The organism is Nocardia sp. NRRL S-836 (genome assembly GCF_001279525.1).
Taxonomy (GTDB): domain Bacteria; phylum Actinomycetota; class Actinomycetes; order Mycobacteriales; family Pseudonocardiaceae; genus Lentzea.
Genome location: NZ_LGDY01000036.1, coordinates 57,672 through 115,342 on the forward strand (window position 1 = coordinate 57,672; position 57,671 = coordinate 115,342).

The following is a 57,671-nucleotide window of genomic DNA, read 5'->3' on the forward strand; positions in this document are numbered from 1 at the left end:
TGGGTGATCCTGACCTCCGGGTGCTTGGCCAGGTCGATGATGAAACGAGCCCTGAGCTGAACCACGGGGTCCTGCCCGTCGGCGAGAGCCGTGATGCGGGCGTGGAACTCCGTGCCGGCGACGTGCCGCACGAGGAGCGCGTACTTCCAATCCTTGCACCGGTAGGGGCGCTGGACCGCGTCGATGATCAGGTCAACGGCATCCGGCCGCATCTCGTCGGGCATGCCGCGGCGTCCCAGCTCACCGAGTACGACCTCCTTGCGTCCCCAGGGTGACCAGAGGTTCGCATCCCGCGAACGCCACTCTTCCGGATGTCTCGCTTCCCAACGCAGATACAGGACCACGAACGGCCAGTACGCCTCTCCACGGGTTTCGAGGAAGGCGTCGACGTACCCGAAGATCGTCTGATCGCGGTGCCGGCGGTGATCGGCCCGTGCCCGGTCCATCTCAGCGGCGAGGTGGGGCTCCCTCGGCGCCGGCGTTCCCGCCTGTGCCCACACGCGGTTGGACCAGTGCAGCGCGTCGAGGCTGCGCGCGACCAGCTGCCGGTGCCGTTCGAGGGCGCGGTGGCGAACGCGGTCGTCATGGGCGATCAGGTCGAACACCCACGCACCGGTGTCAGGCCCCCTGTACTTCACTCGCACAGTGTGGCATCGGCATGAGCATCCGCTCTGGAAGCGTCGGAGCGTGCGATGTCACTTCTGAGCTCCTTGTAACGAAAAACAGGCGCCGCGGATCAATCAAGTCATGAGCACTGGCCAGAACAACGGGGCAGGGCACGGCGCCACGAAGTGGATCTTGGCGCCGCTGGCCGTCCTCGCCGACGTGACCGCGGTCGTGGCGCTGATCAACCAGCGCGTGGGCGCGCAGCTCATCGTCGGTGTCTTCGTCCTGGGGATCGCCGGTGCCGCCGCCCTGTTCACGTCGCAGCGTTGGCTGAAGGCCACCGGCGTGGCAATGCTGGTCGTCGCGATCGCCGGTGGGGGCTTTCTGCTCGCCAGCGGGGTGAAGTACGAGGACGGGAACGCCGCCAGCGGCAGTTCGCCGACCACAGCTTCCGTGGCACCAGGCGGTGGCGTGACGCCCACGCCGGAAACCGGGCCGACGAGCGTGCCCCCACCCGCCACCGCCGCGCCCACCACGACCACGCGCGCCACGACCAACGTCCCCGCCAAGCAGGGCACGAACGTCCCCGCGCAGCCCGTGGAGGGCTGGTACAACCTCACCGGCTACGAGTCGGTGGCGTTCGGCAACGGGCACTACTCGGTGGAGTCGATCCGGATCGGCATCGGTGAGGAGACGTACTTCGACAGCATCCGGGGCTCCTACAGCTCCTCCGCGGCGCAGCCGAACAACTACCGCACCTGGCTGACCGGTGGGAAGTGCACGCGGCTGTCGGTGTGGGTGGGGAAGGACGCGGCCTCGTCCCAGACGGCGGGCGTCGGGCAGTTCGTGGTCAAGGCCCAGGACACGCAGATCACCTCGCGGCAAGCCGGCATCAACGACGCGCCGCAGCACATCGACATCGACATCTCGAACGTGGTCAGGCTGACGCTGCTGGACATCAGAGGCGGTCGCGACGCCAACAACGCCTGGGGCACGCCGAAGGTGTACTGCACGGTCCCTCCCGGCAAAGCCCGCTGACCACCCGCCGCAGCGGCTTGGGCCGCCGACCACAACACGTCCGTAGACAGCACAGAGCCCGGCCGGATCGATGATCCGGCCGGGCTCTGGTGTGTCCGTGCTCGCCGCTGAGGGATCAGCGGCTGGCGTGCGGACTAGGCAGGAACGATGTTCTCGGCCTGCGGGCCCTTCTGGCCCTGCGTGATGTCGAAGGAGACCTTCTGGCCTTCCTGGAGCTCACGGTAGCCCTGGGCGGCGATGTTCGAGTAGTGGGCGAAGACGTCGGCGCCGCCCCCGTCCTGTTCGATGAAGCCGAAGCCCTTTTCGGAATTGAACCACTTGACGGTTCCGGTGGCCATGGTGCACTCCAAGCATGAACGTGGCACCCACACTGTGCGGGAGCCGGGTCGTCCGCCAGGGGCACTTAACACCAAAACGCCCGTGACCTGTGATCACGGGCGAAGGTACTTCGAGACCATGGCAGACGTCCCTAGTGTACACCGCCAGACCTCCGCAGCGCATCACCGGGCACCTCCGCGTCCTGGAACACGGCAACGTCGGTGCGCGGCAGCCGCCTGGAGACTCGGACGGCGCGCGTTGTGCGATCTCGGGGCACGGTGTCGGAAGTGGGCATCTGTAGAACTCGTGTAGGGGCCGTGTAGGTAATTGCAGTGTAATTCCGGGATCTATTTTTCCTGGAAGGAACGAAATTTCCGTGATGTTACTCAGAATGGGCAGAGCGGTCGCCGGCGTCACCGTCACCGTCGCCGTGCTCGCGCTCGTGCCCACCACCGCCCAGGCCGCCGCTCCCGCACTCGAACTGCCGTTCATCTGCGGTACTTCGTGGGTCGGCAACTCCGGCGCCAGCAGCGCGCACCGCAACAACGAGATCGACTGGAACATGTCCGGCACCACGGGCAATGAAGACCTCGGTGAGCCCGTGCTCGCCGCGGCGGCCGGCACCGTGAGCGCGGAGGGTGGCGAGACCTCCGCCTACGGCAACTACCTGGAAATCGATCACGGCGGCGGCTATTCGACGCTGTACGCGCACCTCGACAAGAAGTCGGTGCACGACGGCGACACCGTGCGGCAGGGCCAGGTGATCGGCACGGTCGGCAACACCGACGGCAACACCTCGGGCCTGTCCGCCCACCTGCACTTCGAGTTCCGCAACCGGGGCAGCGGCCAGAGCTATCCCGACTACATCCGGCCGGCCTCGTTCCACGGCGACCCGTTCGACTACGCCGGCGGCACCGAGACGTACGTCAGCCAGAACTGCGGCACGGTCAACCGCGCCGCCAAGAGCGTCAACGGCGACAGGTACGACGACGCGGTCGGCATCGACGCCTCCGGCAACGCGTGGCTCTACAAGGGCAGGGCGGGCGGGGGCTTCTCCGCCGCGGTCCAGATCGGCACCGGCTGGAACAGCTTCTCGCGCGTCGCCGTGAACGACTCCAACGCCGACGGCTGGGCCGACCTGTTCGCCATCCGCGACGGCTCGCTCTACTACTGGAACAACCGGGGTGACGGCACGTTCGCCGCGGCCCGCGTGGTCGGCCCCGGCTGGAGCGCCTACGAGTACGTGTCCTTCGTGGACATCAACGGTGACAACAAGGCCGACATCCTCGCCCGCGACGGCGGCAAGATGTACGTCTACACCGGGCAGGGCGGTGGCGCGTTCTCGGAGCGGTCGCCGCTCGGCGAGGGCTGGTCGAGCTACGCCCGGCACACGGGCGGTGACGCCGACGCGGACGGCGACGGCGACATCTGGGCGACCAACGGCTCGGGTGAACTGTTCTTCTGGCGCAAGGACTCCGGCGGTTACGCGACGGCCGAGCAGGTCGGTAGCGGCTGGAACGGCTTCCGCCAGGTCGTGTCGATGGACGTCAACGGCGACGCGAAGGCCGACCTCGTGGCCGTTCGCACGTCGGACAACACGCTCTGGCAGTGGCTGGGCGGCGGCGCGGGCAGGTTCGGCAGGGCGACGCAGATCGGCCACGGCTGGTCCGGCTTCGACCTGGCGGTGAACTGACGTGCGGACCCTGTCCGGACTTCTGGCCACGACCGCCGCTCTGACCTGTTTCGCCCTTCCCGCTCAGGCCGCCGGTGACATCGACCTGTGCGTGTCCAACGGCCGCACCGCCGGGTTCACCGGTGAGAAGCTCGTCGTCGCGGTGGCGGTCGGCATGGCGGAGTCCCGGTGCGACCCGCTCGCCCGGTACGTGAACAGCGACAGCCACAACTCGGTCGACCGCGGCCTCTGGCAGATCAACGACTACTGGCACCCCGAGGTCAGCGACTCCTGCGCCTACAACGCCGCGTGCAACGCGCGGGAGGCGTACCGGATCTCCGACCAGGGCACCGACTGGACGCCGTGGTCGACCTACAAGTCCGGCCGCTACAAGGAGTTCGTCGACGACGCCCGCGCGGCCATCGGCTCTCCGCCGGCGCCCGTGCTCGCGTCCAAGAGCGTGAACGGCGACAAGTACGACGACGCGCTGGGGGTCGACCCGAACGGCAACGCGTGGATCTACAAGGGCCGTGCCGGCGGCGGTTTCGCGGCCGGCGTGCAGCTCGGCGTGGGCTGGGGGAAGTTCACCCGCATCGGCATCGGCGACTCGAACGCCGACGGCTGGGCGGACCTGTGGGCCATCAGCGACGGCACGCTCTACTACTGGAACAACCGCGGTGACGGCACGTTCGCCGTGGCGGCGACCGTCGGCACCGGCTGGGCGTCCATGGAGAACGTGGCCTTCGGCGACGTGAACGGCGACAACCGAACCGACATCCTGGCCCGTGACGGCGGCAGGATGTACCTCTACGTCGGCCGCGGCAACGGCAGGTTCGCCGAGCGCGACCTCGTGGGTGCCGGCTGGGCGTCGCTGTTCCGGCACACCGCCGCGGACGCCGACGGAGACGGTGACGGCGACATCTGGGCGACCAACACGGCCGGTGAGCTGTTCTTCTGGAAGCGCAGCGGCGCCGACTTCGCCACCGCGGTGCAGGTCGGGCAGGGCTGGAACGCGTTCCGGCAGATGACGTCGATGGACGTCAACGGCGACGGCAAGGCCGACCTCGTGGCCATCCGCACGGCGGACAACACGCTGTGGCAGTGGATCGGCACCGGGACCGGTGGGTTCGGCGCCGGCACGCAGATCGGGCACGGCTGGAGTGGCTGGGATCTGGCGGCGAACTGAAGGCTTGAGGCCGGCACCCTCTCGCGGGGCCGGCCTCCTGTCGTGCCTGCGGCACCTGAATCGCGGGGTCGAGCCGGTGCTGGTGGTCGCCTGCCTGAGACCCGTGGGATCCGCTGACGTCGAAACTGGCCTGGTCAGTTGTGAGCTGCTGGTCCAGGCGTTGTGGTGTTACTGCCACCATGTGCACGAGGAGGTGGAACAAGGATGTGATCCAGTTGTGCCACCAGCGAGTTGGGCAAGCACCTGACGACGGCGCTGGAGTTGCTGCGGGACACGAGCGGAGGATGATCAGGTGGACCTTGCCAAGAGCGTGCTGGTCGTCGTGGATGTGCAGAACGGCTTCGTCTCCAGCAAGTCGGCGCCCATCGTTCCGCGCGTGGTCGATGTCGTGCGTCGCTGGGAAGAAGTCGGCGGCGCGACCGTGTTCACCCGATTTGTCAACCACCCCGGGTCCCCCTACGAGCGGCTGATCAACTGGTCGCGGATGCAGAAATCTCCTGAGATCGACATCGTCGTCGACCTGGTCCCGGCCTCCCAGCGCGCGGTCACAGTGCTGGACAAGCCCATCTATTCGCTGTTCACCGAGGAAGGCGCCGCGACAGTGGCGCAACACGGCTGGACCGACATCGTGATCGTTGGGATAGCCACCGAGTCCTGCGTGCTCAAGACAGCCTGTGACGCGTTCGAGCGCGGATTGACACCCTGGGTCGTCAAAGATGTGGTCTACAGCCATGCGGGACAGGAGGCACACGAGGCGGGCCTCCTCGTGACCAGCCGGTTCATCGGGCGCCGCCAGCTCATCGACGCCGATGACCTGTTCTCGGAGAAGCTGGTGGCGACCTCGTGACGCGGCCGGTAGCGGTGATGGACATCGACGGCACCGTGGCCGATGTCCGGCATCGTCTGCACCTCCTCGACTCCGACTCGCCAGCCAAGTGGACGGACTTCTTCGACGCGGCCGGCCACGATCCGGTGCTCTCGGATGGTGCCGAGTTGGCGCACGAGCTGGCTGTAGACCACGACATCGTGTGGCTGACCGGTCGGCCGGTGCGGCTGGCCGAGCTGACACGTCGATGGCTCGCTGAACAAGGCCTGCCACCAGGCGAACTGGTGATGCAACCGCACGGGGACAAGAGACCTGCTCGATTGGTCAAGCTTGAACGCGTTCTCGAGCTGCAGCAGCGGCGCGCGGTCGCTCTGGTCGTGGACGACGACCCCCGCGTCGTCAACCAGCTCCGGGAAGCCGGACTTCCCGTCCAACACGCCACCTGAGCACCTCGGCTCGCGCGGGGTGCGGGCGGCGATCAGCTACTGGAGACGGTGATGTCCGCGACGCCCCAAAAGCAGTTCGAGTCGGCCCTGGAGCGCGTCGTACCGCCGAGGTAGTTGCTCTGCCAGTTGCCGTAGTACGTGAGGCCCCAGGTGCACTTGACGATGGCTCGCCAGTTGTTGCCCTGCACGCCTGTGCACTCCACCACGCCGTCGCCGTCGGTGGTGGCCAGTGTCCTGCAGCTCAGGGCCCCGTACCCGAACGAGGTTCCAGGCGGGAGGGCCGAGGCCGCGGGTGCCGCGACGAGGGCGACCCCGGTCAGCGTCGCGGCAACGGCCGCGGCGGTGGCGAGACGGCGGGTGAGGTGCCGCATGGCTTGCTCCTTCTCCGATCAACGGGACGGGGGTTTTCCGCGCCCGAACCGATCGTCCTGCAGGGGAGTGGCACGCCCCAGGACCACTGTGCGGCTGCTCGCGGTGCACCACTTCGGTCGGTGGTGAGCGCCGCCCGGCGGGATGGGACCGGTCCGCAGCGCCGAACGATTTGAGGCTGGACCGGTACCGGACTTCTCAACTGCGTCAAGGCGCTGCAACCGGGCGACACGCCCACTAGATGTAGTTGCTGATCACTCGACCACGCCCATGTATTGTGCCGCCCTAGCTGGTTCGGCCGATCATCCAGATCGGTCGTCGCAAGAGGGAACCCGGTGTGAGTCCGGGACTGCCCCGCAGCGGTGAACGGGAACGAAAGTCGTCAGAAGCACTGGACGAGGGTGTCTGGGAAGCGACGGCCGGTAGGAGCCGAGAAGGCGTGCCCGTGAGTCCGAAGACCTGCCAGCGACCCGCACGCGCCTCGCGTGCGGGCGTCCGAGGCCCCGAGGGAGGGCGGGAGGACGTGGCGGTCGCGCGCGCCCGTCCACTCCTCGCTGCTCTCGTGGCCACCCCGAGCTCGCGAGGAGAGAGCTGTGACGGCGGTCGACACTGTCACCACCACGATGCGCGTCAAGAGGCGCGACGGTTCACTGGAACCGGTTGACCTGAACAAGATCGTGCGCGCGGTCGAGCGCTGCGCGGTCGGCCTGCGCGACGTCGACCCGGTGCGCGTCGCCACCAAGACCATCAGCGGGCTGTACGACGGCGCGACCACCGAGGAGCTGGACAGGCTCTCGATCCAGACCGCGGCCGCGCTCGTGGCCGAGGAGCCCGAGTACTCGAAGCTCGCGGCCGGTCTGCTGGCGGTTCTCATCGAGAAGGAGGTCCGCCGGCAGGGCGTGCGGTCCTTCAGCCAGAGCGTCGCCCTCGGGCACGCCGAGGGCCTGATCGGCGACGCAACCGCGGCGTTCGTGGCCGCCAACGCCCAGGAGCTGGACGACGCGGTCGACCTCGACGGGGACCGGCGGTTCGAGTACTTCGGGCTGCGCACCGTCTACGACCGCTACCTGCTGCGCCACCCCGCGAGGCGGTCGGTGATCGAGCGGCCGCAGTACTGGCTGCTGCGCGTCGCGTGCGGTCTCTCGCGCACCGCGGGCGAGGCCGTCGACTTCTACCGGCTGATGTCGTCGCTGGCGTACCTGCCCAGCTCGCCGACGTTGTTCAACTCCGGTACCCGGCACACCCAGATGTCCTCCTGCTACCTGCTCGACTCCCCGAAGGACGAACTGGAGTCGATCTACGACCGGTACGCGCAGATCGCGCGGTTGTCGAAGTACGCCGGCGGCATCGGCGTGCAGTGGTCCCGCGTCCGGTCGCGTGGTGCGTTGATCCGCGGCACGAACGGCCACTCCAACGGCATCGTGCCGTGGCTGCGCACGCTCGACGCGTCGGTCTCCGCGGTGAACCAGGGCGGGCGCCGCAAGGGCGCTGCCTGCGTGTACCTGGAGACGTGGCACCCGGACATCGAGGAGTTCCTGGAGCTGCGCGACAACACCGGCGAGGACGCGCGCCGCACGCACAACCTCAACCTGGCCAACTGGATCCCGGACGAGTTCATGCGCCGCGTCGAGGCCGACCAGGACTGGTCGCTGTTCGACCCGGACGAGGTGCCCGAGCTGGCTGACCTGTGGGGCGACGAGTTCGACCGCGCCTACCGCGGCGCCGAGGAAGCCGGCAGGGCGGTCCGCACGGTCAAGGCCCGTGACCTTTATGGACGGATGGTCCGCACGCTCGCCCAGACCGGCAACGGCTGGATGACGTTCAAGGACACCGCCAACCGCACGTGCAACCAGACCGCGTCGCCGTCGAACGTCGTGCACCTGTCCAACCTGTGCACGGAGATCCTCGAGGTCACCAGCGACGAGGAGACCGCGGTCTGCAACCTCGGCTCGGTCAACCTCGGCGCGCACGTGGCCGACGGCGGAATCGACTGGGAACGCTTGCGTTCCACGGTCCGCACCGCTGTCGTGTTCCTCGACCGCGTGATCGACGTCAACTACTACCCGACCGAGCAGGCGGCGCGCTCCAACCCGCGCTGGCGCCCGGTGGGGCTCGGTGTCATGGGCTTGCAGGACGTGTTCTTCAAACTGCGCCTGGCCTTCGACTCGCCAGAGGCCCGCGAGCTCTCGACGCGCATCGCCGAGGAGATCTACCTGACGGCACTGGAGTCGTCGGCCGAGCTGGCCGCGTCCGCGGGCGCGCACCCCGCGTTCGCGGAAACCCGTGCCGCCAAGGGAGATCTGCAGCCCGATCTGTGGGGCGTGACGCCCACGCAGACCGAGCGCTGGAGCGCGTTGCGGGAGCGGGTCAGCGAGCACGGGCTGCGCAACTCGCTGCTGATCGCCATCGCGCCCACCGCGACGATCGCCTCGATCGCCGGCTGCTTCGAGTGCATCGAGCCGCAGGTGTCGAACACGTTCAAGCGCGAGACGCTGTCCGGTGAGTTCCTGCAGATCAACTCCTACCTGGTGCGCGAGCTCAAGTCCCGCGGCCTGTGGACCGACGCGGTCCGCAACCGCCTCAAGCAGGACGACGGTTCGGTGCAGGGCATTGGCGAGCTACCGGCCGAGGTGCGCACGCTCTTCCGCACCGCGTGGGAGCTGCCGCAGAAGGCGTTGATCGAACTGGCCGCCGCACGCGGCCCGTACGTCGACCAGAGCCAGTCGCTGAACCTGTTCGTCGCCTCGCCGACGATCGGCAAGCTCTCCTCGATGTACCTCTACGCCTGGAAAGCCGGGCTCAAGACCACGTACTACCTGCGCTCCCGCCCGGCGACGCGCATCCAGCAGGCCACCGTGCCGACCGTCACGTCGGCCGACGCCGTCGCCTGCTCCCTGGAAAACCCCGAGTCCTGTGAGGCCTGCCAGTGACCACCCTCGCCAGCACCAGCCGCAAGAACGCCCTGCTCGACCCCGGCATGGACCTCACCCTGCGGCCCATGCGCTACCCGCTGTTCTACGAACGCTTCCGTGACGCCATCAAGAACACGTGGACCGTCGAGGAGGTCGACCTCCACTCCGACCTGGCCGACCTCGGCAAGCTCTCGGAGGCCGAGCGACACCTCGTCAACCGGCTCGTGGCGTTCTTCGCCACCGGCGACACCATCGTCGCGAACAACCTCGTGCTCAACCTCTACGAGCACGTCAACGCACCCGAAGCGCGGCTTTACCTGTCACGGCAGCTGTTCGAGGAGGCCGTGCACGTCCAGTTCTACCTGACGCTGCTCGACACCTACCTGCCCGACGAGAACGACCGCGCCGACGCGTTCGCCGCCGTCGAGACGATCCCGTCGATCCGCGCCAAGGCCGAGTTCTGCTACAGGTGGATCGACTCGATCTCGGACCTGAAGCAGCTGGAGACGCGGGAGGACCGGCGTTCGTTCCTGCTCAACCTGATCTGCTTCGCCGCGTGCATCGAGGGCCTGTTCTTCTACGGCGCCTTCGCCTACGTCTACTTCCTGCGCTCGCGCGGACTTCTGAACGGCCTCGCGTCGGGCACCAACTGGGTGTTCCGCGACGAGTCGATGCACATGGCGTTCGCGTTCGACGTCGTGGACACCGTGCGCCGCGAGGAGCCGGACCTGTTCGACGACGCCCTGCACGAGGAGGTCAGGCAGATGCTGCGCGAGGCCGTCGACGCCGAGGTGCAGTTCGCTGAGGACCTGCTCGGCGGCGGCGTGGCCGGCATGTCGGTGACGGACATGCGCTCATACCTGGAGCACGTCGCCGACCGGCGGCTGCAGGTGCTCGGGATCGAGCCGATCTACGGCTCGAAGAACCCGTTCGCGTTCATGGAGCTGCAGGACGTGCAGGAGCTGTCGAACTTCTTCGAGCGCCGGGTGTCGGCCTACCAGGTCGGCGTGACCGGCACGGTGTCGTTCGACGAGGACTTCTAGGAGCTGTGGCCTGGGCCGAAGCGACCACTTCGGCCCAGGTGGCGCAGCGATCCGTGCCGGTCGCCACCTGCCGGGGTCGCTATCGCCACTAAGTTGCAGTAGTCCTAGAGTGACAGCTGTTCGAGGAACGCTGAGCGAGGTCGATGGGTGGCGAGGTCGTGAGATCGATGTCCGGTGTGAGCGACGCCTTGCTCCTCGCGGGGACGTCGCTCTTCGCGGGTTCGGTCGTGTTCCTGCTGGCTGTCCTGCTGGGCAAGGGCGAGCCCGCTACGCCGCGCGCGGCGAGTCGGCTTGCCGCCAAGGTCCGCGTGAACCGCGTTGTTCTCGTCGTCTCGGTCGTGCTCGTGTGCGCCGCCTGGTGGCTGGAGCCGTAGCGGCTGATCGCCACGACGGCTGCTCTTTGTAGCCTCGGCGGCGTGAAGGACGATCATCACGGCGTCACCACGACACGCACCCACTCGGTGCTCGTCATCCTGTTCGACGGTGTGCAGCCCCTCGACGTCGCAGGCCCTCTGGACGTGTTCTCGTTGGCAGCGCATTGCGCCGGAACAACGGACACTCCGCCCTACGTCGTCCGCACGGCCTCACTGGGCGGCGGAACGATACGCACGGCCGGTGGCCTGCGGATGACCCCGGACCTCGACCTCGCCGATGCCGAGACCCCCGACCTGCTCCTGGTACCGGGCGGTCCCGGCGTGGAAGACGTCGACGAACGGCTCGTCGCGTGGCTGCGTGAGCGGGCTCCTGGTGCGCGGCGAGTGATGTCGGTGTGCACGGGGGCGTGGCTCTTGGCCGAGGCCGGTCTCCTGAACGGCAGACGGGCGACGACGCACTGGGGGTCGTGTGCTCACCTCGCCGACAGGCACCCCGAGGTCCGGGTGGAGACCGAGCCGATCTTCGTCCAGGACGGGCCGTTCTACACGTCGGCAGGTGTCACCGCGGGCGTGGACCTCGCCATCGCCCTGGTCGAGGAGGACTTCGGCCGCGCGGTGGCCCACGAGATCGCCCGGCTGCTGGTGGTGTTCCTGCGCAGGCCGGGAAACCAGGCCCAGTTCAGTGCGCAGCTGTCGGCCCAGGCCGCGTACTCCGATCCGCTGCGGGACGTCCAGCACTGGGCCACCGCGAACCTCGCGGCGGACCTGTCCGTTCCGGCGCTGGCGGGAAGGGCCGGGCTGTCACCACGTCAGTTCGCCCGCGCGTTCGCCGAGCAGGCCGGCGTGACGCCGGGCCGTTTCGTGGACCTCATCCGGCTGGAGGCCGCGCAACGCATGCTGACCGACACCGGGGAAGGGGTGCTGCGGATCGCGCGCCGGTGCGGATACGGGACGCAGGAAGGGATGCGCCGCGCGTTCATGCGCGAGCTCGGGGTGTCGCCGACGGAGTACCGGCGCGGCCAAGCCTGATCTGCGGCGCATGGCAGATTCGTTGGGCTGCATGGCATAGGCGTGGCGACACAGCGCACCTATCGTCGTCCATGTCGATCACCGCCCTCCGCAACCGGCTGGTCGCCACCACATCCCGACCGGAACACCGTCTGACTGAAGGGTCCCGTCATGCAGGTCGCCATCGTTCTCTACCCCGGCTTCACCTCGTTGGACGTCATCGGGCCCTACGAGGTCCTGGGCCGCCTTCCCGACACCGAGGTCGTCTTCGTGGCCGAGCGGCCGGGCCTGGTCGTCAACGACCTGAAGAGCCTGTCGATCGACGTCGTCGCGACCCTGGCCGACGTCACGACACCCGACATCGTGCTCGTCGGGGGAGGCCCCGGCCAGATGGAGCAGATGTCCAACCACGCCTTGCTGGAGTGGCTGCGCACGACCGACCGGACCAGCAGCTGGACGACGGCCGTCTGCTCCGGCAGCTTCCTGCTCGCCGCTGCCGGGCTGCTCGACGGCCGCAGGGCGACCACCCACTGGGCCGCGCTCGACCAGTTCGCCCAGTTCGGCGTGACGCCGTCGAAGGAGCGGGTCGTCGTCGACGGTCATTACGCGACCGCGGCCGGCGTGTCCGCCGGCATCGACATGGCCCTGACCCTGTCCGGTCTGATCGCGGGCGACGACGTGGCGCAGACGGTGCAGCTCATCATCGAGTACGCGCCGGAGCCGCCCTACAGCGCGGGTTCGGTGGACACCGCTCCCGCGGCCGTGGTCGAGAACGCGAAGCGGGTGATGGCAGGCTGAGCGCCCAACGGCCCGCACCGCGTCGAGGATCACGTCAGGTGCGCGGGAACTGATCGCGGTCTTCCGCCGACTACCGGTGTGTGACGAGCTGGAATGTGCCCCCCGCCGTGGCCGGATCCGGGCGGATGTTGGCGTCGCGGCCACTTCCTGTCGCCGTGTTCGGACGGTGACGATTGACGCCGTCAATTGCCACCGGCGGTGAGGGAGGCTGGTCTTGCGAGTCCACATCGTCGTCTTCGACGGCATGGACGACCTCGACGTCGTCGGACCGTTCGCGGTGCTGGGCATGGCGGCGCGGGCCGGGCTCGGGGTGAGCGTGGGCCTGACCGCGCCGGGCGACCCGTCGCACGCGACGACGCGGGGTGGGCTGCCGCTGTACCCCGGGCCATGGGCCCCACAGGACGCGGACGTGCTCATCGTGCCCGGTGGCGGGTATGCGCCGGGCGAAGGCGCCGGTGTGCGCGCCGAGATCGCCGACGGCCGGCTGCCGGCCGCACTGGCTGACGCCGTACGCCCCGATCTGGTGCTGGCGTCCGTGTGCACCGGCGCGTTGCTGCTGGCCGCGGCCGGATTGGTGACCGGCCGTCCGTGTACCACGCACCACCGGGCGGCCGGCGATCTGGTGGCAGCCGGTGGAGTGCACGTCAACGCGCGGGTGGTCGATGACGGCGACCTCGTCACGGCCGGTGGCGTCACGTCCGGGCTGGACCTCGCGCTGTGGCTGGTGGAACGGTTCCGCGGGCCTGAGGCGTCGGGGATGGTGCAGCGCGCGATGGAGTACGAGCGACGGGAACCGCTGTGGCTGCGTGCTGACGAAGGTGCGGAGAAGTGAGGAGCGACCGCCCGGTGAGGCGAGCAGTTCTGGTTCTGGCCGCGGTGCTGCCGCTGGCCGCGTGCGGGACCGCGATCCCGTCGTCCGCGCCGACGACTGTCGCGAGTGGACCGGTCACCGTGAAGGACTGCACGGGCAAGGACGTCACGTTCGACAGGACACCGGAGCGCGTTGTCACGCTCGACGGCTACGCCGCGCAGACCCTCGTGCGGCTCGGGGTGGCGGACAAGGTCGTGGGCACCGGGTTTCCCGCGCCGTTCGGCGTGGACGTCGCGCCGCACGCGGAACGGCTGGCGAAGATCCCCGTGCTCGCCGAACGGGTGCCGGTGAACGAGGTCGTGGCCGCGCAGCAGCCGGACCTCGTGCTGACGAGCTTCGAGTCGTTCGGCGGCCCGCCCGGCAGTCCCAAGGAGGCCGACCTGGCCACGATGAGGGCCAAAGGGCTCACGTCCTGCCTGAAAGGCGCTGACGGCGGACCACTGACCGATCTCACGCCCACCTACGAGTACGTGCGCAAGCTCGGCGCCGTGTTCCGGGTGGAGGACCGCGCGGAGCAGCTCGTCACGGAACTGGAGAGCCGCGCCAAGGCGATCGCGGCCAAGGTGCCGGGCAGCAAACCAAAAGTGCTCGTACTGCAGGACAACCCGGTGGCGGGCCAGCCGCTGCAGACCTCGGGCGCCGGCACCATCGCGCACGCCCTGATCTCCATGGCCGGTGGGCAGAGCATCTTCTCCGACGTGTCCTCGATGCACGCGAAGATCTCACCGGAGGAGGTCGTCCAGCGTGATCCGCAGGTCGTGTGGGTCATCACGGACTACACGTTCGCCAAGCTCAAGGGCCAGGAACTGGTGGCGGCGGTGAAGACCAACCCGTTGCTGGCCAACACCACCGCGGGCAAACAGGGAAAGGTCGTCTCCACCTCGCAGTACCTGGTGTCGTTCCCCAGCCCGCTCAACCTCGACGGCCTGGAACAGCTCGCGACCGCCCTGCACGCCGGCTGACATGACCGCCACCATCACCAAGCCGCCCCCTGCCGTCCACCGCCGGCGGGCCGACGTCGTGCCCTACCCGGTCCTGCTCACCGTCTCGGCGGCGGCTCTCGTGGTGTCGACGCTGCTCGCCACCGGCGTGGGGCCGGTCGGCGTGCCGGCCGGCGAGGTCGCCCGCATCCTGGCGCACCACCTGGGCGGTGGGGGAGACACCGGTGCGGCCGCTGACCTGATCGTGTGGCGGATCCGGTTCCCGCGCGTGCTGCTCGGTGCCGTGGTGGGTGCGGGGCTCGCGCTCGCCGGCGCCGTGGTGCAGGGCGTCGTGCGCAACCCGGTCGCCGACCCGTACCTGCTCGGCCTGTCCCACGGCGCGTCGGTGGGCGCCGTTCTGGTCCTGACGACCGGTGCCGCGGTGCTGGGCGCGTTGACCCTGCCGCTCGCGGCCTTCGCGGGTGCCACGGCCGCGATCGCCGTGGTGCTCGTGATGGCACGGCACCGAGGACGGTTGCTGCCGATGCGGCTGATCCTCGTCGGCGTGGCGTTCGGGCACCTGTTCGCGGGTGTCACCTCGTTCATGCTCGCCCGCACGGACTCCTCCGCCGCACAGCAGCAGATCATCTTCTGGATGCTCGGCGGTCTGTCGGGGGCGCAGTGGGCCACGCTCCCCGTGACCGCTTCGGTCGTCGTGGGCGTCGGTGCGCTGTTGATGGTGCGGGCACGGCGGCTCAACGCGCTCGTGCTCGGTGAGGAGGCGGGCGCCGCGCTCGGCATCAACGCCAGCCGCCTGCGCTGGTACCTGTTGATCCTCACCACGTTGCTGACCGGCACGGTCGTCGCGGTGTCGGGCGGCATCGGGTTCGTCGGCCTGATCGTGCCGCACCTCGCACGCATGCTCGTGGGCGCGGACCACCGGCGGATGCTGCCGGTCACCGCGTTGCTCGGCGCGTTGTTCCTGCTGTGGGCCGACGTGGCGGCGCGAATCCTGATCGCACCGGCCGAGCTGCCGATCGGCATCCTGACCGCGTTCCTCGGCGTGCCGTTCTTCCTGCTCGTCATGCGCGCCCGCGGCCTCGCCACCCAGGAGAACGCATGAGACTCGACCTCGACACCGTCTCCACCGTGCTGGGCGGCCGGCCGATCCTCGACGGGATCAGCCTGACCGTCCACAGCAGACAGTTCGTGGCGCTGGTCGGTCCCAACGGCAGCGGCAAGTCCTCGTTGCTGCGCACGGTCTACCGGGCTCGGCGCCCCGACTCCGGGACAGTCCGCGTGGACGGCCGCGACCTGTGGGCGGTGCCCGCGGCGCAGACCGCACGGGACATCGGTGTGCTGATGCAGGAACAGCACACCGGCTTCGAGTTCACCGTGGCCGAGACGGTCGCCCTGGGCCGCACCCCGCACCTCGGCATGTTCGACCGGCTCACGCGTGCCGACCGGGCCGCGATCGGCGAAGCCGTCGAACGGACCGGGCTGACCGCGTTCACCGGCCGCCGGGTGGGCGAGCTGTCGGGCGGCGAACGCCAGCGGGTGCTGCTCGCCCGTGCCCTCGCCCAGCAGCCCCGGCTGCTCGTGCTCGACGAGCCCACCAACCACCTCGACCTGCGCCACCAGCTCGACCTCCTCGAGCTCGTCCGCGACCTGCGCGTCACCGTCGTCGCCGCGCTGCACAGCCTCGACCTCGCCGCCACGTACGCGGATGCCGTGGCGGTGCTCCAGGACGGCAGGCTGGCCGCACACGGGCCTCCCGCGGACGTGCTGACGCCGGAGACGATCGGCGAGGTGTTCGGCGTGGATGCCACCGTGCGCCACGAGGACGGTTCCGCCAGGTTCGTGCTGCGGCCGCGGTGCGTCTGCCCGGACGCGTGCCACTGGAGCTGTCGTACCCGCCGCCTGGCCGAGGTGGGTGCCGATGCCGGTTGACCCGCACGTCGTCGCCGTGCTCGCCCTCGACGGCGTGGTGGGCTTCGACCTGGCCATCCCGTGCCAGGTCTTCGGCCTCACCCGCCTGCCCGGCGGCGACTACCCCTACCAGGTGCGCGTCTGCGGCACCGCACCCTCGGTCACGGCCACGGCGGGCGGCGTCGGCTACTACCGCATCGAGGCCCCGCACGGCCTGGACGCCGCGGAGGACGCCGGCACGATCGTCGTGCCGGGCATGACGTTCACCCGGCCGACCCCGCCGGAGGTGATCGACCTGCTGCAGGCCGCGGCCGCACGCGCCGTCCGCGTGATCTCCATCTGCACCGGCGCGTTCGCACTCGCCGACGCGGGCCTGCTCTCCGGTCGCCGCGCCACCACCCACTGGGCCGCCGCGGCCGAGTTCTCCCGGCGCCACCCCGACGTCCAGCTCGACGCCGGCGCCCTGTACGTCGACGAGGGCAAGGTCTTCACCTCCGCCGGGGTGGCCGCGGGCCTGGACCTGTGCCTGCACGTCGTGCGCCGCGACTTCGGTGCCGCCGTGGCCTCGTCGGTCGCCAGAGCCGTCGTCATGTCACCGACCCGTGACGGCGACCAGGCCCAGTTCATCCCGCCGCCACCGCCGCTCACCGCGGACGGCTCACTCGCCACGACGCTGGCCTGGATGCGGGAAAGCGCTTCCACCGCGCTGAGCCTCACCGACATCGCCCGGCACGCGAACCTCAGCACCCGCACGCTGACCCGCCGCTTCCGGGAGCAGACCGGCACCACGCCACTGGACTGGCTTGCACGCCAACGGCTCCAGCTCGCACGGGAGCTCCTGGAGACCACCGACCTGCCGATCCCCGTGGTCGCCGAACGCAGCGGCCACGGCTCGGCCACCGCGTTGCGCGCCCACTTCGACCGCGAGCTGCACACCAGCCCGAACAGGTACCGGCGATCCTTCCGGCACACCGAAGGACCGTGAGCCGACGGCAAGCCCCGCCAGCCCACCGGTCGTGGTGCGGACGAACCGACCGGACACCCCGGTGATCGGTCCGAATGGCCGGTTGGTTCCCGGAAACCTGCCGTTACGATCAGGTTCTGTGGACTTCGCCGATGACGAGGTGACCGGCTGGGCGCTGCGGGCCCGCGACGGTGACCGGGACGCCCTGGAACGGTTCGTGCGGGCGACTCAGCGCGACGTGTGGCGTTTCGCGGCCCACCTCGCGGACGGCGGTGCGGCGGACGACCTGACCCAGGAGACGTTCCTGCGCGCGTTGTCGAGCCTGCGGAACTTCGAGGCGAGGTCCTCGGCGACGACGTGGCTGCTCTCGATCGCCCGGCGGGTCGTGGTCGACCAGGTTCGGATGGCGAAGTCGAGGCCTCGGGTCTCTCCGGGCGTCAACTGGCTGGAGGCAGCGGACCGCGGGCTCGGCGGCACGGCCGGGTTCACCGGAGTGGTCGAACTGAACCTGCTCCTCGACGGACTCACCGCCGACCGGCGGGAAGCCCTGGTGCTCACGCAGGTGCTCGGGCTCGGCTACGCCGAGGCCGCGCAGGTCGCCGGCTGCCCGGTCGGCACGATCCGCTCGCGTGTCGCACGGGCGCGCGAGGACCTGCTCAGGGCAGCGGGGAGCAACACCAGCGAAACCGGCTGAGCTTCCAGGCGGGGGGCCTCGATCAACGGCCTTGTCCGCTCCCCAGGGTCTCCCCGCGCAACCGGAGGCTGTTCGCCACCACCAGGACCGACGACAGCGACATCGCGGCACCGGCGATGAGCGGGTTGAGCAAACCGAAGGCCGCCAGCGGAAGCGCCGCCGCGTTGTAGGCGAACGCCCACACCAGGTTGCCGCGGATGGTCGACAGTGTCCGGTGGGACAACACGATCGCGTCGGCGACCACGTCGAGGTCCTCGCGCACCAGGACGACGTCGGCGGCGTGCGCGGCGATCTCGCTGCCCCGCGCCATCGCCATGCCCAGGTCCGCGGCGGCGAGCGCGGGACCGTCGTTGATGCCGTCGCCGACCATCGCGACCCGGTGCCCGTCGTGGCGCAGCCGTTCGACCGTCGCGACCTTGTCCGCGGGCCGCACGCCGGCGATCACGTCGCTGATCCCGATCTCGTCCGCGACCGCGCGGGCCGCGTCCTCGTGATCTCCGGTGAGCAGCACGGTGCGCAGCCCGAGCGCGTGCAGGCGTTCGACCGCGGAGCGCGCGGACGGGCGCACCGCGTCCTGCAGGGTGATTCCGCCGGCCACCACGCCGTCGCGTGCGACGAACACCCCTGTCGCGGCACCAAGCCCCGCCGACCACGCCAGCGCTTCGGCGGGCAGCGTGATGTCCAGCCGTGCCATGAGATCCCGTGACCCGACGTGCACGAGTCCGTCCTCCACCAGGCCGCGCGCACCCGCGCCGACCAGCGCCTCGAACCCGGTGACGGGCGGGGCCTCGGCCGACGCCGCGATCGCCACGCCGATGGGGTGCTCGGACGCCGCCTCGACCGCCGCCGCCCACCGCAGCACGTCGTGCCCGGAGTGGCCGGAGAACGCCGTGGTGCCGGTGACCCGCATGAGCCCGGTCGTCACCGTGCCGGTCTTGTCGAGCACCACGGTGTCGATCGCACGGCTCGCCTCCAGCGCGTCCGGTCCCTTCACCAGCACGCCCAGCTGTGCGGCCCGCGCCACGCCCACCATCAGCGCCGTCGGGGTGGCGAGTCCCAGGGCGCACGGGCAGGCGATGATCAGCACGGCGACCGCCGACGTGAACGCCTCCCGCGCGGTGTGCCCGGTGGCCAACCACCCGGCCAGGGTCAGCGCCGCGAGCACGAGCACGACCGGCACGAACACCGCGCAGACCCGGTCGACCAGCCGTTGCACGCGGGCTTTGCGTTGCGCTGCCTGCTGGGCCAGTGCTCGCATCTGGGCGAGCTGCGTGTTGGCGCCCACGGCCGTGGCGCGCACGACGAGGCGGCCGGAGCGGTTGACGGTGCCGCCGGTGACCTGGTCACCGGGACCGACCTCGACCGGGACGGGCTCACCGGTCATCGAGGACGCGTCGACGGCGGAGTGGCCGTCGGTGACGACTCCGTCGGCGGGCAGTGCCTCGCCCGGCTTCACCACGAGCAGGTCACCGGTGGCGATCCGGGCGGCCGGCACCGCGGTCTCGACGCCGTCGCGCAGCACGCGGGCGTCCTTGGCCGCCATCCCCGCGAGGGCTTCGAGCAGCCCAGCGGCACTGCGCCGTGACCTGACCTCGAAGTAGCGCCCGGCGAGCAGGAACGTGGTGACACCCGCGGCCACGTCGAGGTACACCGCGTCCGCGCCGCCATCCGTCACGCCGAAGCCCAGCCAGTAGCCGCCACCGGACGACCCGGCGACGAGCGACCACACCGCCCAGCCGAACGAGGAGAGCACGCCCAGCGACACCAGAGTGTCCATGGTGGACGATCCGTGCCGCAGGTTGCGCAACGCCACGCGGTGGAACGGCCAGGCCGAGTAGGCCACGACCGGGAGCGCCAGCAGCACGCACAACAGTTCCCAGCCCGGGAACCGCAGGGCCGGGACGAGAGCGAGGCTGATCGACAGGTTGCCCAGCGGGATGGCCAGCACGGCGGCGACCACGAGCCGGCGGCGCAACCCCGCGACGACGTCCACGGTGTGCGGGTCGTCCTGCCCGGCGGGAACCGCGTCGTAGCCCGCGTTGCGCACGACCTGCACGGCGTCGTCGGCGCGCATGCCGTCCGGCAGGTGCACGATCGCGCGTTCGGTGGCGTAGTTGACGGTCGCGCGGACGCCGTCGACCTTGTTCAGCTTGCGCTCGATGCGGGTCGCGCACGCGGCGCAGGTCATGCCCGACACGGAGAGCTCGACGGACTCCTCCGTCGTGGTGGTCATGATGGGTCAGTTCCTTCGTCCGGAGAGTTCGGCGAGCATGGCGTTGTAGGCGGCCAGCCGGTCGTCGTGGCCGTGGTCGGAAGCGCGGTCGAACCGCACGGCCTCCCGGCGATCGGCCCGTGCCCACTGGTGCAGGAGCGCGATGACGACGACGAGCATCGGGATCTCCCCGGTGGCCCAGGCGATTCCGCCGCCGAGCCGCTGGTCGGTGAGCAGGTCCGGCAGCCAGGTGAGGCCGAGGGTGCGGTAGAAGTCCGCGGCGATCACCTTCTGGTTGTTCATCAGGATCACGCCGAAGAAGGCGTGGAACGGCATGACGGAGAACAACAGTCCGAGGCGTGCCAGGTGCGGCAGCGTGCGGGGTGCGCGGTCGACACCGACGACGAGCCAGAAGAACACGTACCCGGACACCAGGAAGTGCAGGTTCATCAGCTGGTGTGCCCAGTGGAACCGCATCATCTCCCCGAACAGCTCCGAGAAGTACAGGACGTAGAACGAGCCCACGAAGACCACCGCGGCCACAGCGGGGTGGGCGAGAGTCCCGGCGGCCCGGCAGTGCACGAGCGCGGTGACCCACTGGCGTGGTCCCGGCGGCAGGGCCCGCAACGCCAGCGTGATCGGCCCGCCCAGCACCAGCAGCACCGGTGCCAGCATGGTCAACGCCATGTGAGCGACCATGTGGGTGCTGAACATGCCCGCCGCGTACCTGCCGAGTCCCGACGAGGTCATCACGAGCACCACCGCGCAGCCCGCGATCCAGGCGGCCGCCCGTCCGCGCGGCCAGCGGTCTCCTCGTCGTCGCAGGGTGCGCACGCCGGCCAGGTAGGCGGCCGCCGCCAGGACCGCGCCGAGCCCGAGCACGAGGTCGAACCGCCAGCCGAGGAGGAGTTCCCCCGCGGACGGACCGTCCGGGAGCTCGTAGCCGAGCACGGTCTCCTGCGGCGAAGGCCGGGACAGTGCCCACGCGGGCGGCACCAGGTGCGTCAGACCGGTCGAGGCGGCGAGCACCAGACCCAGCCCGACCAGTTCGACGCCGAGCGGGCGCCGCGCACCCCACCGCGCCCGCAGCAGCGGCACGACCGCGACCACGGCCAGCTTGAGCAACAGCAACGCCACGTACCCGCCGGTCAGCGCGGCCGGACCGACGAGCACCGCGCCCGCCACCCCGCCGCTGAGCACGAGCACCACGGCACAGATCGAGGTGAGCCGGTGGTAGCGCCGCACGACCTCGTCCGGTGAGGTGGCACCGGGGGAGTGCCGCAGGTATCCGCGCAACGCGACAAGCGCACCGACCCACACCGCGGCGGCCGGGACGTGCCAGACCATGGCGTTGGTCGCCACGTCGTGCCACGCCCCGTTCGCGACGTGCCCGACGACGACCGGGGCCAGCATCCCGACCAGCGCCGGAGCCAGGCACAACACCGCGGTCACCCACGTCAGCGTCGCCCGCGTGCCCGCCACGACCAGACCGGCCGCCACCGTCGTGACCAACCACGCCTTCGGCTCCTCGGTCGCCGCTAGGAGACTCGGCAGGTGGCTCAGCGCGACGCTCAGCGGCTGCCCGGTGGCGTCGGAGACGGACAGCACCACCGCTACGGCCGCCGCACCGACCCAGACCGTCGCCGCGGTCGCCGCGATGCGGACCGCCGCGTACGCCTGTGCGGTCAGCTTTGCGTGACGCGGTGGGGCGGGCACGACGAAGCCGCCGAACACCAGCGAGCCCACCGTGATGGCGGCCGCGGCGTTCGCGAGCGTGCGCACCAGCCCGAAAGCCAGCGATGTGAGCCTGCCCGGATCGCTGTCGCCCAGCGCGGCGTGCACGTCGCCCGCCCAGAACACGACAACGGCAACGCACACGACAGAAACAACCGACGCGACAACAGCGGCGCTGCTCACCCTCACACTGACAACAGTCGGGCGTTCAGGCCCTCCGGTTCCCGGAGAACCGAACATCCTCCGCCCGTGTGACGGACGCGACTGTTCACTGTGGACCCGGTGGCTCCCGATGACCCGGTGAGCGGGGGATCAGGCGGCGTGGCGCTTGCTGACCGGACGCAGTCGCACGCGGCGCTGCCCGTGTGACCGTCCGGCTCGTTCCGGTGCGGCCGAGATATCACCTGCGGTGTCGTCGGAGTCGCCGTGCACGAGCGGTGTGCGGTCGCTCGGGCCGCGGTTGCCGAAGTGCACGAGCGCCAGCAACCCCAGACCCACCACCAGCAGTGCGTGGCTGAACACCCGGCCGACGGTGGCGGTGCCGCTGAGCAGGTCGCTCGCGGAGTAGGGCACGAGCACGGCGACGAAGGCGCTGACCACGGGCAGCATCCCGGACGTCGCCCTCGGGCGGAGCGCGGTCCACAGCAGACCGAGGCCGATGGCGAGGTTCCAGGCCGTGCTCTCGTTGAACAGGTGGCTGCTGTCGACGCCGGAGGTGTGACCGCCGTGTGCGGACGCGCCGGTGCTGCCCACGACCTGGGCCATGCCGAGCGTGAGCTGCGCGACCGCCACGCCACCGAGGAGCAGCCGCGGTGTCCAGCCGCGTGGCGCCGGTGGAACGACCGGGGGAGCCACGTCGAGGATGGCGGCGGTCAGGTCGGGAACCGGGGTGGCCGGCCGCACGCGCAGGGTGCGGGTGAGCGCCGCGGCGTCGTCGTGCCAGACCTGGCACGACGTGCAGGTTTCCAGGTGTGCGTCGACCACGTCGGCGGGTGCGCCTCCGGGTTCGCCGTCGAGTCGCGCGGACAGGGCTTCGCGGCAGGTGTAGCAGTCCACACAGACATTGTCGGCCATGAGGCGCGGATAGTTCCCGGCGAACTCTGAGTTACCCTCCACGACCGTGTCGACTTCAAGGGGTGACGACGACGCGGTCACGGCCTGCGCGCTGGCCGCGGGCGCGGGCGATCGTGTCGCGCTGGAGCGGTTCATCCGCTTGACGCAGCGCGACGTCTGGCGCCTGGTCGCGCATCTGGCCGGCGTCGGGGTCGCGGACGACCTCACCCAGGACGTCTACCTCCGTGCGCTGCGCAGCCTTCCGGGGTTCGAGGGCCGGTCGTCGGCCAGGACGTGGCTGCTGTCGATCGCCCGCCGGACCGTCGTCGACCACGTCCGGGCGGCGGTCGTGCGGCCGTCGATCGCCTGGTCGGCGGACTACGAGGTGGCCTCGGACACCAGGCAGGCCGCCGAACGTGCGCGGTCCGCGGGCTTCGAGGACGTCGTCGAGCTCAACGTCCTGCTCGCCGGCCTGGCTCCCGAACGCCGCGAGGCCCTGCTGCTCACCCAGGTGCTGGGACTGTCCTACGCCGAGGCGGCCGAGGTGTGCGGCTGCCCGATCGGCACCGTGCGGTCTCGCGTCGCCCGAGCGCGCGAAGACCTGGTCGCCGGTCGTGGCCATGAAGACGTCGACGTCGTCTGAGCCATCGTCGTGCTCTTGTTGAACGAGCCGGAGGCGCACCGGGGCTGAACCGGTCCCGTGTCGCGCCAACTGCTCGGGAACTTCTCCGCACTTCCGCGCGACCAGTACACCGTGACCTCGTATTCGCCGATGCGTCGTGGCATCGTGCTGACCTCCGCCACGGCACTTGTTCTCTCGCTGAGCGCCTGCGGCAGCGCGGGTTCCGCGCCGAACACGGCGGAGGAGACCACCGCGCCCGCCCCGGCGACCGCGGCTCCGACCGCCTACCCGCTCACGATCGAGAACTGCGGCCGCCGGCTGACCTTCGACAAGGCGCCGAGTCGCGTGCTACTGCTCAACGGCGCCTCCGTGGCCGAGGTGGAAAGCTTTGTCGCCCTGGGCATCCAGGACAGGATCGCGGCGAACAGCCAGTCCTACGGCGTCTCCGACGACCCGTCGATGGTCGCGAAGGTGAAGGCCGTCCCGACCGGTGGCCTCACCCTCAACGACAACTTCGAGGTGCCCCGCGAGCAGATCGTTGCGCAGAAACCCGACTTCGTGATCTCCACCTGGGCGGGCGGGTTCGACGACAGGACCGGCTCCATCACGCGGGACCAGCTGACCCGGGCCGGGATCACCAGCTACGTCACCCCGTCCAACTGCGCCAACGGCGACTCCGCTGCCAGTCCCGCCGACCGGCGGAAGTATGAGGAGCAGTCGATTGAGTCCTCTCACGAGCTGCTCCTGCAACTGGGTCAGATCTTCGACGTCCAGCAGCGCGCGGCCGACCTCGTCAACCAGGCCCGCGCCGAGATCGACACGATCAGGCGGAGCGTTGCGGGCAAGCCGAAGAAGAACGTTCTCGTCGTCTACCCCGGCATGGCCATGATGAACAGCAACGGCCTGCCCGCTGTCTTCGCCGGTGGCATCTTCGACGACATCGTCGTGCGTGCCGGTGGCGTGAACGCCTTCGCCGGCAGGACGAACGCCGAGCTCGCGGAGATCAACGCCGAGGCGCTGGCGTCGGCGGAGGTGGACCTGCTGGTGGTGGGCCTGTACCAGGAGACGGAGAACGCCGACGTGCTCGCGCGGGACCTGTTCACGAAGTTCCCGCAGTGGGCCGCGTCGAAGAACAGGAGGTACACGTCCGTGTCGGACAGCTTCTACCTCGGTCCGCTGAACGCCTTGGCAGTGAAGAAGATCGCTGATGCAGCGCACGGCGGCTAGAGGCCCGCACGCGATCTCCGGCACCGGCTACGTCGTCCTGCTCGCCGGCCTGGCAGCCGCCCTCGTCCTGTCGACCGCGTTCGCGATCGGCACGGGCACGGTCGACGTCCCGGTCGGACGTGTCGTCGGCATCGTCTGGGCACACCTCGGCGGCGGCAGCGCGGGCCTGGACCCGTTGGACAACCAGATCGTGTGGGACTTCCGCACCCCCAGGGTGTTGCTGGCCGCGCTGGCCGGTGGTGGCCTCAGCCTGGCGGGGGTGTGCCTGCAGGCGTTGGTGCGCAACCCGCTGGCCGATCCGTACCTGTTCGGTGTCTCGGCGGGCGCGTCGCTCGGTGCCGTGGTCGCGATGACCACGGGCGGCGCACTCGTCGCGGGTCTCGGGGTGGCCGGGGCGGCCTTCGCCGGTTCGCTGCTCAGCCTGGCGATCGTCTTCGTCATGGCCCAGCGCGGCGGTCGGCTGCTCGGCAGCAGCCTCGTGCTGGCCGGAGTGGCGGTGGCCGCGCTGGGCAACGCCGCGACCAGCTACCTCCAGCTCCAGGCCAGCCCCACCGAACTGCGGCGCGTGATGTTCTGGCTGCTCGGCTCGGTCTCCGGTGCCTCCTGGGACGACCTGGCCGTGCCCACTGCCGCAATCGCGGTCACCGCCGCGTGGCTGCTCACCCAGGGGCGGTCGATGAACGCCCTGTCGGTGGGCGACGACACCGCGGCCGGGCTGGGCGTCGACGTGCACCGGCTCCGCATCCTCCTGCTGGTGGCCGCCTCCCTGCTGACCGCCACCGTGGTCAGCGTCGCCGGCGGTATCGGTTTCGTGGGCTTGATCGTTCCGCACGCCGCACGACTGGTGGTGGGGCCGGACCAGCGCAAGCTGCTCCCCGTGGCGCTGCTCGGCGGGGCCGTGTTCCTGGTGCTGGTCGACCTCGTGACCCGGACGGTGGACAAGCCGAACGAGATGCCCATCGGCATCTTCACCGCGGCCCTCGGCGCCCCGTTCTTCCTGGTGCTGCTGCGGAACCGGAAGAAGGTGTGGCGATGAAGGTCGTGGCCGACGCCGTCCACGTGCGCATCGGCGACACCACCATCCTCGAACGCGCCGACCTCGAAGCGGAGTCCGGCGGCATCACCGGGATCGTCGGCCCCAACGGTTCCGGCAAGAGCACGCTCCTGCGCTGCCTGTACCGCGCTCTCAAGCCGACCTCCGGCAACGTCTACATCGGACCGGACGACGTGTGGCGCTCCAGCGCCCGTCAGGCCGGTCTGCGCACGGCGGTGGTCGCCCAGGACCACGACCTCGACAACGACTACTCCGTGCTCGAAGTCGTCACCATGGGCCGCAGCCCGCACAAGCGCGTGCTGGACCGGGAGACCGCGGCGGACCGCCTGATCGTCGAGAGCTCGCTGGACCGCGTGCGCATGCGGTGGGCCGCCGACCGCGTCTTCGCCACGCTGTCCGGTGGCGAACGGCAACGGGTGCTCGTCGCCAGGGCGCTGACCCAGCAGGCACCGGTCCTGCTGCTCGACGAGCCGACCAACCACCTCGACGTCGGCGCTCAGCTGGAACTGCTCGACCTGGTGCGGGAACTGGAGCTGACCACGATCGCCGCCCTGCACGACCTGGACCACGCGACGACCTACTGCGACCGCCTGATCCTCGTGCACGACGGCAACGTGGTGACCTCCGGCCCTCCCGACGAGGTGCTCACCCCGGAACGCGTCGCCGAGGTGTTCGGTGTGCGGAGCGCGATCGTGCCGCACCCGCTGACCGGCAGGCCGCACTTCGTGACGGCCTCTCGCGTGCTGAGTCCGCGATGATCCGCTGCCGGCGAGTTCACGTGCGGAGGCTCAGTCTTCCCGGCGGACGGCCACCGGCTCCGCCGCACGTGCGCGGACGGTGCCGATGATCCCGTCGAGGACCAGGAACGCCACGAGGCTGATGCCGAGCAACGGCATGGCGATGCCCAGCGCGATCAGCACGAGCGGCGCCGGGATGACGAACCACAACGGCAGCCGCTGCCAGCCTCCGCGCGCGGGCGCCAGCCCGAACGGCGCGCGGCGATCAGCACGGGTGGGACGGCGCTGCCACCACATCCGGTAGCCGAAGACGATCACCGTGAGGATCGTGCCGGCCAGCAGCAGGAGCGCGACCTGGTTGGCCGGGCCGAAGAGCAGCCCCATGTGGGCCAGGATGCCCACGGCGGACAGCTTCGCGAGGAAGGGGCGGTCGTCGAAGTCGGCGCGGGCGGTGACGTTCCCGGTGCTCGGGTCGACGGCGGCCTTGTCCTGGCGAATCGGCCACAGCTGGTCGGTCTGCCCGACGGACCAGGCGGTGCCCGGTGCCGCGGCGGGGGAGAGCTCGACCGGCCCGTCGAGACCCGCTCCACGTCCGGCAGCGAGGACCTCGTCGAAGGTCTTGGGGTCCACGGGCTCGGTGCTGCCCGCGCTGCCGTTGTGCTCGGAATGCTCGCCCGGCGCGGTACCGGGAGGCGTGGCGCCGGGCAGCGCGGTGTCGAGCACGGGCGCCTTGGCGTTGAGGACGGTCAGCACGGCGGTGAAGTTCTCGCCGGCGTAGTTCGACCACGTCAGTCCCGTGGCGGACAGGAAGAGCGCGCCGACCAGCGCCCAGACGCCGAGACTCGCGTGCCAGGAGCGGCTTCTGCGCACGCCCTTGGCACCCCGTTCCGGCACCAGCAGGGCGCGCACCCGGCGCTTGGCGGTGCGGCGCCGGGCGATCCAGAGCACCAGACCCACCATCGCGAGCACCCACAGCCAGCTGGCGGCGAGTTCCGAGTACAGGTTGCCGACCGCGCCGAGCTGGAGGTCGCGGTGGAACTGGTCGAGCCAGGTGACGGCCGGCGTCGAACCGGCCCACGTCGTCAGCTCGCCCCGCACCTGCGCGGTGTACGGGTTGACGTAGACCGTCTTGCTGTACTCCTCGGGCAGCCCCGCGACAGCGAACACCACCCGCGTCGTGGCCTCGGGGTCGTCGAAGACCTGCACCGCGGTCACGGTGCCCTCGGGCAACGCAGCCTGAGCGGCCGCGACCTGGTCGGACACCGGCCGGGCGGTACCCGCGGGCTCGACCCACAGCTTGTCGCCGTAGAGGACGTCGTCGATCTGCGGCGCGAACGCGTAGAGCATGCCGGTCACGGCGGCCACGAGCAGGAACGGACCGATGAGCACACCGGCGTAGAAGTGCAGTCTGCGCAGCAGCGGCACGACGGAAACCTGGTCGTCGCGGGGCGTCTCGTCTGTTCGGTCGAGCGTGAGCGGGGGAGCGGACATCGAGGGACACCTCTGCAGGGGAAGGGAAGTGCGGGGACTCGGACGAGTAGTCGTTCGCCGGCCCGGCTTGGTTCCCGCGTGTTCCGCGCACGACTCAGCGCGCGTCCGGACGGTCAGAGGTCCGGCGTGTGAGGAAGGGGGCGGCTGTCCACCGCCCCCTTCCCCCTACCAACCCGCGTCGACATCGGGGACGGTGCCGACACCCAGGTAGTCGTCCAGGACGTCGCGTTGGTTCCCGGCGGTTCCAGCTGACGACGATCGGCATCAACTGGCCAATTCATGGACATCACAGGCGTACCCGTCCCCCTTCCGCGCCAAATCCCTACGCTGGCCAGCGGACGCGGTGTTCGGCCAGGGGGTGTCGTGGTGGGTCGTGTGTTCATCAACTACCGGGGAGAGGACAGCCACAGCTACGGCGCCCTGCTCTACACCGAGCTGGCCCGGCGGTTCGGTGCGGACAACGTGTTCCTGGACGCCGAGTCCATCCCCGCCGGCACCGACTTCGTGCGGGAGCTGCTGGGCCGGGTCCGGTCGGCCGAGGTGGTGCTGGCGGTGATCGGGCCGCGCTGGCTGACGGTCACCGACCCGTTCGGCAGGCGCAGGCTCGACGACCAGGGCGACTGGATCCGCCGGGAGCTGGCCGAGGCCTTCGCCGCCGGGGTGCGGGTGATCCCTGTGCTGACCGACCACGCCGAACTGCCGAGGGCGTCCGAGCTGCCTGCGGAGATCGCCGCGTTGAGCCGCTGTCAGCACCGGTACCTGCGCCGCCGTGAGCCCATCGCCGACCTCGCCCGGATCGTCGCCGACCTGGCCGGCGTCATACCCGAAGCCACCGAGGAGCCACCACGGCAGGCGCCCGTGTTCAACCAGCGGGTCGAGCAGGGCGGCACGGGAATCCAGACCTCGCAGGCCAACATCACGATCAACCACGGTGGCGCGGGAGGCCGGGCATGACGGGTTCGCGCAAAGACCAGCACGTCTATGCGGGAGGTTTCGGCGTCCTGGGCGAGGATGTCACGATCACCAACGTCTACGGCACGCGCGTCCCCGTCATCGAGCAACTTCCCGCGCCGAGCGTTCCCGACGCCGACTGGTTGATGGCGCAGCCCAGCCGCCTGCTCGACGCACGCAGCCAGGTCGTGCCCTTCGTCGGCAGGGACGCCGAACTGGACCGCCTGCGGCAGTGGCGTGACGACGGGAGCTCGCGGCTGTCGGTCCTGCTGCTGCACGGTCCCGGTGGCCAGGGCAAGACCCGCCTCGCCACGAGGTTCGCCGAGCTGTCCCGCGGCTGGCACGTCGTTCAGGCGGGATTCCGGACCACCTCGCTGCCGGCCAACGGCACCAACACGCCCGCCGATGCGGCGGGAGTGCTCCTAGTCGTTGACTACGCCGACCGATGGGCGCACAGCGAACTGGAACAGCTGCTGTCCGATCCCGTGCTCAACCAGCAGACACCCACGCGCATCCTGCTCATCGGGCGCACGGTCCGCTGGTTCGCGGCTTTGCGCGGTGAGCTGGCCGAGCGTCGCGCCCAAGCCGATGACCTGCCGCTGCACCCGCTGGCCGACAACCGGCTGCGCATGTTCGCGGCGGCACGCGACCGTTACGCGGCCACCGACCTCTACGGCCTGCCCGACACCGTCGAGCCGCCCCGGCTCGACCACCGCGACTTCGGCTTGACGCTGAACCTGCACATGGCCGCATTGGTCGCGGTGGATGCCCATGCGCACGGCAGACGGCCGTACCTGAGCGATCCGCACGAGCTGTCGGCTTACCTGCTCGACCGTGAACGCCTTGCCTGGCAACTACTTTACGACGCCGGACGACACGGGCAGGACTACCGCACGAGGCCCACGATGATGGCGCGGACCGTGTTCGCCGCAGTGCTCACCGGCGCGGTCAGCCAGCGCACCGGGGAACGGGCCCTGGCATCGTTGCGGCTGGACGAACACCCGCAGAGCCTCATCGACGACCACCGGTTCTGCTACCGACCCGCAGACGACGACCTGGTGCTGGAACCGCTCTACCCGGACCGCCTCGCGGAGGACTTCCTCGGTCTGCTCACCCCTGGCCACACCATCAGCTCCTACGAGGCCGACCCGTGGGCCAAGGACGTCCCGGAGACGCTGACCTCGGCGGAGGCACTGCGACCGGTCATCGCTCCGCGCGCGATGACCTTCCTCGCGTCCACCGCCGACCGCTGGGCGCACGTTCGCCAGAAGGTCCTCTACCCGCTGCTGCGCAACGATCCGCGCCTCGCGGTCGCCGCGGGCAGTCCCGCGCTCACCACGCTCGCCGCATTGGCCGACAGCCACGACGATGGGCTCATCGCCGTGCTTCAGGCCGTCGAGTCCTGCCTGCCAGACGGCAGCGACGTCAACCTGGACATCGGGATCCTCGCCGTCGTCGAGGTCCTGACCGCGCACCGGCTGGGAAACACCACGGATCCGGGGGAACGCGCCTGGCTGTACGGCACCTTGGCGTGGCGACGCGCGAACGCGGGTCGTGCGGAGGAGGCGATCGCCCCGGCGGAGGAGGCCGTCAGCCTGCACCGTCACCTGGTCGAGGCGAACCCTGGCGTGCCCGGTCACCTCGCCGGCTTGGCCACGGCGCTCGCGAACCTCGCGGACCGCCTGTCCGACGTGGGCCGCCCGGAGGACGCGCTGTTCGTCGCCGAGGAGTCCGTGACGATCAGCCGCCGCCTGGCCTCGGTCGAGCCGGCGCACCAGCGGAGCCTGGTGAGGTCGCTGACCAGCCTCGGCAACAGGCTGGCTGTGCACGGTAGGCCGGAGGAGGCGTTGGCCGCCACGCAGGAGGCCGTCGACCTGCAACGCGAACTGACCGGTGATCGCGGTGATCTCGCCGCCCTGCTGGGAAGTCTCAGCCAGCGCATGTACGACGTGGGGCACACGGAGGAATCTCTGAGTCTCACCGGTGAGGTCGTCGACCTGTTCCGGGAGCTGTCCGCGCAGAACCCCGCCGCGGCAGAGCCGAGGCTGGCCGCGGCGCTGATCAGCCGCAGCCGCTCGTTGCTCGACGCCGGCCGTGCCGAGGAGGGGCTGGCCGCCGCCACGGAGGCCAGCGAGCTGTTCCGCGGGCTGGCCGACGTCAATCCCGCCGCCCACCAGGCCGGTCTGACCACGACGCTGCTGAACCTGGGGTCGTTCCACGCACACCTCGGTCGTGAGGAGGAGGCGCTCGTCGCGGTGCGGGAAGCCGTCGACCTGTGCAGGCGGGCCGACAACGGCGGTCGACCGCTCGATCTCGCCCGCGCGCTGGGCAGCCTCGGCTGGCGGCTGTGGCACCTCGGCCGTGAGGACGAGGCTCTGGAAGCCGCGCGGGAAGCCGCCGAGCTGTACCGCCGACTGGCCGTGGCTCACCCCACGCTCGACCTCCCCGAGTACGCGGATGTCATGCACCTGTTGTCCCTGGCGCGCAAGCAGGAGCGGGACGAGACCGAGGCCGCCGTCCGCAAGGCGGCCGATCTGCGCCACCGGCTGGCGGACGCGGGCGCGGACCGGTCGGGGATCGCTGCGGAACTGGGTGAGCTGGCGGAGACCCTGGCCCGCCGGGGGCGGATGCAGGACGCCGTCGCCGCCGTCGAACGGGCGGTCGAGGTCCACCTCGGTACCGGCGACCGCAGCGCCGCAGCCGACCTGATCGGCAGGTTCGGCGTCACCCTGGCGGGCGCCGGGCCACAGGAGGAGGCGGTCACAGCACACCAGCGGGCCGCCGCGCTCTACCGCGAGGACGGCAAGCGCAGCCTGGAAGCCATGGCACTGACCAACCTCAGCGCCGCGCTGGCAAAGCTGAAGCGGGCGGAGGAGGCCGCCGACGCCGCCGGGCAGGCCGCGGCCGTCTACCGGGAGACCGGTGAGCAGCACCTCGAGTTCGCGGCGCTGACCAACCAGGCCAACGCGCTGACAGCGGCCAAGCGGTTCGCCGAAGTCGTCCAGGTCAGCAGGCAGAACCTCGCGTTGCTCGACGAGCTCGGCGAGGACTTCTTCGAGACGAGGATGCCCGGTGCCTCGGCGGGCCCACCGCTGCACAACCTCGGCAACGCCCTGCTGGAACTGGAACGGTTCGAGGAGTCACTCGACCCCAGCCGCCGCGCCGCCGAGACCTACGTGGCACGTGCCAACTACGGCGGTGCGGCGGACTCGTTGACCAACCTCGGCCAAGCCCTCACCGAACTGCACCTGTACGAGGACGCGATCAGCGCCTTCACGAAGGCCGCGGACCTCCAGGGCCGGACCGGCAGGGCCTCACACGAGGGCGAGGCGTTCGGGCGGCTCAGCGTCGCGCTCTACCACGCGGCACGCTACGAGGAGGCCTCCGCCGCGGCCCAGCAGTCCGCCGTCCTGCTCGGCCGGGCCGGTGACCACCACGGTGAGGCCCTGTCCCTGATCAACGTGGGCGCCGCCGCCGCGGAGGCCGGTCAGTTCGCCCAGGCGGCAGCCGCGTGCGGCAAGGCCGCCTCACTGTTCCGCAGGACCGGTGACCAGGGCCGGGAAGCGGACGCGCTGACCAACCAGAGCAAGGCGCTGGACAAAGCTCACCGTCACGAGGAAGCCGCCGCCATCTGCGAGCAGGCCGCCACCCTGTACCACGCAGTGGGCGACCCCAAGCGGGAACGCGCGCTCTTGCACGACCTCGGCGCACACCTGCGCGAACTGAAGCGCTATGCGGAGGCCGTCGCCGCCCACGAACGCGAGATCGCTCTCTGCCGGGAAACCGGCGAACGCGACGCGGAAGGCAAGGCGCTCATCGGCATCGGCCTCGCGCGGGCGTTCGACGACCGGTACGAGCAGTCCGTGATCGCCTGTCGGCAGGCCGTTGACGTCTACCGCGGCATCGGCGATCGAGGCGGTGAGGCGTTGGCGTTGCAGTGCCTCGGGGCGTCCGCCGCCGAGCTGGGCCACGTCGAGGAGGCCATCACCGCCCACCGGCTGGCCGCTGCCGCCTACCGCGACACGGGCGACCGGCGCGGTGAAGCCGCGATGTCGGGTGAGCTCGGCTCCGACCTGGGCAAGGCAGGCAGGTTCGCGGAGTCCGTGGTCGCGAGCGGCCGGGCCGCCGAGCTCTACCGGCAACTGGGCGACGGCGCCAAGGAGGCGCTCGCCCTGGTCAACGTCGGTCATGCTTTGCAGAGCGACGGGCGGGACGCGGAGTCCATCGCGGTCTGCGAACGCTCGGCGGCGCTCTTCCGCGAGCACGGCGACCGGCGCGGTGAGGGGGAGGCGTTGCGCAGGCTGAGCAGTGCCTTGGCTGCCACGGGCCAGCAGGGCGAGGCCATCGCCGCCGGACGGCGTTCCGTGCTCTGCTACCGGGAGTCGGGCGACGAGCGCGAGGAAGCCATCTCCAGCTACGCGCTCGGCAAGATCCTGCTGGACGCGCGGCTCTACGAGGACGCCGCCGCCGCGAACCGGCGCACCGCGGAGTTCATGCGGGACAACGGTGTTCCGTTCGTCGAGGCGTCCGCACTGCTCAACCTGTCCCGCGCGCTGCAAGCCCTGCACCGACTCGACGACCTCGTCGCCGTACTCACCCGTGCCGCCGCGCTCTACGAAGAACTCGACGACGGCGAGCGCAAGGGCCAGGCGAACTACCACCTCGGCGAAGCTCTCGTGGCGCTGCACCGGTACGACGAGGCCGCGCACGCCTATCACCGGGCGGCGGGCGCGTTCGGCGAGGTCGGTGAGCGCGACTACCAAGCCGCGGCGGTGTTCAACCTCAGCAAGGTCCTCGTGCGGGCGGGCCGCTACGAACAGGCGGCCGCCATCGGCATCGAAGCCGCCGCCGCGTACGGCCGGTCCGGTCCCGGTGATCCGGACCCGGAGGGCCAGGTGCTGTTCGAGATCGGTGCCGCGCTGGTGGAGGCGGGCCGACCGCGGGAGTCCGTCGCGGTGTTCCGGCGGTCTCTCGCGGTCTGCCAGGAGGTGGGAAACCGGGAACGGGAAGGCACCGCCCTGATGATGTTGGGTGCGGTCCTGGTCGACGCGGAGCAGTACGCCGAAGCAGTACGGGTGAACCAGCGGGCCGTCGAGTTCTGCCGCACGCTGGGAGACGCCCAGGGGTTCCAGCTGGCGGCAAGCCACCTCGACAAAGCCCTGCGCGGCCTGCGTTGAGAACTTCCAACGCGGTGGCGCGTCGCTGCACCATCAGCCGGGTTCTGAAGGAACGGAACCGCGTCCTCATCTGAGGAAACCCGGAACATCAACGAGAAACCCTTCGGTGAAAAAACCTGCGCCCGACCGTCTGCGGTTGCGATCGGAAGAAGGCCGTGGCGAAGAATAGGTGGAATATTCGCTGTCGAGCAGGGAGACGCGTGGTGGCATCTCCCGTTCGGTGCGGCCCACTGCTCCTCGCAGGTGAACCGCTCATGAGGTGCCGTCACGGCGGCGGGGGATGATCACTGCGCAGGCGCTCGCTCTTGGCCTGAGTCGTTCCCCGCTTTCCTCTGGCTGCGGCCGAGGTCCAATTGCCGCCTTTCGTCAACAATTGGAATAGCTGGGCGCGAAATTCACCTCATCGAAGCTTTTGTTCCCGGCGCGTTCCCGGTACGAAAGACATATCGCCTCCACGAGCCCTCGACCGCCGGGCCCGACGTTGATTGCTTCCTCGCCGCACGTGCTGTGCCGGCGTGTTGTCCCGACCGTGCCGGCTCGCCGTGTGTGGCGTGGAACGTGGACACCGCTACCGCCAGTCCGAGGAGGATTCATGTCACCTGTCGACTCAGTCGGTCGCTCTCGAAGAGGGGTGGCCGCAGCGGCGTTGACAGCGTTGTTCCTGCCGTTGACCGCGGTGACGCCCGCTCACGCGGCCTTGGTCAACACCTACACCAACCCCGGCAACTTCACCTTCACCGTGCCGGCCGGGACCACCGCCGTCACCGTGCACGTCGTCGGGGCCGGTGGTGGGGGCGGTGGCAGTGGCTGGGGGTTCTTCCCGGTTCCCGGGCCCGGCGGCGGTGGCGGCGGAGGCGGGGCGAACGCGACCTGCACGCTGGCCGTCACCGCGGGTGCCGTCCTGAAGATCGCGGTCGGTGCAGGTGGCGCCGGAGGCGGTCCGCGTGAGGGCGTCTACCAGGCCAAAGCCGGCGCGTACGGTGGGAGTTCCAGCATCACCATCGGTACGACCGTGCGGGCGAACGGCGGCGGTGGTCAGGGCGGGCAAGGCTCCCTCGGCGACAACACCGGCGGTGTCGGGGGCAACGGGAGCAGCTCTGCGAGCTGCAGCGGCACGGTGGTCACCACAACTCCCGGCGCGAATGGCGGCACCGGAGGCAACGGTGTGCTGAGCAACGGCGGTGGTCCAGGCGGTGCGGCTGGTTCGACGGTGCCCGCCGAATGCGCGGCCGGCACCGGACGAGGGGGCAACGGCGCCAACGGTGGTGTGTTCAACGGGTTCACCGGCGACGTCGGCAGCAACGGCTGCGTCGTCCTCAGGTACTGATCCGGCCCGGGTCGTCCGCGCAAGCGACTCGAAAGCGGTCCGCTGACCTCTCTCACGTCCCCGCCGGTGGGGTCAGCGGCACGGCCTGACTGATCAAGGTCCAGCGCGTGCTGGACACCCCCGTCCTTGACCCGGACCGCTGACTGTCCGCGTTGACGGGCCGGCAGGTGGTGGCGTGTTCGTCTCGGTGGTTGCTCGGTGCGGAATCGGCGGTGATCGGGTGGAGTGCGCGAGCAAATGGGTGCGGCCTCCCGGTCGGCGCTAATGCGCCTCCCCGTGGTGGACGAACAAACCGGTGTTCACCTTCCCCACCGAAAAGGAGCTCACGGATGACCACGCCTTCACCCGGTCGGCCTGGGCGCAGAGCGCTGCCGACGATCATCGCGGCGCTGACGGCCTTACCGCTGTCGTTCGCCCTCACCACCGCGCAACCCGCCTCCGCCGCACCCGGTGTGCCGCAGGCCCCGGTCGTGGTGTTCGCCGAGGACTTCGAGAACGGCCAGGGCGCCACACCCGTCCTGCTCACCGCCTACACCGGTGCCCCGCCGGTCGCGCAGACCTACACCGCCGATCCGGCCTGGCTGACCGCCTGCAACGGATGGCTCGCGGCGGCGCAGCAGCCGGCCGCGCCGCCGCCCGGCAGCGGGTGCAGCGCAGGCAACTGGCAGGCGGTCCGCAACATGGCCGGGATCCTGGGGCAGTGGGCGGGCGGCGACCCGGCCGGCAACCACGCGGTCACCGCCTACACCGCGGCCGACCCCGGAGCGGGCAAGGTGCAACTGCGCACCCAGCAGCCCATCCCGCTGCCCGAGCCCGACCGGTTCCTGACCTTCTCGGTGGACGCGGCCGAGCAGAACTGCTTCGCCAACCACGCGAAGTTCGAGTTCTACCTCCTCGACGGCGCGACCGCCGTACCCACCTTCACCACCCCGATCGAGCCCTGCGCCAACCCGTCGACCGTCATCAACGGCACCGCCGTGGGCACCTACACCAGCGACCGGCCCGTGCTGTTCGGCGGCTCCTCGGTCGGCGTGCAGCTGCTCAACGCCCAGGGCAGCGGCATCGGCAACGACGCGGCGTTCGACAACGTCCGCGTCCTGGACGTCACCCCGCAGCTCGACGTCGGCTACAGCCCGTCCCCGGTCGAGGTCGGGCAGACCGCCACGCTGGTCTTCACCGTCACCAACACCAGCGAGCTGGCGGTCAAGGACGGGTGGTCGTTCACCGCGAACCTCCCCGCGGGCCTGACCGCCACCGCCCAGCCCACCACCGACTGCACCGACGCCACCACCTCCACCGCCGCCGGCACGGTCACCGCCACCGGCGCCCTGGCCACCGGCCAGGTCTCGTGCACGATCACCGTCACGGTCACCGCCGCCCACACCGGCACCTACACGACCTGCGCCACCGACGTCACCGCACGCGCCGGCCTCAACGCGCCGGGCTGCGCCTCGATCCGCTTCACCGCGCCGGTGCTGGTGTTCGACGCCCACGCACACGGCGGCAAGCTGACCGCTCCGCTGGTCGGCGTCGGCCCGCTGGCGCCGTCCGACCTGAGCTGCACCACCCAACCGGGTCTCGACCAGGACCAGCTCCTCGGCGCGACCCTGCCGGGGATCGGCTCGCTGGGGGTCATCGACACCGAGGCCCGCGGCGTGGTCGGCGGCGACGGCGAGCGCACCGTCAGCGCGTGGGCCCGCACCGCCAAGGTCTCGTTGCTGAACGGTCTGATCACCGCCGACGAGATCCGCGCCCGTGCCACCGCGGACGAGGACGGCACCGGCGCCGTCACCACCGCCGGCCAGGTCGAGCTGGTCAACCTGCGGATCAACGGCGTCCCCGTGGTCGACCCCGCGGTCGGCCTCACCATCACCATCCCGCTGGTGGCCACGGTCGTGGTCAACGAACAACGTCCGCTGGCGGGTGGCGCCGGCATCGCGGTCAACGCCCTGCACGTCCGCCTGCTCAGCGGTGTCGACCTCGTCGTCAGCCACGCGCGGGTCACCCTCACCCGCCCAGGCATCCCCTGCCCGGTCAATTGACAGTTCTGGGCTGGTGAGGTCGTTCGGCATTTGAACGGAAGGCGCTTCTGCGCGTTCCACCGGCAGTTTCGCAGGCTGAGCCCGAGCTGGGTTCGGTATCGCGCAATTGCTCCGGACGGGGTACCCGGTCGCGGAGTCGATACCTCCGGCAGAGGAAGACGATCATTGATCGGTCACCGAGAATTCGCTCTGCGACCGGTGCGAACTCGACCCTTTAGGCTGTTCGAGCACATTCCACGGGACAACGACTAACGACGTCAAGGAACCGCTCTCACAGCTGAGGTAGCCTCGGCGAAGATCCAACGTCGCTCGCGACGACCGGCGTCGTGCACATCGGCGTCGCGCATCGGCGTGCCGTGGCGATCGAGCCACCGTGATGGGGGAACGGGAGCTTGACATGGGGCTTGGGCTGCTCGGGCCGGTCGAGTTGGTCCTGGACGGCCGGTCGCTGGAGCTGGGCGGCCCGCGGCAGCGGGTCGTGCTGGCGGTCCTCGGGCTCAACGCCAACCGGGTGGTGCCGGTCGAGCAGCTGATCGACGCCGTGTGGGGCACGGCTCCGCCGTCGACGGCGCGGGGACAGATCCAGATCTCCATCTCGTTGCTGCGCAAGCTGTTCGCCGACGCCGGTCGGTCAGACGTGATCGTGACCCGCCCGCCGGGGTACGTGTTGCGGCTCGGTGCCGAGGAGGTGGACAGCCTCCGGTTCGGTGAGCTCGTGGCGGCGTCGCGGGAGCTGGCCGAGAGCGGGAAGCCCGTCGACGCGGCGGCGACGTTGCGCGAAGCGCTCGGGTTGTGGCGGGGGCCCGCGTTGGCGGACCTCCCCAGCGACCTGGTGCAGCGCAGCGCCACCGTGCTGGAGGAGCAGCGGCTGGCCGCGATCGAGGCCCGCACCCGGCTCGACCTGGCGCTCGGGCGGCACCGCGAGGTGGTCGTCGAGCTGCGGGCGCTGGTGGCCGAGCACCCGTTGCGGGAAGGGCTGTACGGGCTGCTGATGCTCGCGCTGTACCGGACCGGCCGCCAGGCCGAGGCGCTGGAGGTGGGACGGCGTGCACGCGCGGTCCTGATCGAGGAGGTGGGGCTGGAGCCCGGCCCGGAGCTGCGGGACCTGGAGCAGGCGATTCTGCGCCGCGACGCGGCCCTCGGTGTGCCGGAGTCACCGCTGCCGGTCGGTTCGCCGGCCCCGCCCGCGCCCGCCGCCGGTGAACGGTCGGCTCTGGGCGTGGTGCCGCGGCAGCTGCCGGCCAGCATCGCGGACTTCACCGGCCGCGAGGAGCAGCTGGACGAGATCATGCGGCTGCTGGACGTGGACGAGGACAAGCGCTGGAGCATGCCGATCATCGCCATCTCCGGCAAGGGCGGCGTCGGCAAGTCCACGCTCGCGGCCCGCGCGGCCCACCAGTTGAGCAGCCGCTACCCGGACGGCCAGCTGTACGCCGACATGGGGGCGGCCAGCGACAACGACCACACGGCCAAGCTGCTCGCGCGGTTCCTCCGGGCGCTGGGGGTCGCCGGCTCGGCGGTGCCCGACGACGTGGAGGAACGCACCGAGCTGTACCGCAGCAAGCTGTCCGGCAAGCGCCTGCTGCTCGTGCTGGACGGCGTTTCCGACGAGTCGCAGGTCCGGCCGCTGCTGCCGGGCAGTCCGTCGTGTGCGGTGATCGTGACGAGCCGGGTCCGCCTGAGCGGGCTGCCGGGGGTCCGGCAGCTCGACGTCGACGTGTTCGACGTGGCGAGGTCGCTGGGACTGCTGAACCGGATCATCGGTCCGGAAAGGGTCGGGGCCGAGCCGGACGCCGCGGTGGAACTGGCCCGGTTGTGCGGTGGACTGCCGCTGGCCCTGCGCATCGCGGGCGCGCGGCTGGTGTCCCGGCCGCACTGGCGGTTGCGCGGGCTGGTCCGGCGGCTGCACGACGAGGCGCGGCGGCTGGACGAGTTCGCCCACCACGGGCTGGAGCTGCGGCCGACGTTCGAGATCACCCACCGGGTGCTCGGCGAGCAGGCCCGGCGGCTGTTCCGGCTGTGCTCGCTGGTCACGGCGCCCGACTTCCCGGGGTGGACGGCCGCCGCACTGCTGGACACCACCGCGGCGGAGGCCGAGGAGGTGCTGGAGAGCCTGGTCGACGCCCAGTTGGTGGACACCGTCCAGTACGGGGAGGCGTCACCGCGCTACCGGCTGCACGACTTGATCAGGGTCTATGCCGCTGAGCGGTTGCAGCAGGACACCACGGAGGAGGAGCGGACCGGCGCGCTCGGACGGGTGCTGGGCGGCTGGCTGGCGCTGGCCGAGGAGGCGCACCGGCGCGAGTACGGCGGCGACTACACCATCCTGCACGGCACCGCGCGCCGGTGGCACCCCGGCGTCGCCGAGCTCGACGACCACCTCGGCGAGCCCGCGCACTGGTGGGAGGCGGAGCGCCGGGCCCTGGTGGCGGCGGTCCGGCAGGCCGCCGAGGCCGGGTTGGACGAGCTGTGCTGGGACCTCGCCCTGACCTCCGTCACGTTGTTCGAGGCCAAGGGGTACTTCGACGACTGGATGGAGTGCTCCGGGCTCGCCCACGAGGCGGCCCGGCAGGCGGGCAACCGGCTCGGGATGGCCGCGACGCGGTACTCCCTCGGAACGCTCCACATGTTCCAGGCCCGGCTCGACGACGCGGAGGAGTGCTTCACGGCCGCGCTGGAGCTGTTCGACGCGGTGGGCGACGAGCACGGCCGGGCGCTGGTGCTGCGGAACTACGCGCACGTCCACGGGCTCCGCGGCGACACCGTCGCGATGATGGCCAAGTACCTCGAAGCGCTGGCGGTGTTGCGGGCGGTGGGCGACCGGATCGGCGAGGCGCACGTCCTGCGCAGCATCGCCAAGCACCGGGTCGACGAGGGTGACACCGAGAGCGCGGCCCGCCTGCTGGACCAGGCGCTGACGATCACCAGGGAGACCGGCTGCCTGCGGGTCGAGGCGCAGGTGGAGCACAGGTTCGCCGAACTGCACCTGGCCACCGGCCAGCTCGAGGCCGCCCGGGACGCGTTGCACCGCGTGCTGCGCATCGTGCGTGACAACGGCGACCGGATCGGCGAGGTCTACGCCGTGCACGGTCTGGGACTGCTCCGGCAGCGCGAGGGACGGCTGGACAACGCCGACACGACGCTCGTGAACGCGCTGCAGCTGGCCCAGCGGGTGGGGGAGCGGTTGATCGAGGCCAGGTCCCGGTACTCGCTCGGCGAGATCGCGCTCGCCCGTGCCGACGTGGACGGGGGCGCGGCGCACCTGGAGGCGGCCCTGCAGCTCTTCGACGAGCTCGGATCGGCGCTGTGGCAGGCCAAGACGCTCGCGTTGCTGGCGGAGCACTCCGACGGCGCGGCGGCGCGGGAGCGGGTCGAGCAGGCCCTCGTGCTCCTGGCCGGCATCGAGTCCGCCGAGGCGGTCCAGCTCGTGGCGCGGTTGCGCGAGCGGTCCGCCTGCCGGTCCGTCGTGGGGTGACCCGGCTGACCACGTGACGGCCCGGCGTGGGTTCCGCCAGCCGGGCCGTTGCGTCGATCGATCCGCTCACCAGTGCGTGTCGTCCACGCACATCTGCAGCTTGTCACTCCAGTGGGTGTCCGGCGGGCACTGCACGGCCGCAGCGGCCGTCGAGGCCGCGAGGACGGCCGCCGCAGGACCGGCGGTGACGGCCACACCGACCACGACCGCGGTGAGCAGGGACTTCAGCACCGGGATTCTCCTTCCGTCCGTGCCGCTCTGGCTCGGTGCGACCAGCAGACCCGGTCCCGCCTTCGACGCGCCTTTCCCGCGCTCAAAGCACCCGGCCCGGAACCGATAGCGGGTGGAAAGCGCATCGACAGCGCTGCTCCGCACCGTTGTCCCCGTACCTGCTGCGGCGACCACGGAGGGCAGCGCAAGTGAACTGTTCCCAGGTGGGCTCCAGGCGAAACCTGGCGCCTGACCCCGTGGACGCCCTGGCCGAGCGGCTCATGGCCGGCGCGGCCGTGACGGGTGCGCTGCGGTCGACGGCCGCGCCGGAGCACCGCACCGCGGTGCTCACCGCGCTGGCTGCCCGGTACCTGCTCGCACCCGGCGTGGTCACCGCGTCGGTCGTGGGCACGGGCCAGACGGTGCGGACGCAGTTGGAGTCGTTGACCTGCTACGTACCGGACCTGACCCACGTCGCGGTCCACGTGCTCGACGGCACGCCGCTGGACCGCGACCTGGTGGACGGGCTCCACCGGACCGGCATCGGACTCCACGTGGCCGCCACCGCGGCCGAGGCGGTGTTCGGGGCGAACCTCGTGGTCGTCACCTCCGGCGCCGACCTCGACACGTGGCCCACGCACCTGCCCAGCGGGGCGTTGCTGGTCAACGCCGGCGGCGGCGAGCTGCCCGCGGCGATGACCAGCGCGGTGGACGGCCGGTTCGTCGACGACCTCGCGCTGCTGAACGAGGCCTGCCCGCACAGCCGCCCCGTCGAGGCGGACCTGCGGCAGGTCGTCACCGGCGAGCGCGCCGGCCGCACCGGTGCGGACCACGTGCTGCTCGTCGACCTGCTGACCGAACAACGGCAGCACGGACAAACCCAGGAGGAGGACCACGAGTGTCGACAGAGAACGAGGTCAAGCGGTTCATCGTGACCACCTTCGCCCCGGACGTCACCCCCGACCAGCTCCCGTCCGACTACGACCTGCTGGACAACGGGGTGGTGGACAGCCTGGGCCTGCTCCGCCTCATCGCCTGGGTGGGCGAGCGCTACCAGATCCCGGTCGAGGAGCGAGACATCTCCCCGGCCCAGTTCAGCTCGGTGGAGGCCATCACGGCCTTCATCGCGGACGCACACACCTACGTCTGAAAGACCGAGGAGAGGGAGGGCTCACGCACATGATCGTGCGCGACAAGGCCGGCATCGACGGCATCGACTGGGGGAACGGGCTCAGCTACCGGCTCCTGGTCCAGAAGGACAACATGGGCTTCACGATCGCTCACACCGTCGTGAAGGCGGGGTCGAAGTCCCCGTTGGAGTACCGCAACCACCTCGAGGCCTGCTACTGCATCGCCGGGCGCGGACAGGTGATCGACGAGGAAGGCACGACCCACGAGATCGAGCCCGGCGTGATGTACGCGCTGGACCGCCACGACCGGCACTTCCTGATCGCCTCCCCCGAACAGGACCTGGAGCTGATCAGCGTCTTCAACCCGCCGCTGCGCGGGGACGAGCGGCACAACTTCGACACGGACGAGTTCTCCCAGTACTGACCGGCGACCGGTGGCGCGGGAGCGCGCCCGCTTCCGCGCCACCGGCCAACCCCATGACGCGAAGGAGTTCACGGTGTCCGCACGCGACGAGTTCTTCTCGGTGTCCGAGGAGGTCGCCGACGCGCTGGCCGAGGGCCGGCCGGTGGTGGCCCTGGAGTCTTCCGGTGTGGTGCAGGGACTGCCGCACCCGCTGAACCTCCAGACCGCGCTCGACATGGACAAGGCCATCCGCGCCGAAGGCGCCGTGCCCGCCCGCACCGGCATCGTGTCCGGCCGGCTCGTGGTGGGCATGTCCGACGAGCAGGTGGAGCTGTTCGCCACCACGCCGACCGTGCCGAAGGTCGGGGCCCGCGACCTCGGTCCCGTGCTGGCCGGCGGTGGGCACGGCGGCACGACGGTCTCCGCGGCCCTGGTCGCCGCCGCCCGGGCCGGTATCGAGGTGTTCGCGGTCGCCGGCATCGGCGGTGTCCACTTCGGAGCGCAGCGCAGCTTCGACATCTCCGCGGACCTGGTGGAGTTCACCCGGCACCGGGTGGCCGTGGTCTGCGCGGGTGCCAAGTCGCTGCTGGACCCCGCGCTCACCCTGGAGTACCTGGAAACCCAGGGTGTGCCGGTGGTGGGCTACCGCTGCGACGACTTCCCGGCCTACTACAGCGTCTCCAGCGGCGAGCGCAACCCGCGGCGCGTGGACGAGCTCGACGAGCTGGCGGCGGCGGTGCGCCTGCACTGGGCGGTGGGCAACACCGGTGGCTTCCTCGTCACCCACCCGATCCACGCCGAGGACGCCCTGCCCGCGGACGAGGTCTACGCGCTGGTGCGGGAGAAGCAGGCCGAGGCCGAGGCGGCGGGCGTGCAGGGCAAGGACGTGACGCCGGCCATTCTCAGCGCGGTCGGCAAGGCGACCAGCGGCCGCACCGGCGAGGCCAACCGGTCCGTCCTGCTGTCCACCAGTGCCCTGGCCGCCGAGTTCGCCTCGGCGCTCAAGCGGAACCGCCTGGAGGAGCAGGCGTGAACACCGCAGTCCTGTTCGACGTCGACGGCACGCTGGTCGACACGCCGGCCGGGATGACGGCGGTGCTGCGCCAGGTGGTGGCCGAGAACGGCGGCGTGGCGGACGAGGCGCGGCTGCGCGCCACCGTCGGCCGCCCGCTGGTCGCCTCCCTGGCGCTGCTGCTCGGCCTCCCGCCCGGCCACCCCGGCGCCGAGCGCGCCGCCGACCGGGCCCGTGAGCTGTTCACCGAGGTGGTCATCCCGTCGGCGCGCGAGCTGGTCCTGCCCGGCGTGCCCGAGCTGCTCGACGGCCTGCGCGTGGACGGCCGGCCCGTCGCCGCGGTCACCAGCAAGGTCCACCGCAGCGCGGTGGAGCTGCTGGAGGCCACCGGCCTGCTGGCGCACTTCGACGTCCTCGTCTGCCACGGCATGGCCGACCGCGGCAAACCGCACCCGGACCTGGCCCTGCTGGCGGCCGACCGGCTCGGCGTCGCCCCGGCCGACTGCGTCGTCGTCGGTGACGCGGTCGACGACATGGCCATGGCCCGTGCCGCGGGCATGACCGCCCTGGGCGTGGCCACCGGCGTCGCCACCCCCGACGAGCTGCTGGCCGCGGGGGCGAGCGCCGTGCACGCCGACGCGCTCGCGCTCGGCACCGTCCTCCTCCCGCTCGGTACCCCTTCGAGGTGATCACCATGACCACTACGGAAGACGCCACGGCACGCGGGCGCACCGCGAACGCGGCACTCGCGATCCTCGCCGTGGCGCAGTTCCTCATCGCACTCGACTACTCCATCGTCTACATCGCACTGCCCAGCGTCGGCGCGGACCTGGCACTGACCGAGAGCTCCCTGCAGTGGGTGGTCAGCGGCTACGCGGTGTTCTTCGCCGGGTTCCTCGTCGTCGGCGGCCGGGTGTCGGACCGGTTCGGCCCGCGCCGCCTGTTCGTCGCCGGCACACTGCTGTTCGGCATCGCCTCGCTGGCGGGCGGCCTCGCGCCAAGCGCGCCGTTGCTCCTGGTCGCCCGCGCCGCCCAGGGCGTCGCGGCCGCGGTGCTCCAGCCCGCGGTCATCGCCCTGATCAACACCTCCTTCCCCGCCGGACCCGCCCGCAACCGGGCCTTGGGCGTGTGGGGCACGGTCGGCGCGTCCGGGCTGGCCGCGGGGGTGATCATCGGTGGCCTGCTGACCACGGTGTCCTGGCGGTGGGTGTTCCTGATCAACCTGCCGCTGGCGGCGATCTGCGCGTTCGCCGCGCCGAAGCTCCTGCCCCGCAACGAGGTCGTCACCAGTGACCGCGGCGGTCTCAACGTGCCCAGCGCCGTCCTGTGCACCGGTGCCGTGCTGTCCGCGGCACTGGCCCTGACGCTGACGGCGAGCGGCAGCTGGACGGATCCGGGCGTCCTGGCGGCGTTCGGCGCGGCCGCGGTGCTCCTGGCCGTGTTCGTGGTCCAGGAGCGGCGCAGCGAACGCCCGCTGGTCGACCCCGTGCTGCGGCGCACCCGCTCGCTGCTGGTCGGCTGTGGCACCACAGCGCTGTACATGGCCAGCGTCGGCAACCAGTTCTTCGTGGTGACGCTGCTCGTGCAGCAGCTGCGCGGCTACGACCCGCTGGCCGCGGGGCTGGCGTTCCTGCCGATGGCGGTGGCGATCGCGGTGGCGAACTCCGTGGCGGCGCGCATCGTGGCCGCGATCGGGGTGCGGGCCACGCTCGCACTGGCGTTCGTCGCCGACGCGGCCGGCCTGCTGCTGCTCGCGTTCCAGGCACACGGCGACAGCTACGCCGTGCACCTGCTGCCGGGGCTGCTGATCACCGGCTTCGCCCACGGCGTGACCTACGTGTCGATGTTCATCGCCGGTACGGCCGACGTCGAGGACCGCAACCAGGGCACCGGAAGTGCGCTGATGACGACCTCGCAGTACATGGCGGGCGCCCTCGGCGTGGCCGTGCTGGTGCTGGTGCTCGGCCGCGAGCCCGACGCCGGCGCGTTCGCCGCGGCGTTCGTCACCACCGCCGTGGCGGCTGCGGCAGGCGCGCTGCTGGCCTGGTTCGGGCCGGTCCGGCGCGAAGGGAGCCGGTCGTGAGGGCGCAGGCCTGGACCGCACGGCTGGGAGTGCTGGTCGTGCACAACGACCCGGTGGTCGAGGCGGAGCTGTGGGCCATGGCGCCGCCGGGCGTCACCGTCCACACGGCCCGCTTCGAGAGCCCGACCAGCACCGGCGCCGAGTACACCAGCGAGTCCTGGGAACGCATGGTGTCCAGCCCGGACGTGCGGCGCGGCCTGGTGCAGCTCGGCGAGCTGGGCGTCTCGGCGATCTGCCTGTGCTTCGGGTCGGCCAGCTTCTTCGGCGGCCTGGAGTTCGACACCGGGTTCACCACCGCGGCCGCGGAGCTGACCGGAGGCACCCCGGTCTACACCGCCGGGCAGGCCATCCGCGCCGCGCTGACCGCGCTCGGCGTGCGCCGTCCCATGGTGCTCGCGCCACCGTGGTTCACCGCACCGACGTTCTCCGCCGCGGAGTCCTACCTGACGGCCGCCGGGTTCGAGCCCGCCGCCCTGGTGCCGTTCCGGCTGGGGGAGCGGTGGGACGGCGTCGAGCGCCACCGGCTCTTCGACCGCGGCGGGCGCTGGGACGTGCACCCCGCCGAGGTGTGCCGCCAGGCCGCGGCGGCCTTCCCGGCGCACGCCGACGGGCTGCTGCTGCCCGGTAGCGGGTTCCGCTCCTGGGAGGCCGTCGACGAGCTGGAGCGCCGGCTCGGAGTGCCGGTCGTGACCTCCAACCAGGCGTGCCTGTGGCGACTGCTCGACCTCACCGGCCTGGACGCGCGGGTGCCCGGTGGCGGACTGCTGACCGCCGGCCGGTGAGCCGGCCCGACCTCGACTGGGGAAACCACCATGCCCACCACATCCTTCGTGACCGCGTTCGCCGCGCAGGTGGACGCCAGACCGCACGCCCCGGCGTTGTCCTGGGACGGGGCCGCGGTGGACTACGCCTCCCTGGACCGGCTGGCGCGGGAGTCCGCAGCGCTGCTGCACGGCCTCCCGGCCGACGCACCGGTGTGCGTGCCCGCGCACAAGTCGCCGGAGACCATCGCCCTGCTCATCGCGTGCTTCCGCGAGAACAGGCGGGTGCTGCTGCCCTCCGCGACGCTGGGCGACGACGCCCTGCTGCGGCTGTGCGAGCAGGTCGGCTGCTCGCACGTGCTCACCCCGCAGGGCGTGCGGACGACCGGCGCCGACGCGGCCTCGCTGCCCGGACCCGGTCTGCTGCTGACCACCTCCGGCTCCACCGGCACGCCCAAGGTCGTCGTGCTCGCCGAACGGGGCGTGGACGAGTTCCTCGCCTGGGCTGCCCGCACGTTCGGCATGGGCCCCGGCGTCGGGGTGCTCAACTACGCGCCGCTCAACTTCGACCTGTGCCTGCTGGACCTGTGGGCGGCGCTGGCCGTCGGCGCCCGCACGGACCTGGTCGACCCGGAACGCGCGACCGACGGCGACTACCTGGCCGGCCTGTGCGCCCAGTGGGCGCCCGCGGTGGTGCAGGCGGTGCCGTTGTTCTTCCGGCTGGTCACCGCGACCGGGCGGGTGCTCCCGGACGTGCGGGAGGTCCTGCTCACCGGGGACGCGGCTCCGCCCGCCCTGCTCACCGGCGTCGCGGCCGCGTTCCCCCAGGCCCGGCTGTGGAACGTCTACGGCTGCACCGAGACCAACGACAGCTTCGTGCACCGCATCGACCCCGCCCGCACGCCGACGCCGATCGGCACCCCGATCGACGGTGTCGAGTTCCGCATCGTCGACGACGAGGGCCGCGACTGCGACAGCGGCGAGCTGGTGGTGCGCACCCCGTTCCGCGCCGAGGGCTACCTCGACCCCGCGCTCACCCGCGACCGGTGGAACGACGGCTGGTTCCGCACCGGCGACCTGGTCCGCCGCGACGAGACCGGGCTCGTGCACCTCACCGGCCGCAACGACCACCAGGTGAAGGTGCGCGGCGTGCGCACCAACGTCCAGGAGGTCGAGAACGTCGTGCTCGCCCACCCCGAGGTGGTCGAGGCCGCGGTGGTCCCGCTCCCCGACGAGGAGGCCGGGACCGTGCTGCACGCGGTGGTCCGCCGCGCGCCGGGCTCGCGGCTCAACGGACTGCACCTGCGGGCGCACTGCGCCGCCGCGCTGCCCAGGACCGCCATCCCCGGCGCGTTCGAGATCGGCGGCGAGGCGTTGCCCCGCACCTCCACCGGCAAGGTCGACCGCACCGCGCTGCGCGCGCGGCGGACAGCGGTCGCGGAAGGGGTGTGACGCGATGATCGAGTGGAACGAGGACCAGCGCTCGTTGCGCGCCGCGGTCGAGGAGCTCGGCCCGGTGCTCGGCGAGGGCCACGTCGAGCGCGACGCCGACGGCGAGTTCGCCGAGGGCGCCTGGAAGGTGCTGCGCGAGACGGGGCTGCTCGGGCTGCCGTTCGACGAGCGGTGGGGCGGTCTCGGCCAGGACCTGCTGACCACCATGTACGTGCTGGAGGGCCTCGGTCAGACCTGCCGCGACGGCGGGTTCAGCTTCTCGGTGTCCACGCACATGGTCAGCACCGGCGTGCCGCTGCAGCGCTTCGGCTCGTCGGCGCTGAAGGACCGCTACCTCACCGGGGTGTGCGACGGCTCGATCATCGGCGCGCACGCCATCACCGAGCCCGAGGGCGGGTCGGACGTCATGGCCATGCGCACCTCCGCGGTGCGCGACGGCGACCACTACGTCCTCAACGGCAGCAAGACGTTCATCAGCAACGGGCCGCTGGCCGACGTGATCGTCGTCTACGCCCGCACCGGCAAGCGCGGCAGCCCCGCCGCCATCACCGCGTTCCTCGTCGACCGCGACACACCCGGTCTGACCGTGGGCAAGCCGGTGGCCAAGATGGGGCTGCGCACGTCGCCCCTGAGCGAGCTGTACTTCGACGACTGCCGGGTGCCGGCGGCGAACGTCGTCGGCTCGCCCGGTGCGGGGTTCCTCATCCTCGACCACGTGATGAAGTGGGAGATCCTCTGCTCCTTCATCATCAACGTCGGTGAGATGCAGCACCGGCTGGAGCGCTGCGTGGACTACGCCCGCACGCGGGTCCAGTTCGGACAGAAGATCGGGTCGTTCCAGTCGGTGTCGAACCGGGTCGTGGAGATGCGCATCGCGGTGGAGACCGCGCGCAAGTGGCTCTACGACACCGCGCTGAAGCTCCAGAACGGCCAGAACGTCACCGCGGACCTGGCCATCGCCAAGCTCCAGGCCAGCGAGGCCAACGTCAGCACGGCCCTGTCCGCGGTGCAGCTCTTCGGCGGTTACGGCTACACCGCGGAGTACGGGCTGGAGAAGGACCTGCGCAACGCCGTCGCCGGGACGATCTACTCCGGCACCTCGGACATCCAGCGGCAGCGCATCGCTTCCATGATGGGTTTATGAGGAGAGTGACCGAAGATGTCAGTGCAAGCGGGCAACACCGACCTGCTCCACCCGAACCTGGCCGTCACCGAGTTCCTCGACCACGACAGCGACGTCGTCCGCGACTTCGTGCACGGGGTGCTGCCCGACGGCGGCGAGGGCATGACCGACGTCGAACGGGCCTGCGCCCTCTACTACGCGGTGCGCGACGGCATCCACTACGAGGTCTACGGCGCCGACCTGACCCGTGACGGCCTCAAGGCGAGCTCGATCATCAAGCGCGGCACGGGTTTCTGCGTCCACAAGTCCATCGTGTACGCCGCTGCCGTGCGGTCCGTGGGCATCCCGAGCCGCCTCTACTACGGCGATGTGCGCAACCACCTGGCGTCACCGCAGCTGGAAGAGCTCATGGGCGGCAACATCTTCACCTACCACAGCCTCGCCACCGTCTTCCTCGACGGCAGGTGGGTGCGCGCCACCCCGGTGTTCAACAAGATGCTGTGCAAGCTCTACCGGATCAAGCCGCTGGAGTTCGACGGCCGCACCGACAGCATGTACCACCCGTACGACGAGAACGGCCGCCGGCACATGGAGTTCCTGCGCGAGCACGGCGAGTTCGACGACTTCCCGTACGACGTGGTGGTCGACGGCATCCGGGCCAACCACCCGAAGCTGTTCGCCTCCCGGCACACGACCGCGCGCGGCTCGCTGGTCGCCGACGCGGCCGCGCAAGGGGACCGGTTATGACGGCGCCCGCGGTCGTCCTGCCCCGGCAGCGCGCGGCCCACGACCCGCGCCTGCGCTCCACCGTGGACGTGGAGCTGGTGGTGCCCGCGTTCAACGAGGCGGGCCGGCTGCCCGCCACGCTCGCCGAGCTGACCGGGTTCCTGGCGGGCCGGCCGTGGCGGTCGCGGGTCGTGGTGGTGGACAACGGCAGCACCGACGGCACCGCCACCACCGTCGCCGGTCACCCCGACGTGGTGGTCATCGGCTGCGCCCGCCCCGGCAAGGGCGCGGCCGTGCGCCGCGGCCTGGAGAGCAGCACGTCCCGGTTCGTCGGTTTCCTCGACGCCGACCTGTCCACCCCGGTGCGGACGTTGACCCGCGCGGTGGCGGAACTGGAAGCGGGCGCGGCGGCGGCGATCGGGTCGAGGCACGCTCCCGGCGCCGAGCTGGTGACCCCGCAGCCGCTGAGCCGCCGGGTCGGCGGCGCGGTGTTCCGCGCCCTGGCCCGCCGCCTGGTGCCCGAGGTGCACGACACCCAGTGCGGGTTCAAGCTCTTCGAACGGGTGGCCGTGCAGCGGGCACTGGCCGGGTGCCAGGTCGACGGGTTCGCGTTCGACGTGGAGCTGCTGCGGCGCATACGGCTGGCCGGCGGGCGCATCGCCGAGGTGCCCGTGGCCTGGACCGACGACCAGCGGTCCACCTTCCGCCCCCTGCACGACGGCCGTGCGGCGTTCGCGGACCTGGTGCGCCTGTACCGCGCGGAGGCGGCGCTATGAACACCCGGCGGCATGTGCTCGTGGTGTTCGACCGCGACCTGACGCACCCCGCGGCGGCGGAGGGCGAGCGGTACGTGCACGAGGTCGTGCGCCGCTGGGCCGCCGGCGGCACGCGGGTCACGCTGGCGGTGACCGGCACGCCCGCCCACGAGGTCGTCACGGGGGTGGAGGTCCGGCGCTTCGCGCGACCGGCCGCGCTGGTGGCGTGGTTGCTGCGACACGCACACCGCTTCGACGCGGTGGTGGACGCGACCGACGGCGCGGTGGCCACGGCGTGGCTGGCCGTACGCGGTCGCACCCCTGTGGTGCGGCTGGAGCTGCGGTCGCACCGCACCGGGCTCAGGCGGCTACCGGTGCCGGTACGCCGCCGCCTGGCGCGATGGGCCGGCGACCGTCGCACAACGGTCGTGCCGTCCCCGTCGGCGCGCCACGAACTGCGGTGCCGCGTGGGCCTGCGTGGCCCCGTGCTCGTCGCACCGCCCGGTGCCGCGCCCGCGACCGGCACCGGTGAGCGCGCCGACCACCCCGTGGTGGTGGTGCCCGCGCCCGAACGCGGCCTGGACGTGCTGCTGCGGGGTCTTCCACTCGTGCTGGCACAGAATCCGGAGCTGCGGGTGGAGGTCCTCGGCGACGGGCCGGAGCTGCCCAGGCTGTGGCGCATCGCGCACGACTTCGACGTCGCGCACGCGGTCGTCCTCCGCGGCCGGGTGTCCGACGACGAGCGGGCGGCGACGCTGCGCCGGGCGTGGCTGCTCGTCTCCGCGGCGGTTGACGAGCTGCCCGCGCAGGCGGTTCTGGAGGCCGCCGCCCACGGGGTGCCCTGCGTGGCGCTCGACGCCGTCGGCGCCCGTGACTTCGTCCGGGTCGGCGAGGTCGTCCGCTCGCCCGATGACCTCGCCCCTGCCGTCGCACGTCACCTCGCCCAGCCGGCGGACCCGCGGCACGCCGAGGAGCTCGCCCGGCGCTGCCGCGGCTGGGCCGACGGCTTCCGGTGGGACCGCACCGCCGGGCTGCTGGCCGCCGCGGTGGAGCACGAGGTGCGCACAACCCGCCGCGACGGTCCACGCCGCCGTGCCCGGTTCGACATCGCCACCGCGGTGCGGCTGCCGGCGGGTGCCCGCGTGCCGGCGGGCGCGCTGCGCGTGACCGACGAGGTCGTCGAGGCCGGCGGTGCGGTCGGCGTTCTGCTCAACGGCTGCGACGAGTTCGACGCACTCGGCGTCCTGGACCGCCTCGGGATCGAGGGAGCGCACGTGCGGCTGGCCACCCACGACGACCTGATGCTCGGCCCCTGCCCGCACGCCCCGGCCACCGAACCCACGAGGAAGGTCGACGACCGTGTCCACTCGCGCTGACACCAGGACCAGGGTGCTCACCTGGTCCGCGGTTGCCATCACCGCGTTCGTCCTGGCGTTGATCGCCCAGGCCATCTACACCCGGGACGCGCACTGGGGTGTGCGCTACATGGCCGACCTGTGGGTCTACGTCGCCAGCGGGCAGGCGGTGCGCGACGGCCAGTCCCTGTACGACGTGGTGATCATGTCGCCCCTGTACGGGCCGATGCCGTACCTGTACCCGCCGCTGACCGCCGTCCTGTTCTTCGTTCCCCTGACCTTCCTGTCGATCGGCGCCGCCGGGCTGCTGTGGAACACCGTGACGCTGATCGCGCTGGGTGCGATCGTGTGGATCACCCTCGGCGTCGCCGACGTCCGCGCCACCAGGACGCGCCTGGTGCTGACCGTCGTCGGCCTCGCCCTGGTGTTCTGCCTGCTGCCGACCCGCATCCACCTGATCTTCGGCCAGATCAACGCGTTCCTGGTGCTGCTGGTGCTGCTGGACTTCCGCCGCGACGCGGGACGGTGGCGCGGCGTGGGCATCGGTGTGGCGGCCGGGCTGAAGGTGACGCCGCTGATCTTCATCGCCTACCTGCTGGTCACAGGCCAGTGGAAGGCGGCACGGACGGCGGTGCTGGCGTTCGCGGGAGCGGTCGCGGCGGGCTTCGCGGTGGCACCGGCCGACTCCCTGGAGTACTGGGGCGGCCTGGTGTTCCAGTCGTCGCGGGCGGGCGCTGTCTACAGCACCCCGAACCAGTCCCTGGCCGCGGCCATGGCCAGGGTGTCGCAGAGCGAGGTGTTCGCCGGCTGGTGGGTCGTCGTGCTGGCCCTGGTCGGTGTGCTGGGACTCGCGGTGGCCAGGTACGTCCACCGGCGGGGCTCCGACTTCCTGGGCTTCTGCGCCGCGGCGCTCACCGGGCTGCTGGTGTCGCCGGTGAGCTGGGAGCACCACTGGGTGTACGTGGTTCCCCTGCTGGTCTGGTTGGTGGTGCGGGCCTGGCAACGGCGATCGGCCGGCCTGTCCGCCGTGGCAGTGCTGCTCGTGGCGGTGTTCACGCTGCGGGTGTTCTGGTGGGTGGGCGTGCCGGAGTTCCCGGCGAAGCCGATGGACATGACCGCGGGACAGCAGCTGGCCTCCTCGATGATGCCGGTCGCCGCCCTGTTGCTGCTCCTGCTCGGGCCCCTGTGGGTCCGCCGGGAGTTCCTCACTGCGCCGGTCCAGCGGATGGCGGCCGGAGAACGCGACATCGAACGCGCCACGAGCCGCCCGGCGCCCGCCGTTGTCGGGGTCGCTCCGGCCGGCGAACCGGAGGTGCGGTCGCCCTGATCCCCGGACATGGCGCTCGCCGCCCACGGACAACGTGTTCGTGGACGGCGAGCGTTTTGCCAGGTCAGGCGCTGTGCCGGTCGATCCAGTCGAGCATGGGTCGCGGGTTGCGCTGGAACTCCAGGTAACCGTCCCAGCGGCGGTTGCTGCCTTCGATCCAGTGCAGGTGCTTGTCCTTCGTGGGCATCGCGTCGTACATCGACCGCACGTCGTGCGGGGTGACTAGGCTGTCGTCGCGGACCTGGTAGATCAACGTCGGCACGCTGACCGCGCCGGCCCACGGCACCGGGTCCTGCGCGTCGAACCCGAGGCCGGTCACCAGCTGAATGCGGCGGTCGAGGTCGTCCACACGCACCGCGGGGATGCCCATGAGACCGAGCTGGTGGGTCATGATGACCTTGGTGGTCACCGGCTGGGCGGCCACGAGGGAGTCGATGCCCTCGAACGCGGCCGGGTCCTGGTAGGCGGCCGCGAACGTCGCGTTCGCGCCGAGGCAGCGGCTGAACAGACTGATCCGCATCGAGCCGGTGTCGGTGCGGGTGCGCGCGTAGGTCAGGGAACCGATCACGTCGCGGGCCTCGTAGATGCCGCTGGAGGTGATGCCGCCGTTGGCGGACCCGCTGAAGCCGTGGTTGCGCAGGTCGTAGGTGAGGACGTTGTAGCCCGCGTCGTGCAGGATCTTGTAGTCCGGCATGAAGGGGATCTCGATGTTGTTGCCGCTGGGCGCCCAGATCGAGCACCACGGATCGAGGTGGCTGGGCAGGCCGGTACGGGTGAAGCCCATCGGGTGGTTCGCGATGACGAGCTTGTCGCCGGTGTTCGGGATGAACCAGCCTTCCAGCGGCACCCCGTCGCCGGCGGGGAAGGTCACGTCCTCGTACACCAGCCCGAGGTCGGCGGGGGTACCGATGACCGGAGCGCGCTGGCTGCCGCGGAAGTTGGCGGCGATCGCGTCGAGGATCTTCGACATCTGTTCTTCGTCCACGCGTCCAGCCTCATCAGCGTGACCAGGCCGAACCAGGGGAAGCTGACCCCCCTCTCAGGGCACGTGACGCGTTGAAGCGCCGGTGCTGGTCCCTCATACTGGCCGCGATGGATCTCCCGCAGCTCGGCGCGTTCCTGCGCTCACGTCGCGACCGGGTGCGCCCCGCTGACGTGGGGCTGCCGATGGGTTCCCGCAGGCGGGTCGCAGGCCTGCGCCGGGATGAGGTGGCCCAGCTCGCGCACGTCTCCACCGACTACTACATCGAGATCGAACGCGGAACGGCTCAACCGTCATCGGCTGTTCTCGACGCCTTCGCCGAGGTGCTCAAGATGAGCGAGGACGAGCGCGCTCACGCGTTCACCCTCGCCGGGCGGCACCAGCCGCGCCGCTCGTCCGGGGCGGTCCTGCACCCCGCCATGCGGGATCTTCTCCGCCGTTTCGGGAACGACGTTCCCGCCTATGTCAGCACGGATCTGCAAATCGTTCTCGCGCAGAACGAAGCGGCAGCCGAACTGCACGGCCCGATTCCCGAGTCCTCGGAGCTGACCGACAGCTACGTGTACCGGTGGTTCACTGATCCGGTCGTGCGGGCACAGTTCGATGAAAGCTGCCACGAAGCGGAAGCCGAGGCGCTCATCGCGGACCTGCGGATCGGTGTCGCTCGCCGCGGGCCGGGTGATCCTGACGCCAGAGCCCTGATCGAGGTGCTCACCGCGCACAGCTCCTGGTTCGCACGGCTGTGGGCTCAGCAGGACGTGGCCATCCGCCGGAGTGAGACGAAGAGACTGCGCCATCCAGAGCGCGGTCCGATCGACTACGACTGCTACGCGTTGCTCAGCGAAGACGGGCGGGAACGACTCATCTGGTACGTGCCCGCGAAGGTTTTCGTGGCGGATGCGGCGGACGATGGACGCGTGGGGAAGGCCCCCGACCGCCGGTCATCTCCGCCGACGGTCTGAGCCCGAGTCGTCAGGCTGCCTGGCTGGCATCAGGTGGGGCGGTCCCGGACTGGAGCGATGCCCGCTGGAGAGTTCCAGCCCTCATCGCTCGCGACGGCTGACGTTCACAACGACTCCTCCCTTGAGGAAGGTCGCGCCACCGACCCGGACGTGGTCGCCATGCGCGATGCGGGTCAGCGCGGGGCGGCGATGGCGGTCGTTGCCAGCGGCTTGGCCGACGTGCTCGCGGGCGGCCCGGCGACCTGCCGCAGCGCGGTGCGCCCGGTCACCGGCCGCGAGCCCACCTCAGACGACGTGTGTTTGCTGCCAGTCGACGCAGGTGGGCCGCTGCCCGGTCTCCTGGAACTCCAGGAGCGCTTGCCGCACAAGAGCAATCGGGAGTGCCGCGTCCTGCGGGAACGCCGTTTGCGTCGCCTTGTCGATGTAGAGCGTCGGCGCGTCCTCGATCGGTTCGGCTGTTCGTGTCACCCAGGCACCGCGCTTGGCGATGTCGGACTGCCTCTCCGGCCCTGCGTCCGCCTGGCTGCTGTCTGCGTCAACGACGGCGGCGGGGATGGGACCCGTGTACAGCAGGGCGCCAACCTGCCCGCGAGGCGAAACGTCGAGCTTGAACAGCCGGTCTGGCCGGTTGCGCCGCCCAACCGTCGGAAGCCCCTGACCCGCGATCTGCGCGGGATGAGGCTGCTCGTGACTCAGGAGGTAGGCGAGAAACGCTTCGAGGTCGGGCTCGGTACGAACCGGTTCCGCCTTCGGCCGGTCGCCGTCGTAGTACCAGACTTCCAGCGTGTACGTCACTCTGCGTCCCTTCCGCGAAACACCCGCGAACCTACCGGATCGTGAACGGTCAACTCGCGTCCTGGTGGTAGGACGTCCTCCAGCAGTTCCTCGCATCCCATCGGCCCGCCGCACACGACCCGGTTGATCACCACCTCAACGCGGTGCGCGTCTCCTTCGCGCATGCGCCACGCGAGCTTCATCTCGACGTGCATCGACACAGTGGCGAGCGCTCCGTCCGGAACGGTCACGAGATCTTGCTCGATGAGGAAGGCGTTGATCCGCTCGTGCTCGCCGTCGGGTTCGCTTCCGCTTTGCACCATGTCGGAATGCCCGTCCTGGTCGACGTAGATGCCGCTGGTGATGTAGCTGGGCAGATTCGGGCGCTGCTGCTGCGCCCACGACGGTTCTGGCCCTGCCGCGGGTGAAATCGCAGGAGACGGCGTCGGTGTGATCGCAGGTGCCGCAGCCGGGACAGGACTTCCGTCGCCCATCAGCGCCGCGACGATGCCAGAAATTCCTTTCTGCGCCGCGTTCAACAGACCCAGTAGCTCCGATACTCCTGGCTTGATCCGGGCGAACTGTCCTGCAGTTTGGTCGACCTCAGTCTCCAGCGCGGAGGAGCCCTGCCCCGCCGACTTGATGAGGGCCGCCGCCTCGTCCGCCAGTTCCTCCGCGATGACCAGTGGCGCTAACGCCGCTGCGGCCCGGTCGGCGGCGTTGCGCAGCGCTGCGACAACCTCCTCGAGCGTGGTCACCCCGGCCCCTTCCTGCGGACCTGGGCGATCCTCGCACGCGTTACCGGCAAACAGCGGTACCGCGGACCAGTCAGACGGAGGTGGCCAGCGTCGATCGCTCCGGTCTGCTGTCAGTCACCGCCGCCGGCGTCCATGCGGGCCTGTCGGACAGCACCGCGCCTTCGGCACGCACATCGCTCCCGCCGACGTTCGGTGGCGTCACAGTCAGCTCGAGTTCGGCTGTCCGGCACGGGGCAACTTCGACAACAGACTGGCGCAAGGGGCACGTTCCGTCAGGCTGCCTCCCGACGGAACACGTGCGCACCCCAGGCGATCGCCGCCCCCGCCATTCCCGCCGCCACGAGAAATCCCGCGAGCACGTGTTCCGTCGCGTACTCCCCAACAAACGCGTCACGGACGCCATCGACCACGTACCGCAGCGGCGTCAACCGCGACACGAAGTCGAGCCACGGCGGGGCCAGCGACATCGGCAGCAGGATCCCCGACAGCAGCAACAACGGCACCGTCACGCTGTTCAGCAACGGCGCCAAGGACTCCTCGCTGCGCGTGGCCAGGCCGATCGTGTACGAAAGGCCCGCCAGGCTGGCGGTCAGCAGGGCGATCAACAGCACGCCGAGCACCACACCCGCCAACGGTGCGCGCAGCCCGAACGGCACGGCCACCAAGAGCAGCACGCACGACTGCCCCACGAGCAGCAGCACGTCCCGCAGCACGCGACCGAGCAGCAGGGCGACCCTGCTCACCGGCGTCACCCGCATCCGTTCCACCACACCCGAGCGGAC

At 71.0% G+C, this 57,671-nt stretch carries 51 protein-coding genes and 1 riboswitch (2 of these 52 cut by a window edge); of the genes, 39 read left to right on the forward strand and 12 right to left on the reverse strand.

Annotated elements, in window-relative coordinates; all coding sequences use genetic code 11:
• A protein-coding gene (locus tag ADL03_RS05815) for a hypothetical protein (RefSeq protein WP_157528058.1) crosses the window boundary here: on the reverse strand, positions 1–605 show its 5' portion. It extends 40 nt beyond the left edge of the window; only the first 605 of its 645 coding nucleotides appear in the window; the start codon lies at positions 603–605; the stop codon falls past the left edge of the window.
• Between the two features lie 142 nt (positions 606–747).
• On the opposite strand from ADL03_RS05815, the gene ADL03_RS05820 reads away from it, so the two are divergent.
• Positions 748–1,644 (forward strand): NPCBM/NEW2 domain-containing protein, encoded by an 897-nt coding sequence (locus ADL03_RS05820; RefSeq protein WP_053732329.1) that lies wholly within the window; start codon positions 748–750, stop codon positions 1,642–1,644.
• A gap of 134 nt (positions 1,645–1,778) precedes the next feature.
• On the opposite strand, the gene ADL03_RS05825 is transcribed toward ADL03_RS05820, so the two are convergent.
• Positions 1,779–1,982 (reverse strand): cold-shock protein, encoded by a 204-nt coding sequence (locus tag ADL03_RS05825; RefSeq protein WP_045313469.1) that lies wholly within the window; start codon positions 1,980–1,982, stop codon positions 1,779–1,781.
• A gap of 371 nt (positions 1,983–2,353) precedes the next feature.
• On the opposite strand from ADL03_RS05825, the gene ADL03_RS05830 reads away from it, so the two are divergent.
• The 4 genes from ADL03_RS05830 to ADL03_RS05845 all read left to right on the forward strand — a co-directional run bounded on the left by ADL03_RS05830 (position 2,354) and on the right by ADL03_RS05845 (position 6,092).
• Positions 2,354–3,655, forward strand: coding sequence for an FG-GAP-like repeat-containing protein (locus tag ADL03_RS05830; protein WP_053732330.1), 1,302 nt, complete (start codon positions 2,354–2,356; stop codon positions 3,653–3,655).
• Between the two features lies 1 nt (position 3,656).
• Positions 3,657–4,820, forward strand: a complete 1,164-nt coding sequence (locus ADL03_RS05835; RefSeq protein ID WP_053732331.1) for an FG-GAP-like repeat-containing protein — start codon at positions 3,657–3,659, stop codon at positions 4,818–4,820.
• 292 nt (positions 4,821–5,112) lie between these two features.
• A complete protein-coding gene (locus ADL03_RS05840) occupies positions 5,113–5,667 on the forward strand; it encodes an isochorismatase family cysteine hydrolase (protein ID WP_053732332.1) in 555 nt (184 codons plus the stop codon).
• Positions 5,664–6,092, forward strand: coding sequence for a hypothetical protein (locus ADL03_RS05845; protein ID WP_231641561.1), 429 nt, complete (start codon positions 5,664–5,666; stop codon positions 6,090–6,092). Before ADL03_RS05840 ends, ADL03_RS05845 begins: the two co-directional genes overlap by 4 nt.
• A 32-nt stretch (positions 6,093–6,124) precedes the next feature.
• Here ADL03_RS05845 and ADL03_RS05850 read toward each other — a convergent pair whose 3' ends face one another.
• The gene (locus ADL03_RS05850) at positions 6,125–6,463 is read right to left on the reverse strand and encodes a hypothetical protein (protein WP_053732333.1); all 339 of its coding nucleotides are present in this window, start codon (positions 6,461–6,463) and stop codon (positions 6,125–6,127) included.
• 271 nt (positions 6,464–6,734) lie between these two features.
• Positions 6,735–6,943: riboswitch (cobalamin riboswitch) on the forward strand.
• A 111-nt stretch (positions 6,944–7,054) separates the two neighbouring features.
• Here ADL03_RS05850 and ADL03_RS05855 point away from each other — a divergent pair.
• The 11 genes from ADL03_RS05855 (at position 7,055) to ADL03_RS05905 (ending at position 17,974) form a co-directional block, all read left to right on the forward strand.
• The gene (locus ADL03_RS05855) at positions 7,055–9,391 is read left to right on the forward strand and encodes a ribonucleoside-diphosphate reductase subunit alpha (RefSeq protein ID WP_053732334.1); all 2,337 of its coding nucleotides are present in this window, start codon (positions 7,055–7,057) and stop codon (positions 9,389–9,391) included.
• Positions 9,388–10,416, forward strand: coding sequence for a ribonucleotide-diphosphate reductase subunit beta (locus ADL03_RS05860; protein ID WP_231641563.1), 1,029 nt, complete (start codon positions 9,388–9,390; stop codon positions 10,414–10,416). The genes ADL03_RS05855 and ADL03_RS05860 overlap by 4 nt, the downstream gene beginning before the upstream one ends.
• Before the next feature lie 176 nt (positions 10,417–10,592).
• Positions 10,593–10,790 (forward strand): hypothetical protein, encoded by a 198-nt coding sequence (locus ADL03_RS05865; protein WP_231641565.1) that lies wholly within the window; start codon positions 10,593–10,595, stop codon positions 10,788–10,790.
• Positions 10,791–10,832: 42 nt separating this feature from the next.
• Complete coding sequence (locus tag ADL03_RS05870) at positions 10,833–11,819, forward strand: GlxA family transcriptional regulator (RefSeq protein WP_053732336.1); 987 nt, start codon at positions 10,833–10,835, stop codon at positions 11,817–11,819.
• Between the two features lie 150 nt (positions 11,820–11,969).
• On the forward strand, positions 11,970–12,596 hold the full coding sequence (locus ADL03_RS05875; protein ID WP_053732337.1) for a DJ-1/PfpI family protein: 627 nt from the start codon (positions 11,970–11,972) through the stop codon (positions 12,594–12,596).
• 214 nt (positions 12,597–12,810) lie between these two features.
• Complete coding sequence (locus ADL03_RS05880; protein ID WP_053732338.1) at positions 12,811–13,428, forward strand: DJ-1/PfpI family protein; 618 nt, start codon at positions 12,811–12,813, stop codon at positions 13,426–13,428.
• Between the two features lie 14 nt (positions 13,429–13,442).
• The gene (locus ADL03_RS05885; RefSeq protein WP_197288122.1) at positions 13,443–14,429 is read left to right on the forward strand and encodes an ABC transporter substrate-binding protein; all 987 of its coding nucleotides are present in this window, start codon (positions 13,443–13,445) and stop codon (positions 14,427–14,429) included.
• Between the two features lies 1 nt (position 14,430).
• Entirely contained in the window at positions 14,431–15,510 is a 1,080-nt protein-coding gene (locus tag ADL03_RS05890; protein WP_053732340.1) for an iron ABC transporter permease, read from the forward strand.
• Complete coding sequence (locus ADL03_RS05895; RefSeq protein ID WP_063798485.1) at positions 15,507–16,337, forward strand: ABC transporter ATP-binding protein; 831 nt, start codon at positions 15,507–15,509, stop codon at positions 16,335–16,337. The genes ADL03_RS05890 and ADL03_RS05895 overlap by 4 nt, the downstream gene beginning before the upstream one ends.
• Entirely contained in the window at positions 16,327–17,301 is a 975-nt protein-coding gene (locus ADL03_RS05900) for a GlxA family transcriptional regulator (RefSeq protein ID WP_053732397.1), read from the forward strand. Before ADL03_RS05895 ends, ADL03_RS05900 begins: the two co-directional genes overlap by 11 nt.
• 118 nt (positions 17,302–17,419) lie before the next feature.
• Positions 17,420–17,974 carry a sigma-70 family RNA polymerase sigma factor gene (locus tag ADL03_RS05905; RefSeq protein ID WP_197288123.1) on the forward strand — a complete coding sequence of 185 codons (555 nt, stop codon included), beginning with the start codon at positions 17,420–17,422 and terminating at the stop codon, positions 17,972–17,974.
• 22 nt (positions 17,975–17,996) lie between these two features.
• Here ADL03_RS05905 and ADL03_RS05910 read toward each other — a convergent pair whose 3' ends face one another.
• From ADL03_RS05910 to ADL03_RS05920, 3 genes are all read right to left on the reverse strand, one after another.
• The gene (locus ADL03_RS05910; protein WP_053732341.1) at positions 17,997–20,207 is read right to left on the reverse strand and encodes a cation-translocating P-type ATPase; all 2,211 of its coding nucleotides are present in this window, start codon (positions 20,205–20,207) and stop codon (positions 17,997–17,999) included.
• Positions 20,208–20,213: 6 nt separating this feature from the next.
• Positions 20,214–22,064: a cytochrome c oxidase assembly protein gene (locus ADL03_RS05915; protein WP_197288124.1), complete on the reverse strand. Its 1,851-nt coding sequence runs from the start codon at positions 22,062–22,064 to the stop codon at positions 20,214–20,216.
• A gap of 168 nt (positions 22,065–22,232) precedes the next feature.
• Complete coding sequence (locus tag ADL03_RS05920; RefSeq protein WP_197288125.1) at positions 22,233–22,994, reverse strand: zf-HC2 domain-containing protein; 762 nt, start codon at positions 22,992–22,994, stop codon at positions 22,233–22,235.
• A 46-nt stretch (positions 22,995–23,040) separates the two neighbouring features.
• On the opposite strand from ADL03_RS05920, the gene ADL03_RS05925 reads away from it, so the two are divergent.
• The 4 genes from ADL03_RS05925 to ADL03_RS05940 all read left to right on the forward strand — a co-directional run bounded on the left by ADL03_RS05925 (position 23,041) and on the right by ADL03_RS05940 (position 26,634).
• Positions 23,041–23,616, forward strand: coding sequence for a sigma-70 family RNA polymerase sigma factor (locus tag ADL03_RS05925; protein WP_053732344.1), 576 nt, complete (start codon positions 23,041–23,043; stop codon positions 23,614–23,616).
• Positions 23,617–23,745: 129 nt separating this feature from the next.
• Entirely contained in the window at positions 23,746–24,822 is a 1,077-nt protein-coding gene (locus ADL03_RS05930) for an ABC transporter substrate-binding protein (RefSeq protein WP_053732399.1), read from the forward strand.
• On the forward strand, positions 24,803–25,858 hold the full coding sequence (locus ADL03_RS05935) for an iron ABC transporter permease (RefSeq protein ID WP_053732345.1): 1,056 nt from the start codon (positions 24,803–24,805) through the stop codon (positions 25,856–25,858). The genes ADL03_RS05930 and ADL03_RS05935 overlap by 20 nt, the downstream gene beginning before the upstream one ends.
• Complete coding sequence (locus ADL03_RS05940) at positions 25,855–26,634, forward strand: ABC transporter ATP-binding protein (protein ID WP_053732400.1); 780 nt, start codon at positions 25,855–25,857, stop codon at positions 26,632–26,634. The genes ADL03_RS05935 and ADL03_RS05940 overlap by 4 nt, the downstream gene beginning before the upstream one ends.
• A gap of 30 nt (positions 26,635–26,664) precedes the next feature.
• Here ADL03_RS05940 and ADL03_RS05945 read toward each other — a convergent pair whose 3' ends face one another.
• The gene (locus tag ADL03_RS05945) at positions 26,665–28,104 is read right to left on the reverse strand and encodes a PepSY domain-containing protein (protein ID WP_063798487.1); all 1,440 of its coding nucleotides are present in this window, start codon (positions 28,102–28,104) and stop codon (positions 26,665–26,667) included.
• 366 nt (positions 28,105–28,470) lie between these two features.
• Between ADL03_RS05945 and ADL03_RS05950 the strand changes: the two genes are divergently transcribed.
• From ADL03_RS05950 to ADL03_RS05970, 5 genes are all read left to right on the forward strand, one after another.
• Entirely contained in the window at positions 28,471–29,058 is a 588-nt protein-coding gene (locus tag ADL03_RS05950) for a toll/interleukin-1 receptor domain-containing protein (protein ID WP_197288126.1), read from the forward strand.
• The gene (locus ADL03_RS05955) at positions 29,055–34,232 is read left to right on the forward strand and encodes a tetratricopeptide repeat protein (protein ID WP_053732347.1); all 5,178 of its coding nucleotides are present in this window, start codon (positions 29,055–29,057) and stop codon (positions 34,230–34,232) included. Before ADL03_RS05950 ends, ADL03_RS05955 begins: the two co-directional genes overlap by 4 nt.
• Before the next feature lie 592 nt (positions 34,233–34,824).
• Positions 34,825–35,559 carry a hypothetical protein gene (locus tag ADL03_RS50450; RefSeq protein ID WP_157528072.1) on the forward strand — a complete coding sequence of 245 codons (735 nt, stop codon included), beginning with the start codon at positions 34,825–34,827 and terminating at the stop codon, positions 35,557–35,559.
• A gap of 329 nt (positions 35,560–35,888) precedes the next feature.
• The gene (locus ADL03_RS05965) at positions 35,889–37,601 is read left to right on the forward strand and encodes a choice-of-anchor P family protein (RefSeq protein WP_053732349.1); all 1,713 of its coding nucleotides are present in this window, start codon (positions 35,889–35,891) and stop codon (positions 37,599–37,601) included.
• A 397-nt stretch (positions 37,602–37,998) separates the two neighbouring features.
• Positions 37,999–41,076: a BTAD domain-containing putative transcriptional regulator gene (locus ADL03_RS05970; RefSeq protein WP_053732350.1), complete on the forward strand. Its 3,078-nt coding sequence runs from the start codon at positions 37,999–38,001 to the stop codon at positions 41,074–41,076.
• 66 nt (positions 41,077–41,142) lie between these two features.
• Here ADL03_RS05970 and ADL03_RS46575 read toward each other — a convergent pair whose 3' ends face one another.
• On the reverse strand, positions 41,143–41,307 hold the full coding sequence (locus tag ADL03_RS46575) for a hypothetical protein (RefSeq protein ID WP_157528075.1): 165 nt from the start codon (positions 41,305–41,307) through the stop codon (positions 41,143–41,145).
• Between the two features lie 203 nt (positions 41,308–41,510).
• On the opposite strand from ADL03_RS46575, the gene ADL03_RS05975 reads away from it, so the two are divergent.
• The 13 genes from ADL03_RS05975 (at position 41,511) to ADL03_RS06035 (ending at position 53,413) form a co-directional block, all read left to right on the forward strand.
• Complete coding sequence (locus ADL03_RS05975; protein ID WP_157528078.1) at positions 41,511–42,221, forward strand: hypothetical protein; 711 nt, start codon at positions 41,511–41,513, stop codon at positions 42,219–42,221.
• Positions 42,185–42,436 carry an acyl carrier protein gene (locus ADL03_RS05980; protein ID WP_053732352.1) on the forward strand — a complete coding sequence of 84 codons (252 nt, stop codon included), beginning with the start codon at positions 42,185–42,187 and terminating at the stop codon, positions 42,434–42,436. The genes ADL03_RS05975 and ADL03_RS05980 overlap by 37 nt, the downstream gene beginning before the upstream one ends.
• 29 nt (positions 42,437–42,465) lie before the next feature.
• Positions 42,466–42,840 (forward strand): ectoine synthase, encoded by a 375-nt coding sequence (locus ADL03_RS05985; RefSeq protein ID WP_053732353.1) that lies wholly within the window; start codon positions 42,466–42,468, stop codon positions 42,838–42,840.
• Positions 42,841–42,913: 73 nt separating this feature from the next.
• On the forward strand, positions 42,914–43,852 hold the full coding sequence (locus tag ADL03_RS05990) for a pseudouridine-5'-phosphate glycosidase (protein WP_053732402.1): 939 nt from the start codon (positions 42,914–42,916) through the stop codon (positions 43,850–43,852).
• Complete coding sequence (locus tag ADL03_RS05995; protein ID WP_053732354.1) at positions 43,849–44,520, forward strand: HAD family hydrolase; 672 nt, start codon at positions 43,849–43,851, stop codon at positions 44,518–44,520. The genes ADL03_RS05990 and ADL03_RS05995 overlap by 4 nt, the downstream gene beginning before the upstream one ends.
• 5 nt (positions 44,521–44,525) lie before the next feature.
• Positions 44,526–45,914, forward strand: coding sequence for an MFS transporter (locus ADL03_RS06000; protein WP_053732403.1), 1,389 nt, complete (start codon positions 44,526–44,528; stop codon positions 45,912–45,914).
• On the forward strand, positions 45,911–46,696 hold the full coding sequence (locus ADL03_RS06005; protein WP_157528081.1) for a hypothetical protein: 786 nt from the start codon (positions 45,911–45,913) through the stop codon (positions 46,694–46,696). Before ADL03_RS06000 ends, ADL03_RS06005 begins: the two co-directional genes overlap by 4 nt.
• Positions 46,697–46,726: 30 nt before the next feature.
• A complete protein-coding gene (locus ADL03_RS06010; protein WP_053732356.1) occupies positions 46,727–48,127 on the forward strand; it encodes an AMP-binding protein in 1,401 nt (466 codons plus the stop codon).
• 4 nt (positions 48,128–48,131) lie between these two features.
• Positions 48,132–49,271, forward strand: a complete 1,140-nt coding sequence (locus ADL03_RS06015; protein WP_053732357.1) for an acyl-CoA dehydrogenase family protein — start codon at positions 48,132–48,134, stop codon at positions 49,269–49,271.
• A 15-nt stretch (positions 49,272–49,286) separates the two neighbouring features.
• Positions 49,287–49,997: a transglutaminase family protein gene (locus ADL03_RS06020; protein ID WP_053732358.1), complete on the forward strand. Its 711-nt coding sequence runs from the start codon at positions 49,287–49,289 to the stop codon at positions 49,995–49,997.
• Entirely contained in the window at positions 49,994–50,752 is a 759-nt protein-coding gene (locus ADL03_RS06025) for a glycosyltransferase (RefSeq protein WP_082372918.1), read from the forward strand. The genes ADL03_RS06020 and ADL03_RS06025 overlap by 4 nt, the downstream gene beginning before the upstream one ends.
• Positions 50,749–52,107 (forward strand): glycosyltransferase family 4 protein, encoded by a 1,359-nt coding sequence (locus ADL03_RS06030; RefSeq protein WP_053732359.1) that lies wholly within the window; start codon positions 50,749–50,751, stop codon positions 52,105–52,107. Before ADL03_RS06025 ends, ADL03_RS06030 begins: the two co-directional genes overlap by 4 nt.
• On the forward strand, positions 52,091–53,413 hold the full coding sequence (locus tag ADL03_RS06035; protein WP_157528085.1) for a glycosyltransferase 87 family protein: 1,323 nt from the start codon (positions 52,091–52,093) through the stop codon (positions 53,411–53,413). Before ADL03_RS06030 ends, ADL03_RS06035 begins: the two co-directional genes overlap by 17 nt.
• A gap of 64 nt (positions 53,414–53,477) precedes the next feature.
• Here the strand turns inward: ADL03_RS06035 and ADL03_RS06040 are convergent, their stop codons facing one another.
• Entirely contained in the window at positions 53,478–54,398 is a 921-nt protein-coding gene (locus ADL03_RS06040) for an alpha/beta hydrolase (RefSeq protein WP_231641566.1), read from the reverse strand.
• A gap of 107 nt (positions 54,399–54,505) precedes the next feature.
• Between ADL03_RS06040 and ADL03_RS06045 the strand changes: the two genes are divergently transcribed.
• Positions 54,506–55,357: a helix-turn-helix domain-containing protein gene (locus tag ADL03_RS06045; protein WP_053732361.1), complete on the forward strand. Its 852-nt coding sequence runs from the start codon at positions 54,506–54,508 to the stop codon at positions 55,355–55,357.
• A 285-nt stretch (positions 55,358–55,642) separates the two neighbouring features.
• Here the strand turns inward: ADL03_RS06045 and ADL03_RS06050 are convergent, their stop codons facing one another.
• The 3 genes from ADL03_RS06050 to ADL03_RS06060 all read right to left on the reverse strand — a co-directional run.
• A complete protein-coding gene (locus tag ADL03_RS06050) occupies positions 55,643–56,152 on the reverse strand; it encodes an Imm1 family immunity protein (RefSeq protein ID WP_053732362.1) in 510 nt (169 codons plus the stop codon).
• Positions 56,149–56,889, reverse strand: a complete 741-nt coding sequence (locus ADL03_RS06055; protein WP_053732363.1) for a DddA-like double-stranded DNA deaminase toxin — start codon at positions 56,887–56,889, stop codon at positions 56,149–56,151. The genes ADL03_RS06050 and ADL03_RS06055 overlap by 4 nt, the downstream gene beginning before the upstream one ends.
• Before the next feature lie 272 nt (positions 56,890–57,161).
• On the reverse strand, positions 57,162–57,671 hold the 3' portion of the coding sequence (locus tag ADL03_RS06060) for an ABC transporter permease (protein WP_197288127.1). The gene runs 228 nt beyond the window's last position; the window shows 510 of its 738 coding nt (coding positions 229–738); the start codon falls outside the window, past its right edge; its stop codon occupies positions 57,162–57,164.

Coding starts and splice junctions, on each gene's coding strand:
- ADL03_RS06030 (WP_053732359.1), top strand. CDS start 50,749: ATGAACACCCGGCGGCATGTGCTCGTGGTGTTCGACCGCGACCTGACG.
- ADL03_RS05965 (WP_053732349.1), top strand. CDS start 35,889: ATGACCACGCCTTCACCCGGTCGGCCTGGGCGCAGAGCGCTGCCGACG.
- ADL03_RS05895 (WP_063798485.1), top strand. CDS start 15,507: ATGAGACTCGACCTCGACACCGTCTCCACCGTGCTGGGCGGCCGGCCG.
- ADL03_RS06020 (WP_053732358.1), top strand. CDS start 49,287: ATGTCAGTGCAAGCGGGCAACACCGACCTGCTCCACCCGAACCTGGCC.
- ADL03_RS05910 (WP_053732341.1), bottom strand. CDS start 20,207: ATGACCACCACGACGGAGGAGTCCGTCGAGCTCTCCGTGTCGGGCATG.
- ADL03_RS05920 (WP_197288125.1), bottom strand. CDS start 22,994: ATGGCCGACAATGTCTGTGTGGACTGCTACACCTGCCGCGAAGCCCTG.
- ADL03_RS05940 (WP_053732400.1), top strand. CDS start 25,855: ATGAAGGTCGTGGCCGACGCCGTCCACGTGCGCATCGGCGACACCACC.
- ADL03_RS05830 (WP_053732330.1), top strand. CDS start 2,354: ATGGGCAGAGCGGTCGCCGGCGTCACCGTCACCGTCGCCGTGCTCGCG.
- ADL03_RS05900 (WP_053732397.1), top strand. CDS start 16,327: ATGCCGGTTGACCCGCACGTCGTCGCCGTGCTCGCCCTCGACGGCGTG.
- ADL03_RS05955 (WP_053732347.1), top strand. CDS start 29,055: ATGACGGGTTCGCGCAAAGACCAGCACGTCTATGCGGGAGGTTTCGGC.
- ADL03_RS05985 (WP_053732353.1), top strand. CDS start 42,466: ATGATCGTGCGCGACAAGGCCGGCATCGACGGCATCGACTGGGGGAAC.
- ADL03_RS05820 (WP_053732329.1), top strand. CDS start 748: ATGAGCACTGGCCAGAACAACGGGGCAGGGCACGGCGCCACGAAGTGG.
- ADL03_RS05825 (WP_045313469.1), bottom strand. CDS start 1,982: ATGGCCACCGGAACCGTCAAGTGGTTCAATTCCGAAAAGGGCTTCGGC.
- ADL03_RS05875 (WP_053732337.1), top strand. CDS start 11,970: ATGCAGGTCGCCATCGTTCTCTACCCCGGCTTCACCTCGTTGGACGTC.
- ADL03_RS06045 (WP_053732361.1), top strand. CDS start 54,506: ATGGATCTCCCGCAGCTCGGCGCGTTCCTGCGCTCACGTCGCGACCGG.
- ADL03_RS05930 (WP_053732399.1), top strand. CDS start 23,746: ATGCGTCGTGGCATCGTGCTGACCTCCGCCACGGCACTTGTTCTCTCG.
- ADL03_RS05890 (WP_053732340.1), top strand. CDS start 14,431: ATGACCGCCACCATCACCAAGCCGCCCCCTGCCGTCCACCGCCGGCGG.
- ADL03_RS06000 (WP_053732403.1), top strand. CDS start 44,526: ATGACCACTACGGAAGACGCCACGGCACGCGGGCGCACCGCGAACGCG.
- ADL03_RS05970 (WP_053732350.1), top strand. CDS start 37,999: ATGGGGCTTGGGCTGCTCGGGCCGGTCGAGTTGGTCCTGGACGGCCGG.
- ADL03_RS06010 (WP_053732356.1), top strand. CDS start 46,727: ATGCCCACCACATCCTTCGTGACCGCGTTCGCCGCGCAGGTGGACGCC.
- ADL03_RS06025 (WP_082372918.1), top strand. CDS start 49,994: ATGACGGCGCCCGCGGTCGTCCTGCCCCGGCAGCGCGCGGCCCACGAC.
- ADL03_RS05945 (WP_063798487.1), bottom strand. CDS start 28,104: ATGTCCGCTCCCCCGCTCACGCTCGACCGAACAGACGAGACGCCCCGC.
- ADL03_RS06015 (WP_053732357.1), top strand. CDS start 48,132: ATGATCGAGTGGAACGAGGACCAGCGCTCGTTGCGCGCCGCGGTCGAG.
- ADL03_RS05850 (WP_053732333.1), bottom strand. CDS start 6,463: ATGCGGCACCTCACCCGCCGTCTCGCCACCGCCGCGGCCGTTGCCGCG.
- ADL03_RS05935 (WP_053732345.1), top strand. CDS start 24,803: ATGCAGCGCACGGCGGCTAGAGGCCCGCACGCGATCTCCGGCACCGGC.
- ADL03_RS50450 (WP_157528072.1), top strand. CDS start 34,825: ATGTCACCTGTCGACTCAGTCGGTCGCTCTCGAAGAGGGGTGGCCGCA.